This window comes from Bradyrhizobium sp. SZCCHNR1017, assembly GCF_032381375.1.
Taxonomy (GTDB): domain Bacteria; phylum Pseudomonadota; class Alphaproteobacteria; order Rhizobiales; family Xanthobacteraceae; genus Bradyrhizobium.
The window spans coordinates 56507-114177 of the sequence record NZ_JAUHIR010000014.1 but is presented as its reverse complement, the minus strand read 5'-3'; the positions used below and the strand labels follow the sequence as shown (position 1 = coordinate 114177).

42 protein-coding genes (2 of these 42 running past the window's edge) are annotated in these 57671 nt (G+C 66.1%); 15 read left to right on the top strand and 27 right to left on the bottom strand.

Features of this window, described 5'->3' with window-relative positions; genetic code table 11:
* The 3 genes in view from QW863_RS28220 to QW863_RS28210 are tightly spaced (at most 21 nt apart) and all read left to right on the top strand, a layout consistent with a single transcriptional unit that may run on beyond the window.
* Nucleotides 1-602, top strand: the 3' portion of a protein-coding gene (locus tag QW863_RS28220) for a 2Fe-2S iron-sulfur cluster binding domain-containing protein (RefSeq protein WP_315716256.1). The gene continues 388 nt to the left of window position 1, outside the view; the window shows 602 of its 990 coding nt (coding positions 389-990); its start codon lies off the left edge, out of view; the stop codon is at nt 600-602.
* 7 nt (nt 603-609) lie between these two features.
* Nucleotides 610-1140: a luciferase family protein gene (locus QW863_RS28215; protein WP_315716257.1), complete on the top strand. Its 531-nt coding sequence runs from the start codon at nt 610-612 to the stop codon at nt 1138-1140.
* Nucleotides 1141-1161: 21 nt separating this feature from the next.
* Nucleotides 1162-1659, top strand: a complete 498-nt coding sequence (locus QW863_RS28210; RefSeq protein ID WP_315716258.1) for a 2Fe-2S iron-sulfur cluster binding domain-containing protein — start codon at nt 1162-1164, stop codon at nt 1657-1659.
* A gap of 82 nt (nt 1660-1741) precedes the next feature.
* Here QW863_RS28210 and QW863_RS28205 read toward each other — a convergent pair whose 3' ends face one another.
* From QW863_RS28205 to QW863_RS28180, 6 genes are all read right to left on the bottom strand, one after another.
* Nucleotides 1742-4846 carry a DEAD/DEAH box helicase gene (locus QW863_RS28205; RefSeq protein ID WP_315716259.1) on the bottom strand — a complete coding sequence of 1035 codons (3105 nt, stop codon included), beginning with the start codon at nt 4844-4846 and terminating at the stop codon, nt 1742-1744.
* A gap of 877 nt (nt 4847-5723) precedes the next feature.
* The gene (locus QW863_RS28200; RefSeq protein ID WP_315716261.1) at nt 5724-7607 is read right to left on the bottom strand and encodes a hypothetical protein; all 1884 of its coding nucleotides are present in this window, start codon (nt 7605-7607) and stop codon (nt 5724-5726) included.
* The gene (locus QW863_RS28195; protein ID WP_315716262.1) at nt 7600-13269 is read right to left on the bottom strand and encodes a hypothetical protein; all 5670 of its coding nucleotides are present in this window, start codon (nt 13267-13269) and stop codon (nt 7600-7602) included. The genes QW863_RS28200 and QW863_RS28195 overlap by 8 nt, the downstream gene beginning before the upstream one ends.
* A 37-nt stretch (nt 13270-13306) precedes the next feature.
* Nucleotides 13307-16603, bottom strand: coding sequence for a hypothetical protein (locus tag QW863_RS28190; protein ID WP_315716264.1), 3297 nt, complete (start codon nt 16601-16603; stop codon nt 13307-13309).
* 51 nt (nt 16604-16654) lie between these two features.
* Nucleotides 16655-20161, bottom strand: coding sequence for a DUF6603 domain-containing protein (locus tag QW863_RS28185; protein ID WP_315716265.1), 3507 nt, complete (start codon nt 20159-20161; stop codon nt 16655-16657).
* Complete coding sequence (locus QW863_RS28180) at nt 20154-22670, bottom strand: M64 family metallopeptidase (protein ID WP_315716266.1); 2517 nt, start codon at nt 22668-22670, stop codon at nt 20154-20156. Before QW863_RS28180 ends, QW863_RS28185 begins: the two co-directional genes overlap by 8 nt.
* 1273 nt (nt 22671-23943) lie before the next feature.
* Between QW863_RS28180 and QW863_RS28175 the strand changes: the two genes are divergently transcribed.
* Entirely contained in the window at nt 23944-24186 is a 243-nt protein-coding gene (locus QW863_RS28175) for a hypothetical protein (protein ID WP_315716267.1), read from the top strand.
* A 114-nt stretch (nt 24187-24300) separates the two neighbouring features.
* On the opposite strand, the gene QW863_RS28170 is transcribed toward QW863_RS28175, so the two are convergent.
* The 5 genes from QW863_RS28170 to QW863_RS28150 all read right to left on the bottom strand — a co-directional run bounded on the left by QW863_RS28170 (nt 24301) and on the right by QW863_RS28150 (nt 29516).
* Nucleotides 24301-24927 carry a hypothetical protein gene (locus tag QW863_RS28170; RefSeq protein ID WP_315769365.1) on the bottom strand — a complete coding sequence of 209 codons (627 nt, stop codon included), beginning with the start codon at nt 24925-24927 and terminating at the stop codon, nt 24301-24303.
* An 85-nt stretch (nt 24928-25012) separates the two neighbouring features.
* Nucleotides 25013-25234, bottom strand: coding sequence for a hypothetical protein (locus QW863_RS28165; RefSeq protein ID WP_315716269.1), 222 nt, complete (start codon nt 25232-25234; stop codon nt 25013-25015).
* A gap of 126 nt (nt 25235-25360) precedes the next feature.
* A complete protein-coding gene (locus QW863_RS28160; RefSeq protein WP_315716270.1) occupies nt 25361-26593 on the bottom strand; it encodes an MFS transporter in 1233 nt (410 codons plus the stop codon).
* A gap of 99 nt (nt 26594-26692) precedes the next feature.
* Entirely contained in the window at nt 26693-27382 is a 690-nt protein-coding gene (locus tag QW863_RS28155; protein WP_315716271.1) for a substrate-binding domain-containing protein, read from the bottom strand.
* Nucleotides 27383-27476: 94 nt separating this feature from the next.
* The gene (locus QW863_RS28150; protein ID WP_315716272.1) at nt 27477-29516 is read right to left on the bottom strand and encodes an NAD(+) synthase; all 2040 of its coding nucleotides are present in this window, start codon (nt 29514-29516) and stop codon (nt 27477-27479) included.
* A 189-nt stretch (nt 29517-29705) separates the two neighbouring features.
* On the opposite strand from QW863_RS28150, the gene QW863_RS28145 reads away from it, so the two are divergent.
* Both QW863_RS28145 and QW863_RS28140 read left to right on the top strand, forming a co-directional pair.
* Nucleotides 29706-30557 carry an NAD-dependent epimerase/dehydratase family protein gene (locus QW863_RS28145; RefSeq protein WP_315716273.1) on the top strand — a complete coding sequence of 284 codons (852 nt, stop codon included), beginning with the start codon at nt 29706-29708 and terminating at the stop codon, nt 30555-30557.
* 126 nt (nt 30558-30683) lie between these two features.
* On the top strand, nt 30684-31163 hold the full coding sequence (locus tag QW863_RS28140) for a hypothetical protein (RefSeq protein ID WP_315716457.1): 480 nt from the start codon (nt 30684-30686) through the stop codon (nt 31161-31163).
* 100 nt (nt 31164-31263) lie between these two features.
* Here QW863_RS28140 and QW863_RS28135 read toward each other — a convergent pair whose 3' ends face one another.
* The 4 genes from QW863_RS28135 to QW863_RS28120 form a co-directional block, all read right to left on the bottom strand.
* The gene (locus QW863_RS28135; protein ID WP_315716458.1) at nt 31264-31890 is read right to left on the bottom strand and encodes a hypothetical protein; all 627 of its coding nucleotides are present in this window, start codon (nt 31888-31890) and stop codon (nt 31264-31266) included.
* Between the two features lie 182 nt (nt 31891-32072).
* Nucleotides 32073-32339 carry a hypothetical protein gene (locus tag QW863_RS28130; RefSeq protein WP_315716274.1) on the bottom strand — a complete coding sequence of 89 codons (267 nt, stop codon included), beginning with the start codon at nt 32337-32339 and terminating at the stop codon, nt 32073-32075.
* An 82-nt stretch (nt 32340-32421) separates the two neighbouring features.
* Nucleotides 32422-33393 carry a nitronate monooxygenase gene (locus QW863_RS28125; protein WP_315716275.1) on the bottom strand — a complete coding sequence of 324 codons (972 nt, stop codon included), beginning with the start codon at nt 33391-33393 and terminating at the stop codon, nt 32422-32424.
* A 57-nt stretch (nt 33394-33450) separates the two neighbouring features.
* On the bottom strand, nt 33451-34080 hold the full coding sequence (locus QW863_RS28120) for a hypothetical protein (protein WP_315716276.1): 630 nt from the start codon (nt 34078-34080) through the stop codon (nt 33451-33453).
* Between the two features lie 154 nt (nt 34081-34234).
* Between QW863_RS28120 and QW863_RS28115 the strand changes: the two genes are divergently transcribed.
* Complete coding sequence (locus QW863_RS28115; protein ID WP_315716277.1) at nt 34235-35797, top strand: AMP-binding protein; 1563 nt, start codon at nt 34235-34237, stop codon at nt 35795-35797.
* Between the two features lie 1255 nt (nt 35798-37052).
* On the opposite strand, the gene QW863_RS28110 is transcribed toward QW863_RS28115, so the two are convergent.
* The 7 genes from QW863_RS28110 to minC form a co-directional block, all read right to left on the bottom strand.
* A complete protein-coding gene (locus tag QW863_RS28110; RefSeq protein ID WP_315716278.1) occupies nt 37053-38069 on the bottom strand; it encodes a hypothetical protein in 1017 nt (338 codons plus the stop codon).
* A gap of 547 nt (nt 38070-38616) precedes the next feature.
* Entirely contained in the window at nt 38617-39030 is a 414-nt protein-coding gene (locus QW863_RS28105) for a DUF1801 domain-containing protein (RefSeq protein ID WP_315716279.1), read from the bottom strand.
* A 76-nt stretch (nt 39031-39106) separates the two neighbouring features.
* The gene (locus QW863_RS28100; RefSeq protein ID WP_315716280.1) at nt 39107-39493 is read right to left on the bottom strand and encodes a hypothetical protein; all 387 of its coding nucleotides are present in this window, start codon (nt 39491-39493) and stop codon (nt 39107-39109) included.
* A 92-nt stretch (nt 39494-39585) separates the two neighbouring features.
* A complete protein-coding gene (locus QW863_RS28095; protein ID WP_315716281.1) occupies nt 39586-40359 on the bottom strand; it encodes a thioesterase family protein in 774 nt (257 codons plus the stop codon).
* 21 nt (nt 40360-40380) lie between these two features.
* Nucleotides 40381-40656: a cell division topological specificity factor MinE gene (gene minE / locus QW863_RS28090; RefSeq protein ID WP_315716282.1), complete on the bottom strand. Its 276-nt coding sequence runs from the start codon at nt 40654-40656 to the stop codon at nt 40381-40383.
* Nucleotides 40653-41468, bottom strand: a complete 816-nt coding sequence (minD, locus tag QW863_RS28085; RefSeq protein ID WP_315716283.1) for a septum site-determining protein MinD — start codon at nt 41466-41468, stop codon at nt 40653-40655. Before minD ends, minE begins: the two co-directional genes overlap by 4 nt.
* A 20-nt stretch (nt 41469-41488) precedes the next feature.
* Entirely contained in the window at nt 41489-42184 is a 696-nt protein-coding gene (gene minC, locus QW863_RS28080; protein ID WP_315716284.1) for a septum site-determining protein MinC, read from the bottom strand.
* Between the two features lie 519 nt (nt 42185-42703).
* On the opposite strand from minC, the gene QW863_RS28075 reads away from it, so the two are divergent.
* The 4 genes from QW863_RS28075 to QW863_RS28060 all read left to right on the top strand — a co-directional run bounded on the left by QW863_RS28075 (nt 42704) and on the right by QW863_RS28060 (nt 48443).
* On the top strand, nt 42704-43339 hold the full coding sequence (locus QW863_RS28075) for a hypothetical protein (protein WP_315716285.1): 636 nt from the start codon (nt 42704-42706) through the stop codon (nt 43337-43339).
* A 44-nt stretch (nt 43340-43383) separates the two neighbouring features.
* The gene (locus tag QW863_RS28070) at nt 43384-44994 is read left to right on the top strand and encodes an ABC transporter substrate-binding protein (protein ID WP_315716286.1); all 1611 of its coding nucleotides are present in this window, start codon (nt 43384-43386) and stop codon (nt 44992-44994) included.
* Nucleotides 44995-45126: 132 nt separating this feature from the next.
* Complete coding sequence (locus tag QW863_RS28065) at nt 45127-46659, top strand: ABC transporter substrate-binding protein (protein ID WP_315716287.1); 1533 nt, start codon at nt 45127-45129, stop codon at nt 46657-46659.
* 212 nt (nt 46660-46871) lie between these two features.
* The gene (locus tag QW863_RS28060) at nt 46872-48443 is read left to right on the top strand and encodes an ABC transporter substrate-binding protein (RefSeq protein WP_315716288.1); all 1572 of its coding nucleotides are present in this window, start codon (nt 46872-46874) and stop codon (nt 48441-48443) included.
* An 81-nt stretch (nt 48444-48524) separates the two neighbouring features.
* Here QW863_RS28060 and QW863_RS28055 read toward each other — a convergent pair whose 3' ends face one another.
* The 5 genes from QW863_RS28055 to QW863_RS28035 all read right to left on the bottom strand — a co-directional run bounded on the left by QW863_RS28055 (nt 48525) and on the right by QW863_RS28035 (nt 51825).
* On the bottom strand, nt 48525-49493 hold the full coding sequence (locus tag QW863_RS28055) for a nitronate monooxygenase family protein (RefSeq protein ID WP_315716289.1): 969 nt from the start codon (nt 49491-49493) through the stop codon (nt 48525-48527).
* A 143-nt stretch (nt 49494-49636) separates the two neighbouring features.
* The gene (locus tag QW863_RS28050; protein ID WP_315716290.1) at nt 49637-50266 is read right to left on the bottom strand and encodes a hypothetical protein; all 630 of its coding nucleotides are present in this window, start codon (nt 50264-50266) and stop codon (nt 49637-49639) included.
* A complete protein-coding gene (locus tag QW863_RS28045; RefSeq protein WP_315716459.1) occupies nt 50266-50847 on the bottom strand; it encodes a YqaA family protein in 582 nt (193 codons plus the stop codon). Before QW863_RS28045 ends, QW863_RS28050 begins: the two co-directional genes overlap by 1 nt.
* 69 nt (nt 50848-50916) lie before the next feature.
* Complete coding sequence (hisE, locus tag QW863_RS28040) at nt 50917-51318, bottom strand: phosphoribosyl-ATP diphosphatase (RefSeq protein ID WP_315716291.1); 402 nt, start codon at nt 51316-51318, stop codon at nt 50917-50919.
* Between the two features lie 105 nt (nt 51319-51423).
* Nucleotides 51424-51825 (bottom strand): hypothetical protein, encoded by a 402-nt coding sequence (locus QW863_RS28035; protein ID WP_315716292.1) that lies wholly within the window; start codon nt 51823-51825, stop codon nt 51424-51426.
* A gap of 276 nt (nt 51826-52101) precedes the next feature.
* Here QW863_RS28035 and QW863_RS28030 point away from each other — a divergent pair, with 276 nt between their 5' ends.
* The 4 genes from QW863_RS28030 to QW863_RS28015 all read left to right on the top strand — a co-directional run.
* Nucleotides 52102-53157: an ABC transporter substrate-binding protein gene (locus QW863_RS28030; RefSeq protein ID WP_315716293.1), complete on the top strand. Its 1056-nt coding sequence runs from the start codon at nt 52102-52104 to the stop codon at nt 53155-53157.
* 88 nt (nt 53158-53245) lie between these two features.
* Nucleotides 53246-55036: a glucan ABC transporter ATP-binding protein/ permease gene (locus tag QW863_RS28025; RefSeq protein WP_315716294.1), complete on the top strand. Its 1791-nt coding sequence runs from the start codon at nt 53246-53248 to the stop codon at nt 55034-55036.
* A 173-nt stretch (nt 55037-55209) separates the two neighbouring features.
* The gene (locus tag QW863_RS28020) at nt 55210-56625 is read left to right on the top strand and encodes a D-alanyl-D-alanine carboxypeptidase family protein (RefSeq protein ID WP_315716295.1); all 1416 of its coding nucleotides are present in this window, start codon (nt 55210-55212) and stop codon (nt 56623-56625) included.
* A gap of 191 nt (nt 56626-56816) precedes the next feature.
* A protein-coding gene (locus QW863_RS28015) for a long-chain fatty acid--CoA ligase (protein ID WP_315716296.1) crosses the window boundary here: on the top strand, nt 56817-57671 show its 5' portion. Its footprint extends 837 nt past the window's final position; 855 of the gene's 1692 nt are visible here — the first part of the coding sequence; the start codon lies at nt 56817-56819; the stop codon falls past the right edge of the window.

Genomic DNA, 57671 nt, shown 5'->3' with positions numbered 1-57671 from the left:
ACTTCCGGCCGGGTCAGTATGCGATCCTGCATCTCGGCGAAGGGCTGCGGCGCTGCTACTCGATGTGCAACCTGCCGGGCAGCAACGTCCTGCAGTTCATTGCCAAGCGCTACGATGGCGGCACGGGCAGCAACGCGCTCGCCGCGTTGATCCCAGGCGCGCAGATCACCATCGAGGCGCCGTTCGGCGCCTGCACGCTGCGTCGACAGCCGGGCCGCAAGGTGTTCGTGGCGGGAGGCACCGGCATCGCGCCGATCCTGGCGATGCTGCGCGAGGCCGCGGCTGCGCGCCTCGATTTCGGATCGCCCGCGGACGTCATCTACGGCGCCCGTACACCGGCGGATCTCGCCGCCGATGACATGCTCGAGACCGCGATCGCGCGCATTCCCCAGGGGCGCTACCTGCCCGTGGTCGAACACGCGCCGTCCGGCTGGCCGCATGCGGCCGGCTTCGTCACCGATGTCATCAAGGCCGCGATCCCGGATCCCGCGGCGGCCGAGTTCTATGTCGCCGGCCCGCCGGTCATGGTGAACGCGGTCAGGTCGCTGCTGCGCGCCGCCGATGTTCCGATCACGCAGGTTCATTATGACAGCTTCGGCTAGAGCAGGCGTGCGCAGTGCTGCACCCGTCTGGGCGATGGCGCCTGGACTGCGCCGTCTCGCCACACGTCCCGGCAGCGCGCCGCGGCTCGCACCAACTTGGCCCTGCCACCAGCTCGGCGACACCTCGCCCGCCGGATACGCCGCACAGCTCGTGTCCTGCGCCTGCGCGCTGGCTGGCGTCGAAGAGGTGCCGGCGCCGATGAACGCCGCAGGCCGCGCCTTCGCGCTCGATGACATCCATGCCATGGGCCAGCCGGAGGCCTTCGTGTTCGCGCCGGTGTGGCTCATCGTTCGCCCCGACGGGTCGCTGCACCTGACCTTGCGGCCGGAATGGGCGCAGAAGGTGGCGGCCAAGGGCTGGGGCACGGTGCATCCGTTCGCACGCTACATGGCCGGCGCCGTGCCGCCGCAGAGCCTCGTGGTCTACGCGCCGCGCGATCAAAGCGAGCTGGCGGTTGCTGCGCGGATCATCGCGGCCGCGCACTGCTACGCGAGCGGCCGCATCGGCGACGTCGCATTGCCCGACAGCCGGTGGTGAGCGATGACGGAGCTCTCGGCCATGACCAATGAAGGCGGCACCAGGCGGTTTCGCATACGGCTGGAACGTCCGGAGGGGACGTTCACATTCGACGCCATATCCGACGAATATCTGCTGTACAGCATGATCGACGCCGGCATCGAGACGCCCTACATCTGCGAGCAGGGCTGGTGCCTCGCATGCGCCGCGCGCTTGGTATCGGGCAACGTGGACCGCTCCGATGCGCTGACGGTCTACCCTCAGGACGCTGAAGCCGGCTTTCTGCTGCTGTGTTCGACCAAGCCCTGCTCGGATCTGGTCCTGATGCTCGACGAGCGCCAGACCCGACGGGACATGATGCAACACCGGATCGAGCACAATCAGTTGGCGCGAGCCTATCCGCCCGGCGCACGTCTCCGGTTTCGCCGCGGACGCGCTAAGGCGCGAGTCGACGCGTGCACCCGTTCAGCAACAGGGACTCGAACAGATGAGCCGGCGACATCCGCTCAGATGGGGCTGATTGGATCAAAACCCAAATAGCCTCGTTTCAAGCGCCTCGCTTTCATTTCGGGGCCCGAGGAGGTCACACAGGACCGCTTCAAGTTGAGTGGCGCATCCCTCGTCATTCGTCCAGCAGATCCAAGAACTGTTCGACCCGTCGTAAAGCAGGTTCATCGCTGCGCCCGGGATAGACGACGCGATCGCCCTCGCGCTGCAGTGACCGCGAGCGTAATTTACCGATCCTCCCTGCGAGCATCGTTGCAGCAATCGCATCCGGGCCGACATCGAGACGCATGATCCCCCGTTGCCTGCAACTTATCCTGAGCTTGGCGACAGCAAAGAAATTGCTGGCCTCGGATGGCAGCTTGCCGAATCGGCGGTGCGTTTCATCCTCGAGCTCCTCCAGCTCGTCATCACTCCGGCACCGAGCGGCTCGAGCGTAGATCTCCAGCCTGACCGCCTCCGATTGCACATAGCTCGAAGGAAGCAGCTCAGGAATGGGAAGATTCAACTCGGGGATCCAGAGCGCGGACATTCCATCGCGGTCTCCCTCCAGGGCAAGCGTAAGAAGGTGGCCGTAGAGCGTCGGTCCGAACACCTGCATGTGGCCGGATTGTCGATCGGAGCGCAGGTCGCCGCCGCCGCGGAGATCGAGGTCGCGAGCGCTGATCGCGAAGCCAGCGCCCGGACGGCTCAATTCCTCGAGAACGGAAAGCCGCTTTTCCGAGCGTTCAGAGCCACCTTCCGTCAGGAAATGTGCAAACGCCCGGATGCCGCCCCGTCCTACTCGCCCCCTGAGCTGATGCAATTGTGCCAGGCCGAATCTTTCGGGCCAGCACACAACGATGGTGTTCGCACGTGGGATGTCGAGGCCACTTTCCACGATGTTGGTCGCAAGTAATACATCGGCACGGCCTTCGACGAACCCCATCAACCTCTCGTCAATCTCGTCCGTTGGCATCTTGCCGTGAATGGCAATGATACGTAGTTCCGGCGCCAGCGCATGGATCCTGGCGAGCATGGGATCGAGATCCTGGATCCGCGGACAAACGACAAAACTCTGACCGTTACGTCTGTGCTCACGAACCAGCGCAGCGGCGATAGCTATGTCCGAAAGCGGTGCCACCTTGGTGGCAACCGGAACACGATGGACCGGCGGGGTTGCGATCACGCTGAGATCCCTCAAGCCCGTCAAGCCGGCCGCAAGTGTGCGGGGGATCGGTGTCGCACTCATCCAGAGCCGGTGGCCGTTCTTATTGAGGCCCGACAGCATGGCTTTCTCGGCAGCGCCGAAATGCTGCTCCTCGTCAATGATGATCAGGCCAAGTTCGGCAAATCTCACTTCCTTGGATGCGAGCGCGAGGGTCCCGACGACGACCCTGAGTTCTCCGCTCTTGAGGCGCTCCCTTACCTCTCGCGCTTCGGCGGTCGAGGCAACCCGCGACAGGTTTCCAACATCGATGCCAAGAGGCGCAAAGCGCTTGCGGAAGGTTTCGACATGCTGTCGTGCCAGCACTGTCGTCGGCACGACGATAGCGACCTGCTTTCCGGCCAGCACGGCGGCTGCCGCTGCGCGCAGCGCCACCTCGGTTTTGCCAAAGCCGACGTCTCCACAGACGATCCGGTCCATCGGGTGCCCCGATGCAAGATCATCCAGAACGTCGCGGATGGCCTTCGCCTGATCGGAGGTGGTGAAATAGGGAAACCGCGCGACGAACTTCTCATAGACAGCAGGGCGCGGCACGAGCTTCGGAGCCGGGCGCCGCCGGCGCTGACTCATCTGCTTGGCCAGCTCCTTTGCGACCACGTGAATCTCCGTCTCGGCAGCGGCTCGCCGCGGCCGCCACGAGCTGCCGTCGGCCTTGTCCAGCGAGGTGTCTCCGAGCTCAGCGGCGTAAGGCCAGATCAGCGCCAATTCTGCGAGAGGAACGAGAACGGCGTCGTTTCCGGCAAATACCAACCTGACCATCTCGCGCGCCGAAAGATCTCCCGTGCCCATGGATCTCAGGCCGCCAAGGCGTGCGAGTCCACGTTGCAGATGAACGACCACGGATCCGAGTTCGGGGAGATCTCCCGAATCGAAGCCGGGCGTCCATGCCCAGTTCATCGGTTGCGGTTGGTGTGCCCTGCTGCCGAGCACGTCGGCAGCAGTGATGACCACGAGCGGCTTCTTTCCAGGAACGACAAAGCCCGCATCGAAGCCTGCCAACAATGCGGCCTGCTGCCTGCCCCTTGCGGTCGCGCGCGTCCAATCGGGCACACATTCGGCCTTGATAGCGCTCATCCGGGCCATCACACGCAAATCAGCTTCGACCGCAGCGACGAAAAGCACACGTGCGCTTCCGCGCTGGGCTTCCTCGATAAATGCACGGAGCGCCTTCCGCGGAGAGGCTGCCTTGTAGAACTCTGGCGTCGCACGATACGGAGTGGTTGGCGGCAACACAGTGATCTTCTTGGCCGCCAGCTCCCATTCGCGTCGGCTGAGATAGGCACGGTCACGCTCACTGCGGGCGGCCGCATCCTCGATCGTGCTCAACCAGGTGTCGGCGTGCCTGGGCACGGTGCTGTCGGCGATCCATTTGGCGCGTGCGCAATAGTCCAATAGGCTGGACCTTCTTCGAGCCCGGCCCGTGAACGCTAGCCGCTCGGACATCGGGTCAATCAGGAGTTCCTTCGTTTCGGAAATCACCTCCTGGTCTATCGGATTGATCGCTGCAATACGCCGGATTCTCCCTCCGGAATGCTCTATCCTAAAAGGTCCGAACGCGCCGGCCGGGAAGATCTCGAAGGTGTTGCCGTGAAACAAAACTCCACCGGGATAATCCGGACTGTCGTCCAGGTCGTACCCGAGAGCTTTCAGACGGGCCTCAAGGTCTTCCTCGGAAAAGACGGCCCCGGTCCGAAGGGGAAATCCGATACGAGACCAGTTCGCAGGCAACGGCAGGAGCTCCATTATGGCCTCCGCCGTCGCGATCAGCAGGATCGGCTTCTTTGCCCTGGCAAGGCGTCTCAAGACGGAGCTCCGCCGGCCCGCGATATCACGTGAAGGCTCAAGCTGATCGAACGGAAGCGTGTTCAAACGGGGATAGACGAGCACATCACAGGCCGGCTCGATAACTGGGATGATCGAACCCAACAGCTCGGCTCGGCTCTCATTTTCGGCGAGAAACACAAGTCCGCCCCGGCCCGAAGCGCGCCATTGCGCCGTAAGATACAGCGCCAACATGCCCAGCGGCGACGAGGAGGAAATGCCAGTCCGAATCGGAGCCTTCGTTGTTGCCGCAACAGATGTCTTCTTCCGCGGGGCGGCCTTTGGTGACGCGGAGCGCTTTGCTGATGTGTTCTTGCGCGGCGTTGAGCCACGGGGCGTACGAAGAGCAGTGGTCACTGAATTCTCGTGCTGAATTGACGAATGCGAGGCAAGCCTGCGAATCTTTGTCGAGCTTTAGCGGATTCGACGGCTTCAAGGGATCCAAACTTCGGAGTGTCGATCACCGTTCTCCCCTTAAGTGCGACGGTGTCACCAACCAGCACCATCGTCGCGCTCCACGTGGCAGACTGGGGTGCCATGACAACTATGACGCAGAGATTCGTTCTTGAATGACCATGGTACGAGCGCCGTGATAAGCGTGATTACCGCCTTGGTGACTGGGCTGCACAGAATTCACGAGCCCGGCTGAGACGGCCTGCGGTGGGACTACCCATCACCAGGTTTGAGCAGAGCCTGCGGTTGCCCATGCTATAAGCGATCCCGCGTGATCTCTGCCCTTATGGCTAAGGGCTTCTGCCGAAGCTGCTGAAGCCGCAACGTACAATAACGCAGTAACCCTCGATTCGGCACAATCAAGGCGAACTTCTCCGCGCTCAATCTTGAACGGCGTTCCTCGTGCTCGCTCTCCGTTGCTCCTATGTCATGAAGGAAGCGCTGAGGTTGAGAACGGGTCTTCGGATATTCACACTTGCTGGCCGCTACGTAATCTTGTGGCGCCGGGCGTCTGCCGTCGCGTGAGAAATTCCCGACTTGGCAATGACGCGCGCCCGTTCAACCCTCAATCGCCGGCGGCCGCGCCACCGCTATATGTCGGCGGTGACGTTTCATGCGTTCATGCCTTTCGCTTCGGAAGGATCGCGTCGAAAGCGAGCTTGCTCGACCGCTCGCCGCGATCGGTCTCCTTGCGGATGCCGAGCCAGACGAAAGTGCGGCCGTTGTACCAGCGCGTGCGCTGGAAGCTCTGGGTGACACGAATGCCCGCGCGCGGCACCTCCTCCTCATGGAGATTGTAGCCCTGCTGCTGCGGGAGGTCGAGACCGTGGCGCAGCAGATCGGTGCGAGGTTCGACGCGCACCGGCGGATCCGGGTCACGGTCGATGACCCGCAGCATTGCGGCGCGACGCAGCTGGATCTCGCGGCTGTCGTTGTCGATGTGCACCGGGATGAATGGGATCCAGTTCTCCGGCATCTCGCTCATCAGCCGATAGCGGATCGCGGCGTCGTTCTCGATCGGCGGCGCAGGTGCTGGGTCCGGCGGCAGGCTCTCCTCCACCAGGCGACGGAAATAGCGGCGGGTGTCGAGCGCGGCGCTGCGCCCGCTCTTGCTGTCGCCCGAAGCCAACATCACCCGCGACTCGACACCCCACACCATGTTGGCCATCTCGTCGCGGAACAGTTCCACCGACTCCAGCGGCTCGCTCTCCTGGATCTTCGGCACGCTGGGCACGATGAACAGGCTGAGATCGGCGGGAATGTCGTTGCTCCCCTTCGTCGCCAGTGTAAACATCGACCAGCGTTGCCAATCGGCGTCCGTGCCCTTGCCCGCGGCTTCAACCCAGATCCGCTCGCCGAAGACGTTGGTCACGCTCATGCCGGCGACCCGGGTAATCGCCCCGGCCGGCACAGTGAACGGCATCAGGAACCAATCGTTGGCGTAGACGAGGCCGAATTCGATCAGCAGCAGCTTGTTGACGTCCGTCGTCTCCGGATCGATGTCGCCGAAATTCGTTCGTCCCTCCTCAAAGGTCCACCAGCGTGTGTTCGGCATGCCGTCGAACTGGATCGGCGCCGGGATGAACGATGCCGTAAAGGTCGTCTCGACGGCGGCCGGCGGCGGCGCGTCCGCCAGGTCACCGAGTCCTGCGCCGAAGGCGTCGACGTCGAAGTTGTACCAGTCGAGATGCCCCTGGAAGTATTCGTCGGCGACCACGAGCTTCTCGCCGCCCGCCTTGGGCGCCGACGCTGCAAAGGCGTATTCGAGGCGATCGGGCAGCCAGGCATCGGCGGCACCCGCGGCGGGCTGGTAGAACGCCTCCCGGTACCAGCCAAGGAATTCCGCCTCCGCCGTCTCGATCGCAGCGGTGCTGGCTGGATTGCCGAGCACGACGAGGTCGTGCGCGTGATTGCCGGGCGCGGCCGTCAGATGCTCGACGAGGTCGTAGCCGTCCATCGACCGGCCGGCCAGCGCCGCCATCGTCTGCCAGGCTTCGCGATGGGCGGCGACCGGCGCATCGGCCTTGAGCGCCGGATCTGGCATGGCGACCGGCAGCGCCGCTATGAATTGCTGGGCAAGCCCCGGCTCGATGCCGGCGACGAGCTTCAGCCAGCGCCGGCCCAGGGCGATGCGGAGATCGAACGCGATCTTCTGGCCGGCGAGACGGAACGGGATCGGCCGCCGCTCGACCTTGGCTTCGAGCGGTACGTCGTCCGCAAACGCTTCCGGCGGATTGCCGGCCGCGCGGTATTTCGTCAGTTCGGTGGTCTCGATGTGCACCTTGGCGACGACGGGCGAGCCGGCGTCGTCGCCCTGAAACTCGCCCATCTGCCACTGCTTCGTCAGCAGCCACAGCGGATCACGGACCTCGGCCTTGAGCGCGCGGTCGAAATCGTGCGTGCGTGGACGGCCCTCGAGCCTGTTCCACAACGTGATGGTGGGCAGCTTCACCTTGCCGGAGAACACGGCGGAGAGGTTCTGAACCGCGACATAGTCAGCCATTGCCCGTCTCCGTCTCGGCCAGCACCGCGGCGAGGTTGTTGTTGAAAGCGAAGTTGAGCGAGGCCGTGATCGGATGGAAGGCCACGGCGGACACCAGCGCCGGCAGGAAGCGGGCATAGGCGGTCGTGTCGACGTGGTCGGGCTCGATCGCGCGCTTCTTGGCGAGGTCCATCGTCTCGCGTACCGTGTCGACGAGATCCTGCCACTGCCACGAGCCGACAAATTTCGGCGGCAGCGCCAGCAGCAGAGTCTGCGGCGGTTCGGCGTTTGGCCGGTCGAAGTGGAACGCCAGACCGGTATCCTCGGTCGGACGCGGGATCACTTCGGTCCACTCGTCGAGCAACAGCCCGAGTTGCCGCCGCGCCGGATCGAAGCTTTCGGCGAAATGCGCGGTATAGAGCAGCTTGTCCTCGTCGATCACGAACGGCTTTCCGTCGGCATCGGTCTCCGGGAATTCGAGTCCGAGCCACGGCAACTCGGGGCGATGCGGAAATTGCAGCGCCTGCAGCGCGACGCCCGCCCCCGTGAACGCGTCGGCGAGATGCTGCGAAGCTTCCAGATCGTGCAGCTTCGACCGCACCCGCGCGACACCCGTGAACCAGTCGTCGAGCGGAAAGCGGCGTCCGATCGTCGTCTTGAGGAACCCGAGAATGGTCTCGTCCGCCTGCGCCCCCGCGCCCCAGGCGTTGCTCCATTCGCCGGCCTGCGCCGCTGGCAGACCGAAATCCGGAACGATCTTGAAATCTTCGCCGAACAGCAGCTTCGCCGCGGCGGTCAATGCCTCGATCTTGTTCTTCGCCTCCGCCGCGGCATCGTATTGATCGAGCCGGGCCTGGATCGCCGGCAGCCGCGTCGTCAGTTCGAGCGCGAGCGCGGCGGTGCGCTTCGCCATGTCCTCTGCGAGGGCGACGATCGCCGTGCGCTGTGCCGCGATGTCGATCGCCGCCGCGTCGAACGCGGCGTTCGCAGCCTTCGACGCCTCGATGCCGTCATGCAAGGCGGCGAGATCGGACGCATTGTCGTAGAGCATGATAAGAACGGCGCGCTGTCCAACGAAGGCGGCGCGCTTGCCGCTCATGAGATCGTCGCGGAAATCGTCCGGCTGCGCCGGTAGAGGGTCGGTCGCCGTGGTCGCGATCAGCTTTTCGGCCACCCGCAGCGCCAGGAACTTCGCCGCGTCCGGCGCGCCGGAATCAGCGTCGTAGGCGAGTATGCGTGCGTCGAACTCGGCGAGTTGCCTGGTCCATCGAGCGATGTAGCCGGCGAGTACGGCGTGCAACTGGGAGAAGATCCGCCGCCGGTCGGCGTAGACGGCACCGGTACCGGTCTGCAACGCCGCGAATGGACCGAGACCCTGCATCACCGATACGAAGCCGGTGATCGTCTGCTCGATCTCCGTGGCGATCTGGGCCTCCTGCTTGGCGTCGAGGCGGGCCTGCAGCGCCGTACGGAAGGCGTCGAGATCCGCAAGCCGCGCGGCGAGCAGATCGCGCGGCAGCGTTGCCCGCTCGCGCGCGAGCGCCGCGTCGAGATCGACCGCCTCGTTCGCCTCGCCGGCCATCGCCATGTCGCTCGCCTTGAGCGGACGTGAACGCAGTAGCAGGCTTCTGAGATGCCGCACCAACGCCGACAGTTCGAACAGCGGCACATGCCCGGCGATCGCCGCAATCCTCTCGCGGTAGGCGATCGTCAGCATTGCGTCCGGGCGCGGTGCATGGACGGCGATCACATGCGCTTCGATCAGATCGTCGAGCGCCTTGGCGGCTGGATCGTTGTCCGGATCGAGCAGATACAGCAGGTCGATCGGCAGCAGGCCGAGATCGGCCTGCGTCACGTTGTAGGTGACGGAGGAGAGATCGAGCGGGTCGGTGACCGTCACCGAGCAGGCGACCGCTGCCGGCGGCGGCAGAATGCCCGCGAGCCAGGCGTTGAGCGCGGGCTCCGCCTTCGCCCGCGGCGATGTCAGCGCGCCGTCGTTCGGGTCGAGCCCGGCCTTGAGATGCAGCGCCACCCGATGGGTCAGCGTCACCCCCGACCGCGGCGTGCGCACCACGTCGGGGGTCGCCGGGAATTTTCCCTTGGAGTAGGTGTCGAGCACGGCGCCGGCGCGGTCGTAATTGCCCTGCACCACCTGATGCACGCTCTCTGCCATCGCGAGGTCGGCGACCGCGTCGGCGATGTCGGCAATCCGCGCGGCCTCGGCGGTGATCGCTGCGGCCTGCTGCGGGCTCGCCGCCGGCAGGTCGGCATCGTGGCCGAACGGGTAGCTGCTCACGCCGCTGGTCTTGATGTGTTCGACCAAAGCAAGGCCGTCGATGACGTTGCGCGCCTCCACCCGGTTGATCCGCAGTCGCCGACCGAACGCGTCGAGCCGGCCGGTAAGCGTCGGAGCCAGCCGGTCGCCGACCAGCGGGAACACCTTGCGGAGGTCGTAGATGAACCCGTCCACTTCGACGTCGTGGCGATCGTGCAGGCCGCGCTCGAACTGGTAGCCGAGCAGCGCGCCGAGGCTCTGCTCGCCCTTCATTCCCTCGATGATCGACAGCGCGATGCGGACTCGTTCCGAGCTGAGATTGACGGCGAGGCTGCCGGGATTGTCGGGCGTGGCGTTGGACAGATAGCCGTTGCGCAGCACCGCGGCGGTCACCGCTTGGTTCAGCGACGGCGCGTGGATGTAGCCCTGGTTGCTGCGGTCGCGCATCAGCGGCGGCGCATCCGGATCGGCGAAGATCGCCGCGAGGTTTGCCGGCAGTTCGACCGCCGTCAGCTTCTTGAACTCCGGCTTGACGTTCTCGAGCCAGCCATAGGCGCCGAGATAGATTCCGGTCTTCGCCTCGCCGGCCGGTGCGCCCGGCTGAGCGGTCCCCCGGCCGGCACCGTGCGGATAGCGCATCCGTTCCAATTGGCGGCTCATGATGCCGCCGTACCAGGCGTCGAACCGGTAGGTGCAGAGGTCGAGATGCTCGGCGAACACCCGTTCCAGAACCGCTGTCGGGGACCTCTTCAGCCGTTCGAGCGCATCGAGCTGGCGCTTGAGATACGCGGTGGCGACCATCGAGGTCAGCACCGTCGGGATGAACTCGCCGACCGTCCTCAGTCCCGTTCCGGTGACCGCGGCGTCGCTGCGGTGGAGGTAGCGCCAGCGGCTGCCGCCGGCCGCAGCCGGCACGGCGAGGCTCGCCTCCTCGACCTGAAAGAACTTCGGCTCGCGCCGCGCCGCCTTCAACTCGGTCTCGCCGATCAGCCCGGCATTGAAGAACAGGCGGATGCTGGTCTCGACGAAGCTCAGGTCGAGCGCGTGATGCAGCATGAGATACAGCAGCGCGTTCGGGCGCTGGGTGAAGCCCTGCTGCAGCCGCAGCGCATCGTGTGAGGTCGCCGCAGCCTTGATCAGCCAGCCGATGTAGTTGTCGCCGCCGGCGGTGTAGGCGCGGATCTGCTCGGTCTCCGACAACGGACGGTCGTCGATCAGCGGGCCCTTGAGCTGGTTGGGCGCCTTGAGAAAGAGTTTCTCGAGGATGTCCGGCACCTCGATCCCCTCGGGCGGCGTGTAGCCGAGCTGCTTCAGCAGATCGAGCCCGCTTCCGACATAGCCCGCGGCGAGCAGGAGCGCGACCAAGGCGCCGCCCGCCCCCTGCATCGCGAGGCGGTTGTACAGTTCCTTGAAGCTTTCGGCGAAGCGTTGCTGGAATTCCACCGATCCGGCGTGCAGGCCGAGGACATCGAGCAATATCTGATGACGGTCGCCGCCCGGCTTGCCGATGTAGGACACCCGCGACATCAGCGGCTCCAGATCGGCCTCGACCTTGCGCAGCAACTGATACAACCGCGTCAGGAACCGCAATTCCGGATCGTCCGGCGCGTGCGCGGCCCCGACTGCGACGTTCGCCCCCGCGAAGATCCACTGGATGCGCGAGCGCGGCGTCGCCGGCAGGATGCCGTAGGGCTGACGACCGACGCGGATCGTGGGCATCGGCCCGCGTGCCGACACGTGCCGGACGAAGAAGTCGCGGGTCCGCTCCACCGTCGAATCGTCGAAGATCGGATGAAGCATGCTCTCCATGAAATAACCGAGCGTGGCCGGCCACAGCGCCGTGTTCATGGCGCGGGCGTCGTTGACGTCGTGGCGATGGTAGAAGGGGATCACCGCCAGCGCGGCCGGATCGAGACCGAGCGTGGCGGCGAGGCAGCGTCCGTCTGTCCGCTCGAACCATCCGTCGGGGTCCAGGGGCGGAGTGCCGAAGTAGTGATCGAAGCTGACGTCGGACTCCTCGCGCCAGCTGTAGGCGGCGCCCTCGCCCTCGACGTTGTTGGTCGGCTGGCCCTGCGGCAGGATCGAGAACCCGGCCTTCGACTGATGATGATGGGCGAACAACTGCTCCAGCGCGACCCGGCCGGCGTCTGCATCGGCCCCGAGCCGTACACCGAGCACCATCAACTGATCGAAGCCGCGGCGGAAGGCGGGCGGCGTTAGCGGCACCCGGAATCCCATGCCGATCTCGACGGCGCGGTCGAAGTTGCGCACCCATTCGAGCTCCGGACCGAACGTGATGTCGTCGCCGTCGTGCGCGACCGACGCGTCGTCCGTTCCGGTCGGCGACGGCGTGACCGGCAGCGGCGACGGAATCGGTTTTCCGAGTTGCTCGAGTTCGAGCGTTCCGCCGTTGTAGCCGAGCAGGACGAGGCGATCAGGCAAGGTCCGCGCGGTCGCCGGCTGCGACCAGCCGGTCTCGCGCATCGGCGTGGCGTCCGCGGCGGGAAACTCCAGATACGCCGCGATGACCGTGGTGGTCGCGCGGTCCGCGCCCTCGGGCGGCGCGTCGGCGAGATTCCGCGGCCGGTACGCCTCACGGACCGCCGCGGCGCGCTCGGCCCCGAGCGCGTTGTCGAGCGCGGCGATCGCGTCCGTCTGCGCGGCCACGTCCGTGCCGGCGCGCCACAGCGCGATCCAGAATGCGCTGACCGTACCTCGCTCGGGATCGGCCAGCGGCGCGCTGGTCACCACCGTCAGGATCACGGTCGGCACGCCTTCCACCCTGGCCGGTCGCGCCGCCTCGTTGAGCGGACGATGAGTCTGGGTCACGTAGTAGGACCGCCCCGAGCCCTGTCCGCTCACGAGCGTTCGCCAGGCGGCCCGCTCCCCGGCGGTGTCGTGGTTCGCCCGCCAGACGTCGGCCCAATAGGCCTGGACGCGCTTCACCTCGTCTTCCGACAACGCCTCCTCGAAGCTGTCGACGGCGATGTCGTCCGGATAAACCCGGACCCACAGCTCGTCGCGGTCGCCGCCGAATTCCGCCGCCTGCTTGAAGCGCGTTTCGATCCGCAGCGGCATCAGCAGGATCGGCGTCTGATCGGACAGCAGGCCGATGTTGCGGCGTGGGTCGGTGAAGTTCGCGAACAGCCCGCTATTGCGGACCACTTCGTCCTTCGCCGCCTTCAGCGCACCGCCCAGCCGCTCGATCTCGGAGGCCGCCGCCTTGATCTCCTTGTCGATCGCCGCCAGCGCCGGATCGTCGGCGCCCTTGCTGACGCGCTCGGCCCGTGCGCGGTCGCGGATCAGCCGCGCGCGGGTGTGGCGAAGCCGGCCGATCTCGCGCGACGTCGCATCGGCCGCGGCGCGCGACGCTTCCAGCTCCTTGCGGATATCATCGAACTCGGACATTTCGCCTCCGCCGCCCCCTGTCGTGTCCGCTGCGCGATCAGTTCGGCAGCATCTCGCTGCCGTGCACCGCGACCAGCACGGGAACCTGGTAGAGGATGTAGGCGAGCTCCGCGGAGTTGCTGTCCGGATGCCAGCGTAGCGCCTTGTCCTCGTCGTACTGTTGTTTCTTCTCCTGCAGCTCCGGCGCCAACGGATCGTCCAGGGTGAGGGTCGGCCCGCCCGGCCTGATCTGAAGAAAGCCCTTGTCGGCGTCGGACAGCACGTCAGGCCAGGCGAGGTCGTTCCAGACGTTGAGCGGCCCGTCGCGAGAAATATCGAGGCCGAAGCGCGGCTCGCCGGGCCGCTCCTTGATGACGAAGAACCAGCCCGGCGCCGTCGAATTGCCGCGGCCGGTGCCTCCCTTTGCCTCCTTCGAGGTCAGGTCGAAGCCAATGAAGGTGATGTCGGGATCGACCTTGGCTTCGTAGAGCGGCGAGCGCAGGCGGTCTTCCACCGGACCGTCGGTCTCCAGCACCCGCTCGACGCGGGGATTGATCGCGCCGCCGTCGTCGCGCTGCCAGCGCGCCTTCTGGGCGTAGATCACCGCGGTGGGATATTTCTTCAGCAGCTCGCCGCGGATGACGAGGACGACTTCCTCCTCGTTCTCGCCCGGCTTCTCGCGATGGTCGTGATCGCCGAGCTTGGAGAACAGCGACCAGGTGTGGAGCGGCGGAATATCGCGGAGCTTTTCGCGCAGTTCGTCCTTCGACAGGCCCTCCCGGTCGATCACGCCGCTCGGGTCCCAGAACTGGCGGAAGCAGCTGCCGCGCTGGTCGGTGGGATATTCGCGCCACAGCAGCTCGCGGGCGAATTCATGGTTGAGGCCGACCATGTAGGCCTCGATGAAACGCTGATTGGTCTCGAGCAGCGTGATCGTGTTCTGCGGAATCTTGTCGATGTTCGGCAGGAAGTGCTCGTCGGACAGACCGAGAAGCGGCTTGTACATCGGCAGGTCGATTTCCGGATATGCCATCACAGGCTTGAACACTTCCGGCTGCAGCAGCGTCGCGATCCCGTTGATGGCCAGCACTCGCGGCGGAATGGTGATCGAGGAGAAGGTGAAGGCGGGCACCGTCTTGTCGGGATCAATCGCAGCGAAGGTCGACGCTCCGAGCGCGGCGATGTCGATCGGCTTGCGCAACGGCGGCTTGCCGAGATCGGCGCTGACTGTGAGCAGCCGGTTGAGATCCTTGAGGGCCAGTTTGAAGCGCGCCGCCTCCGGGCTGTCGGCGGACGAAGCGCCGCCGACCGGCTCAGGCGCGGCGGGATCGGGATCGCGGATGGTGAACGACGGAAAGCCCGGCAGCGCGTCGATGATCTCGGGCGAAGCCCCTTGCGGCAACACGCCGGTCGCGATGCCGGCCTGCTTCTCCAGCCGCACCAGCCATCGGAACAGCGCCAGCGCCGCTGCCGCGACCACGATCGCGAGCGGGATGGCGACGGCCAGCAGCAGCACGGCGAGCAGCAGCAGAACGACCAGTAGGACCCACTTCGCCCAGCGGTGCTTGGTGAGCCAGTTGGTCAGCTCCGCGGGCAGCGACTTCGGCTGAAGCTGCGCGGCGACATCCTCCACCACCGGCAAGGCGTCCGGGGTGACCCGCGGCGGCGCCGCGCTGACCTCGCCGCGATTGATCTTCTCCAGCAGCTCTTCGGCGCCTTTCGGCGAGTCGAAGCCGAGCGTCGCCGCGAGCTGGTCGCGCGGCCGGACCGCGCGCCGGAACGGCGCGGACAGCGCCGCGCGGGGCACCGTGCTTTCCTTGAGCCGATGGCGCAGCGTGAAGCCGTCGGCGATCACCCGGCGCTGCACCGGCGCCATCATTGTCAGCCCGCGTTCCGCACTGAGATCCTTCAGCGGCCCGAGATGGCGCGCATGCCAGATCGCGGCCGCGGCCTTGGCGAATTGCGCCAGCCTGATCCGCCGGTTCGCCGCAAGGATGTCGCCGACCTGGTCCCAGGCGGCGTCCATATAGGCCTCCTGGTTCTTCTGCACGACCGCCGTGCCGAACGCGGCGGGAACGCGAAACCGCGGGTCCAGATTGAGCTCGTGCACCCAGTTGCGCGGCTGCGGCGCGTCGCTGCCGTCTGCCTCCTCAAGCAACCGCTCGGTGAGCGCGTGCCAGCGGCCGTACAGCGGCGGCGTGATCACCGGGTCGGGCGCGCCTTCGCGGGCATAGTCGTCGGTCAGGTTGACGAAGCCCGCCAGCGCCTTCTCGAATTCGTGCGCGTAGGGTTCGTCCCAGCCCTCGTAGGCCGCGGCTTCCGCCTCCTGCGCGCCGGTCAGCGCCTCGTCCGGCACCTTGAGCGCGCCGCCGAGCCGCAGCACCCCGTGGAGCCCGGCGACCGCGATGGGCGGCATCCCGGAGCCGGGCGTCTGCGTGTCCATGTCGCGGCGGCCGAGCCGCGAGTCCGGCGGACGCGGCTTCAACAGGCGGACGAGGTACTCGAAATCGCCCACCGTCCCAGTCTTGAAGTACCACCGCTTGTACACCGGATGCAGCGTCGGGAACGGCCGGTCGGTATAGTCCGCCCAGGCCGACAGGGTGGCGAAGAGTGCGGGATTCGCCGCCGGCGCGATTCCGAGGCCGGCGAGACGGCCGCTCTCGAAGGTCGGCACCACGAACGCATGGTAGGACGTATTCGGCTTCAACTGACGTGGCGACAGGACGCGCGAATAGGCGTAGTCCGGATTGCTGGCCAGCAGGCTCTCCAGTCGCGCCCTCGCCTGGTCCGCATTGGTCGATTCCACCACGCCGTCCTGCTGGATCAGGTCGCGGTTGACGTGGACGTGCGCCCAGGCCCAAAGCTGGTCGGCGGGCGGAAATACCGAGGCCGGATCGCCCGTCACCTCGATCGCCGGCAGCGGCCGCGCCGACGACACCGCGACTTCCTTGAACTCCTCCACCTCGAGCACCAGAAGTGCGAGCCACGGGCGCAGCCGGTGGCGCGATTCGTCCGGCGCCGCTGGCGTGTAGCGCCACGGAAAATCCTCGTCGTAGAACTCAACGAAGGGCAGGTAGTTCGGCTCGAAATTGGTGATCCAGTCGCGCGGCTCCACCTTCACCACCGCCATCGGATCGATGCCGACGATGTCCCCGGGACCATAGAGCGCGACATCGCGCGAAATCGTCGCCGTCAGATCCGTGTCGCCCTGGACCGGCCGCCCGGCCAGCGACAAGTCGACCTTGATCGTCGCGCGCAGCGCCACCGAGTTGTCGTTGTCGGACGCCGTGATGCTGTTCGCCACGCCGAGCCGTAGCCAGGGCAGGAAGGAATAGGTGCCGATCGTGTCGCTCATCCCGCTCCTCCCCGCCGCCTCGCCGGATCGCCCGCCATCATCGTGCCTCCGCTACGCCGCGCGCTTCATCTCGTGCGGGCGCACGATATGGGCCTCGCTTGCGAAGTTCGGATTGCGTCGCGTCTCCGCCGCCATGAATTCACCGGCGCTGGCGCGCGATTGGAACGACACAGGCGCGCCGGCGATCGGCGAATTGTCGGCCAGGCTCACCACCACATAGGACGCCTGATCGATCGCGATCTTGTCGTCGAATGCGTGCTTCAGATCGCGCGACTTCGCCGAGATCTCCGACCGCGCCACGGCGTTGTTGGCCAGGAAGTGCGTGAACAGCCCGGAGATGAGCGTGACGAAGCGCCGGCGGGCCCGCTTGAAATTGTTGTCGACGATGATCTCTTCGTAGCGGGCGATGCGCTTGGTGACATAGCTGGTCTTTGCCTGGTTGCCAGTGACCGACAGCTCCAGCCCCGCCTCCTCGGCCTCGTAGTCGGAAGCGCTGAGCTTCTCGCCGTCCTTGAGGTCCTTGAACTGGGCGATCGCGAACGACTCCCGGATGGTGGCGCGCTTCTCGATGCCCGACGTCGCGGTCGCGACCGAGAAGTAATTGGCGTCGTCCGGGCGCTGCGCGCCGATCTTGTCGAGGGTGATGCCGAGCGGGATCGCACGCTGGGTGATCTTGAGCGAACCGACCGGATGCAGGACAAGATCGGAGCCCGCGTCCACGGTCTTGAGCGTCACCAACAGCCTGCTGCTGTTCTGCAGCGCGGCAGTCCAATTCTCCGCCTTCGAGTATTCCGCCACCAGCAGGGGCAGCACGGAGACCGGCGGAAGGCTGGTGTCCTCCTTGTCGCCCCAGGTGTGGGAGAAGTCGACGTCGACGTCCCAGAACAGCAGCGAGATGCTCCCGGTGCCCTCGACGTGCCAGGGCGATGTGCCTTCGAGCGAGCCGCGGAAGCGGATACTGAACAACCCCGCGCCGAACAGCTTCACCGACAGCGAGGCAGAGATCGTGATGATGAAATAGAACGGCGAGAACTGGAACAGCGCGTCGAAGGCGAGATGGCCCTCGATGTTGGCGATCGAGACGCCGAAATACAGCTCCGCATGTGCGCCGAACTGCACGGTGTTCGACGTCACCGCGAAATAGGCGTCGACCCGGATGCGGGCCACCGGCGTGTTGAGAATGTTGATCGCGATCCGGGGGATCGGTGGGAACGGCAGCGCCGGTGGATTGTAGGCCGGGTGGAAGCCGCCGACGGAGACGATGAAAGTGGCGTCGCCGCCGAACGACGCGAGCACGCCCATGCCGCCGTCGAGCGGCATGAAGATCACGCGGGATTCGTACAGGATGGCGAAGAACCAGCCGCGCTTCTTGTCGAATTCGATGGCGCCCATGAAGGCGACCTGGATGATGATGAGCGGCAGCCGCTCGTCCGGGATCGCCACCGTCAGCTTGCCGATGATGGCTATGTTGCCGGGAATCTCGATGATGATCCCGAGCGACAGGCTGATCAGCGTCGGCGTGCCCCAGCCGAACTTCGCCATCGGGCCGATGAGGAAGGTCCCCTGCTCTGGCGGGAAGAATGTACGGAGGTCGGAGATGATCCGGTGCGCGTTGGCGACGACGTCGTGCGGGAACAGCACCGAGTCCAGCGAGCCGGCGCGCACGCCGTTGACTAGCGCGTCGAGGTCCATCGAGCGGTTGAGCCCGACCAGTCCGCCGACTCCCAGCAGGGTGAAGCCGAAACCGAGCTGCAATCCGGGATTGAACTCGACCGCGATGATGGCGATGAAGGAAAAGCCCTTTGACCCGTCCGGCATCTTGGTGGTGATGACGCCGATTGCCGTCACCGAGAGGAAGTCGAGGATCTTCAGTTCCAGCGCGCCGGCATATTCGCCGCGGTCCGGATCGATGAAGAGATAGCCGCCGCCCTTCACCGCCCCGGCATCGATCGACAGCCCGACGCCGTTCGGTGGCTTGAAGCCGAAGGATAGATCGATCGGGCCGAGGTTGCCGCCGCTCCCCGGAAAAGCGAGATCGGTCCGCAGCCCGATGTTTTCCACCACCGCGACCAGCGGACCGAGCGCCGCCTTCAGCGTCGCGCCGATATCGATCGGGAGGCCGTCAGCCGACGGTGTCACCGCGAGCGTCAGTCCCTGCACCTGGATCGGACCGAGGTCGATATGCGCTGGGATCTGGATCTCGAGATGCGAGGTGCCGCGGAAATACACGCCGCGCGGATAGGCGGCGCCGAGGCCGAGATCGAACTCGAACCGCGTCGAGATGCCCGACAGGATGGTCGAGATGAAGCCGTCCGAGCCGGACGCGTCGAGGACGAAAGCGAGGCCCTTGAGGTCCGCCTCGGCGAACACCTCGACGTCCTTGCCCGCCACCAGTGTGAAACCGCCGGCACCGCTCACCGATTGGTATTCGAGCCGCGTGCCCTCGCCGGTGCCAAGAACGATGGTCGGGCTGCCGGAGATGGCGGAGTATTCCACTTCGACGCGCGCGGTGCCCTTGGCCGACGTCGGCGCGCCGCTGCCTGCGAAGCCGATCACCATGTCGATGCCGCTACCCGGCCGCACCATCAGGCCGACACCGCCGGTGAGATCGAGGTCGCTCGAGATCGTCACCGCGATCGTCGGACCGAGCTGCATCCGCACCGACAGCAGCCCGCTGAACGACGGCAGCAGCGCGAAGCCCGGCTTCTTGCTCCCGGACTTTGGCAGCGGGAACAGTCCGAGCTCGGCCGATAGCCGCCCTGCGTCGCGCGCCCGCTCGAAGAACACCAAGCGCAGCCGTTTGCGCACGGCGGCGCGCCCGGTCGGGGGGCCGCCTTCGAGCGCGCGCGCGACCCGATCCGGCACCTCCACCATCCGGACGTCGAGCCCGAGCCCGGCCGCGAGGCTGTCGATCTGCCGCGCGAAGCTGGAGAAGTCGAAGCTGTCGGTGCCCCAGCCGAAGGCGTTCTCGAACAGTGTCACCGGGTCGGAGACGATCTTCGGCAGGTCCGGGAAGCTGAACCTGTAGTCGATGTAGTCCGGGCGGTTGCCGGCGGGCGCGGTATAGCGGGTGCGGATGACGCCGAGCGCCTGCAGCGCGAAACCGATGCCCGGATGATGGTTGCGCAGATAGGTGATGAAGAGATAGCCGACGAGCTGCCCCGGAAACTCGCCCTTGAAATTATCGGCGTTCAGCGTCGCCGAAAATGCACCGCCGGGCGCCGAGACGAGGTCGTCGATCGCCTGCACGACGCCGGCGATCGCCTCGATGGTCTTGAAGGCGTCTTCGAGCGAGCCGGACACGACCGTCGTCTCGCCGTCGGACGCCACTTCGCCGTCGAGCGACAGCCCGCCGCCGACCAGCGCCTGGAGCCGATCGAACAGCAGCTGCAAGTCGACCGCGAGATCGGCGATCGGCTTCGGAATCATGTCGGAATCCCAGCCCAGCTTGAGCAGCAGGCCCTGGAACGCGGCCGGCGACTCCACCGCCGCCCGCAGCGGCAGCAGCAGCTTGCCGATCTCGGCGACGATCGTTTCGAGGGCACCCGGTTCAGCCATTTTTCTTGGCCTCCGGATAGAATTCGCGGTCGACGACGTCGTGCAGCGCGGGATCGACGCGGTTGGTGATCAGCCATTTGCAGACATGGCAAAAGGTGCCGCTGTTGTTCCGCATCTTGCAGTCGCCAGCCGGACGATAGACCAGCCCGGTGAAGTTGTATGCGCCTTCGTACAGGCCGACCAGCCGCTGCGCCTTGCATGGCGGCTTGAAATTCGGGATGTCCTTCGGGTCGTCGCCCTCGTCGTTCACATGAGCGAAGTCGGGATCCTTGTTGAGCGGCAGATGGTTGCCTGCGATGAAGTCGCGCACCTTCTTTTCCACCACATAGACCAGCGCGTCCGCATCGTCGCGGCGCGGCACGAACAGCAGCGAGCCTTTCGGAAACACGGGAAACGGCGCCGGCGGCAATTCCAGCCCGCCGAGCCGGATCGAGCCGAGGTTCTGGTCGATGTCGCCGATGTCGAGTCTGACGAGATAATCGGAATCGGTGAACGTGAGCGGCAGTTGCCGGCCGATCGCCGTGATCTGGATGCGGCGGAGAAACGCCTGGCGGCCGGCCGCCTTCGCCTGCACCCAGCGCGGGATCTGGCGCGGGTCGATCCTGACCTCGATCGAGCCACCCTGCTGGGTCGAAGCCTGGGTCAGCCTGGCCGAAAGCTGGACCCTGAGAAGTTCGAACCATTTCACCTTGGACGGATCGACCAGACGGGAGTGATTGGCGGCGTAGCTCGGATCCTGAAAGATGTCGGCGAGCGCGACGATGTTGTCCTGCTCGCTCGAAGCGGTCGCATTGTCTTCGGCGCTCGTCTCGTATTCGTCGCCGAGATTGAAGGAATGGCCGAATTCGTGCGCGACCGTGTCGATGATATCGGTGAGGTCGGCGTCGATGTCGCTGGCAGGCTTGCGCCGCATCACCTTCTTCGTCGCCGTGTTGGTCGCCGGATACTCGAAGTCGAGCGTCTTCAGGCTCTGCAACGAATTGGCGGTCACGGTCGACTGGTTGAAATTGGTGCCGCCGATCATGTCCTCGTTGGTGATCATGGCGATCAGGCCGCGGCTGCGCTTGAAGGTGCCGTCCGGTATCCACTCGGCGCCGAGCGCGGTATGCGGCGACGACCCGAGCCGCAGTCCGGACAGGTAGGCCATGATCGGCGCCGCAACGTTCGCGCGGCCGTTCCGAGCGAGCTCCGGCGGATGCCGGCGCGGATCCGGGGCAAGGTGCCGGGTGACGCTGGCCGGCTTGAAGAACTGATAGGCGCGGGCGATCAGTGGCGCGAGGTTGGCATCGCCCGCCGCATCCGCCGCCGGCATCGTCAAAGCGGCCCCGGACTTCGCCGACCGGTCGCCCCAGCGGGAGCCGAGCATCAGGCCGTAGAAAGTGTCACGTGCCTCCAGGATGCCGAGCGATTTCTGCTTCCTCCACGCTTCGATCAGGGTGTCGTTGACCTTCGCCGCATCGTAGTTGGGCAGCGACTGACCCGCCCAGCGCGCCTTCAATTGCGCCGGCGTCGCAGTCTCGTTGCGGAGCGGCAGGCCGACGCGGGCCACGAGCTCGTCGACCTCGTAGATGCTCTTGTCGTCCGAAACGCTGTAATTCCACGGAATCGGTCCGCCCCTGCTAAGCTCCGAGGTCTCCTCGTCGTTGACGCGCCAGCCGCAGGTCACCGCCTGCTCTTCCGACGCCTGGAACGCCTTGAATACGTTGAAACTGCCCGCGAGCGTGCCGTAGGGCTCGTGGCGCTTCTGCGAGAACAGACCGTCCGCCGCTTCCTGCACGATCTTGTCGAACTTGTCCTTCTCGGACGCGCGAAAGCCTTCGGCGAGGAACAGGATGTTGTGCATCTCGGCGGCATTGGCGAGGTCGCCGGCGCGCACCGTTGAGATGTTGTCGCGGATCTTGGCGTAGTCGACCACCTTCACCGGCAGGCTCTGGTTGACACCGAGGAAGCTGCCGTCGAGCTGGGCCGCCCCCTCGCTCACGCCCCTCAACCGTCCCTCATTGTTCGTATTTGCCACCACGAAGGTACCGGGACTTGCCGAGCTGAGCGTGACGAAGCCGTGCCCGGTGATGTCGCCGACGAGATCGGTCCCGGTCGGATCGTCGCTGAACAGCGCGCACAGCGTCGGCTGGCTGTGGGCGACCGTCGGATGCAGCGCCGTGGTGATCGAGGAGTTGCCGAACCACCAGCCGAGCACATCGTCGTGCACCTGGATACGCGCGACGATGTAGCCGGGGCCGTATTCGATCACCACGAGGTTGGTGCCGACGTCGTCGCCGGTGATGGTGCGCGCCGCAGGATCGATCGTCACGAAGCTGGTCAGCCGGGACCCGACCGGGTTGTACGGCGCCAGGATTCGAAAATTGCAGTCCGCGGTGACGTCGGTCAGCGTGTAGGTCGTCGAGCCGTTCGGCAGATCCTGGTCGAACACGCGGAACGGCAGCACCTTGGTCGCGGGCTTCTTCAGCGCGACGTGCATGTCGCAATGCGGATAGACGATGAGAGGCATGCCGGCACAACCCTCTCAGCCAGCAGAACTATTGGGAAGCCCGTCGTTCCCATCGGAAATCTGGCATCACGAAGATTGTACACCCAAGCCTTCTCAATACAACCTCAACGTGATACTGTTTCGATATCCTTCTGCAATCGTCGTTTGCCGAGTGGAGCTCTCCATCACTGGGGCCAATCCTGCTGCATATGCCGGCGGCGTAGAGCATCTCGTTGTCATCGTTCACAGATGAACACGAACGCTCCGTGGTTTCCGATGAGAAGCGATTGGAAGGCGCTGGGTTCGTCGCTGTCCCCGCGGGGTACGAGACCGATGCGTGACCCGGTTTCTGACCGCGTCACGCCTCTTGAGACGCACTGCGACTGACCGCGTCTCCTATCCATGGGTTCGGCCCGACGCTGCTCGGCGTTGTCACGGGCGCCGACAGGCATCGTCACGTCACTCAGATGTCAAACAGCCACTTGCGGTCGGTTCAGGCGTGCGCGCGCGGTCTCGCGGCTCGATGAGTCCGAGGAATGCGTTGGTCGCGCGCGTCTCGAAACACGAGAGGCGCAGGGAGAACCGGACCTCGACTGAGGCCCGTGGCCCGCCTGCGAAAAAAAATGCAGGCGGCAGGTACCACAGGTCCAGCCGGACGACCCGGCCCTCCCTGCGCGATCAGTTTTAACGGTGTCCTTCGTGCTCTCCTTGGGGACCGGGCTTTCTTGCCCCCATCGCCCGCGTGACGCTTGCGCATCAACAGCAGGCTTGACCTCAGCATCGGGAGGCCGGGACCACACGACTTCGCCGTCCGCGACGCAAGCGCTCGTCTGGCGCAGCATCCACGTCCATCGCAGCCCACCTCCACGTATCGTGACGACGCGTACGCCCTCTGCATGAGGCGGGATGAACGGAGTAAAGCATGATTTCCGATAAAAAGAACGAGGGATTTTTGGCCAGCGTCGAGCGGCCCGGCGATCGCATCCAAGAACCCGGGTTTCCGCCCAGATATCTTTCCACCGTCATAGCCTGGCTCCGTCCCGGCCATTCACTTCGACCAACATGATTGAACGACGTGCATGCCCGAGCCTTCGCCGAGTCGAGGCGGTTGCGGCCGCGCAGGAAGGACGGAGCCCGGTATGACAAGCAACTCATTCGCAGATTCTCTTGGTGCACCGCGCGTGAACCCCGTGTATCACGCCGCAGCATTGCCAATCTCATCGATTGAGCGCAGGCTCCCCTTCCTAAGCGCGCAAGTCGCATTACGGCACCAGCCGCATCAGGGGAGAGACGCATGAAGGAACCGGGCCTCGACGGCCGCCACCGCGACAAGGATGGCGAGATCAGCAGGAAGCATGGCAACACGCTGGTCGGCACGTTGCGCAAGATCTACGGAAAGTCGTTCGCGGCCGGTTATCCGGATTCGACCAAACTCAGCGACGTGCTGCTTCAGCTCAACGAGACCTCGCTGAGCCAGCTGCGTAGGGATCACGGCACCGGGCATCTGGAGCACAAGATCAAGGAGGCGTCGAAATGATCGGCAGCGTGCATCGCACGTTGCCGTCACCTGCTGGACCCACGCAAGATGGGGGATGCTGACCGAGACTGACGGCACATCGCCGACCAGTGCCTCGCCCTTGACCGTCAAACCTCAGTCAGCCGACCTCAGGACGTCGGCGAACTGCTGCTCGAACCTTTTCTGCTGTCCCGTGCTCGGAAAATAGACCGGGCGGCCGGCGTTGATCACGTTGAAGCCGTCCTTTGTCAGTCGAGGCTCCAGAATCCGGCAGACGTTTGCCTTGATCAAGATCAGGGGAACGCCGCGATCCGACACAAGGCTGGATAGGTCCGCGACGAGCAGCGGGTAATCGTCTTCGATCAACGCATTCCTATTCTGACTCGCGTCTTTCGGCAGCTTGTCCACTTGCTGGTAGGTCGCATCGACCAGCACCCATCCCTTGCGCTGAAATTGTCGCAGCCCCTCTTCTTTCGTCGCAGGGGTGGCTCCCATCTGGCGCATGAGGGCCGTGAACAACGGCTCGCTGATCGAGCCGGCCGAGTCATAGAAGTATTTTCCTGAGGCCGGCGGCGATTCCGCGACGATGACAAGCTTGGCGACGTCCGGCTCATAGCGGCGTCTCAGCCCGAGATAATAATCTCGCCCCCTCGCCAACATCGACGATGCACCTCCACCGCACGAATTCGCAACACGGCGATCACTGACGTCACTGAACGTTCGTTTAGCATCAAGCGCCAACGATGGCAGCAAGGTCTGCAACACGCCGTCTGGAAAAGAATGCTGTCCAGCGGCGACGGGAAGGCCAGCGCTGCTTTCCCGTCGCTGAACGAAAGTGCCCGGCTTGTTACTTCCCCATGCTTCCCGCCTGGTTCGTGCCCGGGCCGACATTGCCCTGGCTCGACGAGGTGGAATCGCGGCCGGACTTCATGTTGCTGCCGGTGGTCTGCGACGAGGTGGTCGACGTCGCGGCGTTGTGCTTCTTGTGGTGCTTCGCTTGCGCGGCGAGCGGGACGGCGGCGAGGGTGGCGGCGACGAGGGTGGCAATGGCAAGCTGGGTCTTCTTCATGGATCCGATCTCCATCCGGTTGAACTCCACGCCGCCCAACCCGGCTGCGACATCACAGTTCCTGCCGGGGGATCAAGCGTTGTTGTTCGATTCCGACGGCGCGCGTGAAGGTGCGATGCAGCAGCGTCAGGCCGGCGCTTGCATGGGCACGGCGCCAGGCTGCGACACAGGCTTGGGAAACGGCCGGAAGGTCATCATCATCATGACAGCGCCGAGGCCCATCACCCACGAGCCGACATAGAGCCAAGTGTAGCTCGCAAAGCTGTCGTAGATCAGGCCGCCGGCCAGCGGGCCGGTCGCCATGCCGAGGCTGCCGGCCATCGCCGTGCCGCCGATCACCGTGCCCATGATGCCTTGCGGAAAATTGTCACGCGCGATCGCGGCGTAGAGCGGCATGGTGCCGGCATAGAGGAAGCCGAAGGTGGCCGCAACCGCATAGAACGCGGCGAGGTCGCGCACGACCACGTAGGAGAGCGCGCCGAACGCCTGCGCGAGCAGGCCGAGAACGAGCACGCGCTTGGCGCCGAAGCGGTCGCCGAGCAGGCCGAAGGCGATGCGGCCGCCGAGCCCGGCGAGCCCCTCGATGCTGTAGATCGTCACCGCCGCCATCAGCGGGATGCCGCAGGTGACGGCGTAGCTCACGGTGTGGATGATGGGGCCGGAATGCGTGGCGCAGCAGAAGAAGTTGGTGGCGAGCAGGATCAGGAACTGCGGCGAGCGCAGCGCTGCCGATCGCGTCATCTCGGCCGGCCCGGCGGCGGGACCCGACGCGACGGCGTCGCCGGGCGCGGACGATGGCGGACGGCCCACGAGCAGCGACGTGGGAATCATGATGGCGGCCACGATCGCGGCGATGCACTGCATCGCGGTCCGCCAGTCGTAGCTGGAGACGAGCCAGGCCGCGAGCGGCGACATCGTCATCGGCGCCACGCCCATGCCGGCCGAGACCAGCGACACCGCGAGGCTGCGATGGGTGTCGAACCAGCCGGTGACGGTCGCCATGACCGGCGGGAAGATCGCCGCCGTCGCGATGCCTGCGATCAGGCCGAACAGCAGTTGGAACGCCAACAGCGAGGATGTCAGGCTTGCCAGCAGCAGGCTGACGGCGAGCAGGATCGATCCGATCAGCAGCACGGGACGCGGGCCGATGCGGTCGGACAGCGTGCCCCAGCCCATGCTGGTGACGGCCATCGCCAGGAAGCCGATCGTCATCGCGGTGGAGATCCCCGCGACCGACCATCCGGTCTCGGCGGCCATCGGCTTGAGGAACACCGGCAGCGAGAACAGGCCGCCGACGGCGACGCAGCCGAGCACGCCCCCGGCCGCCACGATCACCCAGCGATAGTACGATGTGCTCATCCGCCGTCTCCTTCCCGATTGTTCGGTTGGAAGACGATCGGGACAAGGCCGAGACGACACGCGGCGATCGGATTTTTCGCGGGCTGTGGAGCCGGCGCCTCACACCGGCGTCATGCCGTGCTGGCGCTTGGTCTCGGCGGTCTCCTCCGAGACCAGATATTCGATGAAGGCCCGCGCCGCCTCGGTATGCGCGCCGGCCTTGCACAACGCCGCCGCGAACACGGTGCCGGGCTGCAGCGACGCGGGCAGCAGGCCGACGATATCGATGCCGGGCGCGCCGAGCATCTCGCTGAGCTGCTGGAAGCCGACGTCGACCTCGCCATCGGCGAGCAGCCTGGCGACGGGAATGCCGGGCTTGGCCTGGACCAGGCGCGAAGTGCCCTCGCTCTCCAGGCCCCAGTCGCGGGCGAGCTTCTGCACATACGTGCCGCTCGGGCCGGTGGAGATGCCGATCGCCCTGGCGTTCTCCATCACCCTGCGCACGGCGGCCTCGTCGAGCGGATCGGGCTTGGGGCTGCCGGCGCGCACCGCCATCGCCATCGGCGATTCCGCGATTTCGATGATGCTGCCGGGAACGAGATGGCCGTCGCTTTCAAGCTTCTGCAGCGCATCGGAGGCGAGCACGGCGAAGTCGAACGCTTCGCCGGCGCGGATGCGCTTGGCGGCATCGACGCCGCCGACGGATTCGATCGTGATCACCTCGCCGGTCGCCTCCTCATAGGCGGCGGCGAGCTCAGCGAGGATCTGCCTCGTCGCCATCGAGGAAATGCCGGCGGCGGTCACGCTCATGATCTGCTCCGTTCAACGATGTCGATGACGACGCCGCAAAGGCGGACGCGCACGTCTCGGATATGGCAAGCGCGGCGGCGGAGCAAGATGGTCGTCACTTCGGCACGTTGCGCTCCAGGTCCTCCAGCCACGCGGTGGCGTTGCCGTCGGACGGGGCGCGCCAGTCGCCGCGCGGCGACAGGGCGCCGCCGGCCACCACCTTCGGGCCGTTCGGCATCGCCGAACGCTTGAACTGGCTGAAAGCGAAGAAGCGCTTGAGGAACACCTCCAGCCACTTCCTGATCTCGGGAAGTGTATAGGCGTGGCGCTTGTCGGCAGGGAAATGCGGCGGCCAGGCGCCGTCGCCGACATTCTTCCAGGCGTGATGCGCCATGAAGGCGATCTTCGACGGGCGCATGCCGTAGCGCAGCGTGTAGAACAAATTGAAGTCCTGCAGCTCATAGGGGCCGATCGTGGCCTGGGTGCTCTGCGGCGTCTCGCCCTCCTTCACCGGGACCAGCTCCGGCGAAATCTCGGCCGACAGCACTGCCTCGAGCGTGCGGTCGACATCGGCCGAGAACTGATGCGAGGCGATGACCCAGCGGATGAGATGCTGGATCAGGGTCTTCGGCACGCCGGCATTGACGTTGTAGTGCGCCATCTGATCGCCGACGCCATAGGTGCACCAGCCCAGCGCCAGCTCGGAGAGATCGCCGGTGCCGAGCACGAGGCCGCCGCGGTCGTTGGCGAGGCGGAACAGATAGTCGGTGCGCAGCCCGGCCTGCACGTTCTCGAAGGTGACGTCGTAGACCTGTTCGCCGCGGCCGAAGGGATGGCCGATGTCCTTCAGCATCTGCGTCGCCGCGGGGCGGATGTCGAGTTCGGCGGCGCTGACTTGAAGCGACGACATCAGCGCATGCGCGTAGGACTTGCTCTGCGCGCCCGTGGCGAAGCCGGGCATCGTATAGGCCAGGATGTTGGTGCGGGGAAGGCCGAGCAGGTCGATCGCCTTCGCCGCGACGATCAGCGCATGCGTGGAATCGAGCCCGCCGGAGACGCCGATCACGATGCGCTTGGTGCCGGTGGCGCGCAGCCGCTGCGTCAGGCCGGCGACCTGGATGTTGTAGGCCTCGTAGCAGTCCTGATCGAGCCGCGCGGCATCGCTCGGCACGAACGGAAAGCGCTCGATGCTGCGCATGAAGCCGATGTCGCCCTCGGCCGGCTGCAGCTCGAAGCCGATGCGGCGCCAGTGCATGCCGGCGCCTTGCGCGCGCGCATTGTCGTCGAACGTGCCCATCAGCGCCCGCTCCTGGCGCAGCAGATCGAGATCGACGTCGGCGAAGATGGTCTGTCCGGTCTGGCGGAAGCGCTCGCTCTCGGCGAGCAGCACGCCATTCTCGAAGATCGAGGTCTGGCCGTCCCAGGCAAGATCCGTGGTGGATTCGCCGACGCCCGCCGCCGCATAGACATAGGCCGCGAGGCAGCGCGCCGAGGTCGAGCGGCACAACAGTGAGCGGGACTCGGCACGGCCGACCGTGATCGGGCTGCCCGAGAGATTGGCGAGCACGGTGGCGCCGGCGAGCGCGAGCTCGGACGCCGGCGTCACCGGGATCCACATGTCCTCGCAGATCTCGACGCCGATGACGAGGCCGGCGACATCCGCGGCGGCGAACAGAAGGTCGGTGCCGAACGGCGCCATGGTCTCGGCGACCTCGATCATCTCGCCGCGGATGCCGGCGCCGGAGGCGAAGTGGCGGCCTTCGTAGAATTCGCGATAGGTCGGCAGGTAGCTCTTGGGAATAACGCCGAGCACCTCGCCGCGGTGGATCACGACGGCGCAATTGTAGACACGATGCGCAAAGCGCAGCGGCGCACCGACGATCAGGACGGGCATCAGGTCGTGCGAGGCTTCGACGAGGGTGAGCAGCCCGCGCTGGACGGCGTCGAGCAGCGGGTCCTGCTTGACGAGGTCCTCGATCGCGTAGCCGGACAGACAGAGCTCCGGAAACACCGCGACCGCCGCGCCCTGGTCATGGCAGGCGCGCGCCGCGGCCAGGATCGCCGCCGCATTGGCGGTCGGGTTGGCGACGCTCGAGGCGGTGACGCAGGCAGCGACGCGGGCAAAGCCGTGGCGGTAGATCGAATGGAAATTCATCGTGGCAGTCCATCTCCTGTCGCCTGATCATACGACATGGACCATGACGGGAGCCATAACAAGCGCGGCAGGTCAGCACCGCCCAGTCCGCAGGGTGACTCCGCGCGCGTCATTTGAATTGCGCGGGCCACCCGGTGCCGGGTAACTCGAAGGCTCGCTCCTTCGCGCAAGTCCAGGTGAACGGCATCCATGAACCTCTTCATCATCGGCTTCGGCTACACCGCCCAGCGCTTCGTCGAGCTGCACCGTGGCGCGTTCGCCCGCATCGGCGGCACGGTCCGCAGCGCCGACAAGCGCGCGCGACTGGCGCATGATGACATCGACCTGTTCGACGGCACGGCCCCCGCGGCCGCGACGCTGGCGAAGGCGGCGCAGGCCGACGTCGTGCTGATCTCGGTGCCGCCTGGAGGAGGCGGCGACCCGGCGCTGGCCGCATTCGGCGACGCCATCACGGCGGGGCGCGCGCGGCACGTGGTCTACCTCTCGACCGTCGGCGTCTATGGCGACCATCAGGGCGGCTGGATCGATGAGGACACGCCGCTGGCGCCCGAGCACGACCGGGTGCAGGCCCGGGTCCGCGTCGAGCAGGACTGGCGCGCGCGGATCGGTGACCGGCTCGCGGTGCTCCGGCTCGGCGGCATCTACGGGCCGGGCCGCAACGCGCTGGTCGAGCTGCGGGCCGGGCGGGCGCGGCGCATCGTCAAGCCGGGACAGGTGTTCAACCGTATCCATGTCGATGACGCGGCCAGCGCGATCATGGGCGCGATCCAGCGCGGGTCAGGCGGCGCCTGGAACATCGTCGACGACGAGCCTGCGCCGCCGCAGGACGTCATCGCCTATGCCGCTGCGTTGATGGGCATCGCCCCGCCGCCGGAACTTCCGTTCGACCGCGCCGAGCTGTCGCCGATGGCGCGCAGCTTCTATGCCAGCAACCGGCGCATCCGGAATATCCGCGCCAGGCAGGAGCTCGGCGTCGGCTTCGCCTACCCGACCTATCGCGCCGGGCTCGAGGCGCTATGGGCCGCCGGCGAAGGGCGCTGACGCGAGATTTCCGCCGCCGGGCGGGAAACCTTTCACGCCACTGACGATTGCAACGAACAGAGATTGTCATGCGGGTTTGACGCGGCTGCACGTCGCGCAGCCCTCACGGATCAAAGGATGTTCGACATGCAAGGCGATCAACCCATCAGCTGGCTGATGTTCTTCACGCTCGCGGCCGCGATCATCATCGCCGCCGGCGCGTTCCTGGCCTTCCTGCGGTCGCGGCACAACCGAGAGATCGCGGCGGTGGCGCTCGAGGGAGACGGCCGGGGCCGCGGCGTGGCCCCGTCAGGCGCCCTGCCCGAGCTCGGCGGCCTGTTCGTGCTCGCGCTGGTGGTCGCCGGCCTGCTGGTTGCCGGCTATCAGAGCGGCGGCGCGACGCGCTTCGCCGGCGGCGACAAGCCGACGCCAGTGCCGTCAGCGCCGACCAACACCGACCGCGGCACCACGGTCGGCGCCGGCGCCGCGATCACCCCGCCGGAAGCCCCGACCATGACCCAGCCGGCACGGCCCGGCCCGGACCTGCGTACCGCGCCCGCATCGTCGCCGACGGGAGCCGGCCCCGAGAGCGGCGGGCATCCGGAGGCCAATCCCCCGGCGAGGTGAAAAAGCGCCTCTCGAAAGCAAGAAGGCCGCGCAATGCGCGGCCTTCTTGATGTTCACTCCAAGTTTGATGTTCACGCCGGGAGGATCCCCCCCCCCCCGATCAGATCGCGGCTGCGACCTTGTCGAGGCCGATGGTGCGCGCAAGCCGCCGCACTTCGTCCTTCTGATCCTCGCGCAACTGCCATAGCAGCGGCATCGCGGCTGACTTCAGCTGTTGCACCTCATCCGAATCCGGATCGAGCGCCACCGCGCCCGGCTTCGCCGCGCCCTGGCGTCCGGCGTGGATCTTGCGGGCGACGGCGCGCAGCGCCGTCTCGACCGCCGGCCAATAATATTCCTGGCTCGACGAGAGCCGCAGCCGCTCCTTGATGCCTGCGATCTGGCCGTCCGACAGCAACGAATAGGCCTTCTGCACCTCCGGCTTCAGCGGCGCCGGGGCCGGCTCGCTCCTGGCGAGAATCTTGGACTTCGGCACCATCGGCTCGGCAGCGACGACCGCGGCAGCCGACGCCTTTGCCATCTCCGGCTCGGACGGCGCATAGGCATAGGCCTGACGCAGCGTCGCCTTCGACGGGGCACTCGGCTGCTGCACCTCGGGGGTCGCAAGTGTGACCATCGCCAGGCGGTCGCCCTTGGCTTCACGATTGGAGAGCGGGCTCTTCGCCACCACCGGCGGCATCATCGCACCGGCCGAAGGCACGCTGTCCTGCATCAGGACGCTCGTCACGGCCGCGCCTGCAATCAGCACGCCCAGCAAAGCGACAAAAGCGATCGACTTCGTCACGCAATTCTCCGTATCCCGGCGGAAAGCCGCACTTTGCCGAAAAGTGGGAGTTAATTAAGGCTTTACGATGCCACAGAAACACAGAGGCCACCATTCTGCCCTGTGAACATGACGGACATTTTTTTTCACGCCGCCGAAGACAGCTCGGCCGGCATCAGCAGATCGTACGCGGCCTGGATGTCGGCAACGATGTCGGAGGCTTCCCAAAGCGCGGCCGGTTCCACCGAATGCAAGCTGATGGTCCAGTTCCCGCCGCGGGCGGTGCGGGGAACGCTCATGATGTCGAACTGGACGTTGCGGCATAGCGGATGCCGCTGCAGAGCATGCCCGACGCGGATCCGGATCTCCTCGAGCGTCACCCGCTCTTTGTCCTGCCGTAGCCCGATGCCCATCGCACGATTCCGCCAAGTTCAAGCTCCGCGGATTGTGGGACCCGATGGTTAATGGTGCCTTAAGGACACACATCACGTTTTCTCATGGCCGGAGGCCACCCGCGCCGCCGTACTCATCAGCCGTGCGCGCCACCAGCACGGCGACCGACGGGATGTCGGTGACCCCCGAGGTCGCGTGCCCGGCGCTCCAGATGTCGCGCCAGCGTTTCGGCCGCGCCTCGCGCGCAGCGATGTCGATGTCACTGCCGATCTCGATCGCGCCACGCGCCGGCAAGGCTTCGGGATCGAGCCCGGCCGCGACGATCGACGGCCGGAGCATGCTGGTCGGCAGGCCGGTGAAGGCCGAGGTGAGCAGCACGTCGTCGGCCGAACTCGCGACCAGCATCGACTTGTACCGGTCATCGGCCAGGCTTTCGCGCGTGGCGATGAACTTCGTGCCCATGTAGGCGAGATCGCAGCCGAGCACCTCGGCCGCCCGCAACGCCACGCCGTCGCTGATGCCGCCGGCGAGCACGATCGGCCCGGCGAAGAACGCCCTGATCGCGCGCACGAAGGCAAATGGATTGAGCCAGCCGGTCTGGCCGCCCGCCCCGGCCGTGAGCAGCACCAGGCCATCTGCGCCGGCCTCGACCGCGCGCTCTGCATGACGGATCGAGGCGACGTCAGCGAAGACCAGCGCGCCCGCATCATGCAAGGGCGCAACAACCTTTGCCGGCGAGCCGACCGAGGTAATCACGATCTCCGGGCGGCGCCGCAACAGCACCGCGAGATCGTCCTGCAGCCGCGCGTTGGAGTGATGCACGATCAGATTCGGGCAGACCGGCGCAGCCGCCGCCCCGCTCGCATCGCTGCTGCGCGCAAGCCGATCGGCAATCTGGAGCAGCCAGGCGTCGAGCTCGTCGGGGGTTCGACAATTGACCGTCGGGAACGCGCCGATCACGCCGTTGGTGCAGGCCGTGCTCACCAGCTCGATTCCCGACACCAGGAACATCGGCGCTGCGATCAGCGGCAGGCGCAGCCGCGCCCGCAGCCCGTCCCATCGAGTGTCCTGCACGGCGCGTCCCTCCCTGATCCTTGTTGGGCTCAGGGATAACGGCGCCGCCGCGTGCGATCAATCGTCGCCGAAGAAGCTGAAGCGCGGCCCCTCCATGCCGACCGGCTGCGCCGCATAGGCACGCGGCGTCGTATCCTCGCGCACGGCCTGCTCGACCGCGCGCAGATCCTGCTCGCGGCGCTGGCGCCGGCGCTCGACATATTGCCGGTGCCGCTCGGCGCGGCGCTGCTCCGCGACGCGCTTGCGCTCCGCCCCGCGCGCCTTGAGATCCGCGTCCTCGGCCTTCGCTGCGGCCTTGTCCTGTCCCTTCTCCTGAACGTCCTCAGCGGTACCGGTCTGCGTGCTGGCCGGCGCCGAAGAGGCGGCGGGCACAGCCGTCGCGTCCGGCACAGCAGCCTGCGGCAGGGGCGAGGGATTGGGCGATACCGGCGTCGCCGGCCCCGTCTCCGCTGCTGCGGGCGCCACCTTGATCGGCGTGGTCGCGGCCGCCTGCGTTGCCGCAAGATACGAGGTGGTCGTCGGACTTGGCGACGGCGTCTCCGGCACGGAACGCGCGAGCTTGGCCTGCTCGAACGCCTGCGAACTCGGATGCATGCCCTCCGCGATCATGAGCCCGCCGCCGAGACCGGCCGCGACGGCGATGGCGACCGTTCCGGCTCCCGCAAAAAAAGCTGTCGAGGTGCGCATGGCCTTGCTCCGCTATTGTTCGGCCGGGCAACGCGGCGCGCGCAGCGATGTTCCGAGGACGACAAGCGCGCCTTGAGCGCGATGGGCTTTCTGATAGCGTCGGCAACAAGCCCCGCGACGCCACAACGATCGCGGCATCTCGGGAGGATCGTCCATGAGCCCACAGCTTCATTCGTTTCCGGTCGTCTGCGAGCAGACCCTGCTCACGCTGTCGCGTCATCCGTCGCGCACCGCCTTCAGCTGGCCGGGCGGATCGCTGACCTATCAGGGCGCCATCGACCTGATCGGCCGCATGCAGAGCGTGTTCATGCGGCTCGGCCTGCCGCCGGGAACACGCGTCGCGTTCCTCAGCGCGAACCGCGCCGATGCCTGGTGCGCCGGCACGGCGGCGCAGCTGTCGCGGCTCGCCATCACCTGGCTGCATCCGCTGGGCTCGCTTGACGATCAGCTGTTCCAGCTCGCCGATGCCGAATCGCAGGTGCTGGTGATCGATGCCGCCGCGTTCCACGACCGCGGCGGCGAACTGGCCGCGCGCTCGGGTGGCCTGCGCCACGTGTTCACGCTGGGCGCAGCCGGCTATGGCGTCGACCTCCTCGCCGCGATCGAGCAGTCAGGCCACGCCAGCGCGCGCAACTTCGCCACGCCCGAGGACATCGCGACCTTGAACTACACCGGCGGCACCACCGGAAAGTCGAAGGGCGCGCTGCGTCATCACCAGGAGTATGGTGGCTTCGCCACCGCGATCCTCGCCGATTTCGAGATCCCGGAGCGCGCCCGCTATCTGACGGTCGCCCCGATCAGCCATGTCGCCGGCACCAAGGTGCTGCCGACCCTGATGCGCGGCGGCACCGTGCACATGCTGAAGGGATTTGATCCTGAGGCCGTGCTGGCGACCATCGCGCGCGAGCACATCAACTTCACGCTGTTCGTGCCGACGATGATCTACGTGCTGCTCGATCATCCCGCGTTAGCTAAGACAGATCTCTCCTCGCTCGAGCTCGTGCTGTACGGCGCCTCGGCGATGTCGCCGACGCGGCTGGTCGAAGGCATCGAGCGCATCGGCCCGGTGTTCTCGCAGCTCTATGGCCAGACCGAATGCTATCCCGTCTCGGTGCTGCGGAAGGCCGATCATGATCCGAAGCAGCCGGAGCTGTTCCTGTCCTGCGGCTTCCCGATCGCGGCCTGCGAGGTCAAGATCCTCGATGACCATGATCAGGAGGTCGCGCTGGGCGAGGCCGGCGAAATCTGCGTGCGCGCGCCGCATGTGATGGCGGAATATTGGCAGCGGCCGGACATCACCGCCGAGACCTTGAAGAACGGCTGGCTGCACACCAGCGACATCGCCCGCCGCGACGAGCGCGGCTACATGTACATCCTCGACCGCAAGAAGGACATGATCGTCTCCGGCGGCTTCAACATCTTCCCGCGCGAGATCGAGGACGTGCTGACGCAACATGCCGACGTCGCGATGTGCGCGGTGGTGGGCGTGCCCGACGACAAATGGGGCGAGGCTGTCACCGCGATCGTGGTGCCCCGCGCCGGCGCGCAGATCGACGCTGCCGAGCTGATCGAGCTCGTGAAGGCGCGCAAGGGCTCGGCCCATGCGCCCAAGAGCATCTCGTTCGTCAAGGAGCTGCCGATGACCGGCGTCGGCAAGGTCGACAAGAAGGTGCTGCGCGCACGGTTCTGGGAGGGCCGCGGGCGGATGGTGGGGTAGCGGCATCATCAGCTCCCTCGATCGCCACCGTCATTGCGAGGCGCTCTTGCGCCGAAGCAATCCAGGGCCGCGGATGAGGCCCTGGATTGCTTCGCTCCGCTCGCAACGACGGCAATCCAGACTCGCGGCTTTGCAATGCCGATGGAAGCTCTCGCCCGTAGCCGCCGCGCTCCGCTGTCGTCCCGGGCAAGCGAAGCGCGACCCGGGATCCATAACCACAGGGCAGCGTCGTAAGCGCTGACGTAGCGACCCGCGTGCCTCGACCATCGTCTTATGATCATGGGTCCCGGCGTTTGCCGGGACGACAGCCTTTGTGTGGCGCGATACTCGCCACGCGATCCGCTGTATCCAAACAACACTGGATGCGTTGCCCCCATTGCAGACATGACATTGCTGCCTCGCGGCGCATCTGCGTCCGAGTCTTGCTGGTGTCGTTCCCCTCCAACTCACGGAGGGTGCAGGGAAGGCCAGGCCTCGACCGAGGCCTGCGGTCCGCGTGCAGCAAGAAAGCACGCGGCAGAACCACAGGTTCGGCCGGATAGACCCGGCCTTCCCTGCGCGATGGCTTTACGATTTATACGCAGTCTCCTCGGTGACCGGCTTGTTTGCCACCGTGGCGACAACGCGTTTCACGCGTTGCGCGGACCTCAGCGTCGGGAGGCCAGGACCCTGCGACTTCACCGTCCGCGACGTGGCGTACGTCCGCATGCCCAAAGCATGCTGCGCCCCATCGCGGCCACCGCATCCCACCCCAACGCATCGTGACGTTCGCGAAGCGCCCCTCGTCAGTGAAGCGGGATGCGGAGAAGAGACCATGGATTTCTGAAAATGCAAAGTCGAATATTTTTCGCTCCGCATCTGGACAGCCCAAATCAGCTTGATCGCGCGAGCGAATTTCGTCTTTGCGCGCGCCGCTGCGGACGCCCGACCTGCGCCGGAAGGTATCGATGGGGAAGCAAGCCTGCTCGTCGGCCAAATCAACCTCGCTGCGGCACAACGAATCCCAGGCGACGCGCGACAGAGGGCCCAACGAAAAGCCGGTCTGCACTCCGACCCGCTGTCGTGCCGAACAAGCGAAGCCGGACGATGTGCAGGCATCGTCGCGTTCGCGCGACCCAGGACCGAGACCACAGGACGTGGCGAGCCCGGATGCATCAATGCGCGTGCCTCGAATATGGCCCTGGGGTTATGGGTCCCGGCGTTCGCCGGGACGACATTGATTTTGTCGGACGAGCGTCCAGACACGACAACCATCTCACAACGCCGCGAACGCAGCGCGCGACGGTGCGAGCGGCAACCAGTCCGGGATGCGGCGCTTGGCGAGCCAATACGGCCGCCACAGCATTCGCCATGTGGTGAGATCCACAGGGGCCTGGCGCCATTTCATTCGACCGGTCTCGATCTGCGACAGATCGTGCAGGTGCAGCCAGCGCCGCGCGATCCACCAGAGCTCGCGGGCGACGTCAGCATTCCCCCGCCCCTTGAGCTGGACGATGCCCAACAACGGATCAGGAAAACGGACGGCGACCTCCAGCGTCGCGACGCGTTCGCCCAGGTGCCGGACGCTCCACAGCCGAGAGCGATTGTGGGCGATGTCGGAGCCATAGGTGCGGACACAATTGCGCATAGTCATCGCTTCGTCGACCAGATCCGGGATGTCATCCAGCGGCCGAAACTCATAGTCCCCGACGCGACCGGGATGGAGCCACATGTCGCGGATTGGCCGTTGACCGAGATTGAGATGCAGCGAGACTTTCCCTCGCCAAGCGAGGGCAGCCGTCATTGCGGCATTGAGCTTCATGGCTGGCGTCCACGGCCTTTCGACGAGCTCGCGGCCGAAGCCGGCGGGCTGCCCCGAGAACCATATCCACAGACCGAGCAGATGCATGCGGTCGCGCTTCAGCACCAGCGGCGCCCGCAGATACTCACGGGCGATCCACACCGCGGCCGGCTCATGCGCCAGCGCCGCCATCTCCGCCACGAGCTGCAGCCAGGTCGGCATCAGCTTCGGCGAGCGCGGCAAATGGTTGCCGATCTGCCGCCGGAACAGCTCGCCGTCTGGCAATGGTGGGATCGGACGGACGAACGCCTCCGGTGGCAGCTTGCGCAGCCAGAGCGGCAGACCGGCCGCGGCCGCCGCCTCGGCCAGCGGACGCCCCGCGATCACGCACGCGATCGCCCGCTCCGGATCGACATCCGGGCGCGGCACTGCCAGCGCGAACAGCAGCGCCGGAAAGCTCAACGCGAGGTCGGCGAGATGAGGATGTCGCATCGCGCATGCGCGCACGCGGGATTGCAGACGAGACGAATAGCGCCGCAGCCGGCGTTCGCGCAGGTCGGAACGCTCCGGCTCCCGGCTGGGAGTCAGCAAGAGATTTGATGTCATGACACGACGGTTCAAGCGCAGGCCACGAGGGCCGCGGGCTTTTCGATGAGATACGAAAGGGTCAAATCATGGCCGGGACAATCATCCCGGTCGGCCGCGTCAATGATCGCGCAGCGAGCCCGGGAAGCGCGTGAGTCTGAACATCGTCGCCTCCTGCGTTGAAGTTGGGATGCGCTGAACTAGCGTGTTTCTCGGCAGAGCGCAACCATGGCCGCCGCCTCCTCCCACCTCGATGCACACGGGTCATCCTTGCGAAAGGTTGTCGGCGACCGGCACACCGCCGTCGCGAGCCCCCGAAACGACGAGGCGATCCAGGCCTTCCAGACAGATGATTCGACTTGGCCCTGGATTGCTTCGCTGCGCTCGCGACGACGTGGTGAGTGAGCAGCGACCTGGATCGTTGATACTGACTGCGCGGAGCGATGCACCAGCCCTACCGCTTCCCCTTCATCATGTTCAGCGCCACCGCGGCGCGGATCAGCGCCATGAACGCAGTCTCATCGATCACGTCGCCTTCATGAAGGTCGATGGCGCGGCGGGTGTTGCCGTCGAGGCTGGCGTTGAAGAGGCCGGAAGGGTCCGGCAGCGAGGCTCCTTTGGCGAAGGTCAGCTTCACCGCGGCCTTGTAGGTCTCGCCGGTGCAGACGATGCCGGCATGCGACCATACGGGAACGCCGCGCCACTTCCATTCCTCGATCACCTCGGGGTCGGCCTGTTTGATCAGGCCGCGGACGCGGGCAAGCATCGCGCCGCGCCAGTCGTCGAGCTCCTTGATACGAGCGTCGATCAGTTGCGACGCAGGCCCGGTTGCCGCATTGGCCTTCGAAGCATTCGTCGTCTTTGCCATGCCGTCATCCTCCCTGCCCGAAACACACCCGTGGCGCCACGCGACATGTCGCGAAGCGCCTCTGGTAGACCGCACCTCAAGGAACGGAAACCTCCGTCGGCCGTGGCGGGCCGACGTCCGCTCGCGCGAAGGAAAGCCACCACAAACTCCAAGCAACGGGCAATAGGAAGAGCACGCAGAGCGCAATGAGGATTACGTACACCAAAACGCCGCTTGCTTCGATAAGTGTCTTTGCGCCCAGCCCCAACGGGAATCCCCAGTAGATGACGAACATGATCGCGTAAGCCTTCCAAAGCGGCCTTGGAAAGAGGCGCCTGTCAAAAGCGAACAAGAACAAGCTTGCAACTGCAGGGAAGAGAAATGCAGTCGTGATCACGCGAATTGCCGTCGCATCGCGCATGGCATCAAAAACAGCCCATGAATAGCCAAGCGCGTAGAGAAACGCGGCAATCTTCCACCACATTCGCAAGGGCCTCCCGCGCAACGGCTTGTCCTAAGACATGCCTGGATTGGGGACAAGCCTATCTCAGATCCATGTGTATGGAACGCCTCGCCTCACCGCTTTTCGATCACCAGGCTCTGCACCACCCGGCCGAAATAGCCCCTGACATCGCCCAGCCGCGCCATCGCCAGCCCGGCGCCGTCCGGGCCGATCCAGCTTTCGGCGTCGAGCAGGATCCAGTCGCCGACCGGCTCGCGGGCCATGTTCACGGTGAGGTCGGCATTGAGGAACGTATAGCTGTGGAAGTCGAGCGCGGCGGAGGTGCCGTTGCAGAAGTCGCTCGCGACCACGGCGCGCATCGCCTGCGACACGGCGTGGCCTTCGACCAGCGGCCAGTCGACGCGATACCAGATCGCGCCGGGACCCTTGACGCCGAACCGGCCGCGCGCAGCGCGCAGCGTCATGCCACGCACGAAGGGGCTGGTCGAGAAATCCGCAGGCTCCGGCAGGGCCTCGTCAGGGCCGACCAGATCGACCGGCAGCTCGCGGACATCGTCCGGCAGCGGCACCGCGTCCTGCCTGATCTTGAGCACCGTCGCCGTGACGACCACCGTGTCGCCGGCGCGCAAGCGCACGGCGCAGAGCTGGATCTTGCGCCCCTCGCGCAGCACCTCGGTCTCGATGAGGAGCTCTGCGAGCGGCACCGGGCGCATCAGGTCGATGGTGACGCGGGCGATGCGCATCGGCGACTTCGTCGGAATGCGCTCGGCCGCCCACACGGCCAGCGCCGATGGCGCAGACCCATGTTGCATGGTCGGATCCCAGGGTCCCGCAGCATCGGAGCCGACGGCGACCCGATTGTCCGCGATGCGGAAGATCGGCCGCATCAGCGCGCGCCTCGCCACGTCTCAGCCGGCGCTGGCAAAGGCGCGGTCGGCGCCATTGGGCAGTTCGATGTCGACCTCGAGCGTCGAGACATGCTTTCCCCGGTCCATGCGAACGATGACCTTGTCCGGATCAAGTACCACATGGCGCGAAACCACGGCGAGGATTTCCTCGCGCAGCTGCATCAGGAGATCGGGCTGTCCACGCAGACTGCGCTCGTGCGCGAGCAGGATCTGCAGCCGTTCCCGCGCGACGGGCGCGGAGGCTGCACGCCCCGTAAAGAGCCGCAGCACACTCATGCAGCCCTCCGTCCCAAGAGCAGGTTCATCAGGCCCTTGCGCTCGGTCGGGATCTGCATCTCGACCTCCTCGCCGAGCAGCCGGCGCATCGCATCGTGATAGGCGCGTGCGGGGGCGCTCGCCGGGCTGTTGAGCGTCACCGGGCAGCCGACATTGGAGGCGCGCAGCACGTCCTGGCTCTCCGGCACGATGCCGAGCAACGGCGTCGCCAGGATTTCCAGCACGTCATCGATCGACAGCATCTCGCCGCGCGCGGCGCGGCCGGCATCGTAGCGGGTGATGAGAATGTGCTTCTCGACGCGCTCGCCGTTCTCGGCGCGCACGGTCTTGGAGTCGAGCATGCCGATGATGCGGTCGGAATCGCGCACCGACGACACTTCCGGATTGGTGACGATGAGAGCCTCGTCGGCATAGCGCATCGCCAGCATGGCGCCGCGCTCGATGCCGGCCGGGCTGTCGCAGATCACCCAGTCGAATGTCTTGCGCAGCTCAGCGATGACGCGGCCGACGCCGTCCTCGGTCAGCGCGTCCTTGTCCTTGGTCTGCGACGCCGGCAGCAGCCAGAGATTCTCCAGCCGCTTGTCGCGGATCAGAGCCTGCGGCAGCTTGGCGACGCCATGCACCACGTTGATGAGATCGAACACCACGCGGCGTTCCGCGCCCATCACCAGATCGAGGTTGCGCAGGCCGACGTCGAAATCGACGACGACGACCTTCTCGCCGGCCTGCGCCAGCGCCGCGCCCATCGCCGCCGTCGTGGTGGTCTTGCCGACGCCACCCTTGCCCGACGTCACTACGAGTACTTTCGACATGTCACGGATCCTCCTGCTACTCAGTTCAATGCAACGATCTTCATGGAATGACCTTCGAGCCGCGCCTGCACGGCCCGGCCGCGCAACGCGGCGTCGATCTGCTCGGCGGTCTGGTAGTAGCCGTCGATCGCGACCAGCTCGGCCTCGATCTTCTGGCAATAGATGCGCGCCGCCGCGTTGCCGTTGATGCCGGCCATCGCGCGGCCGCGCAGCGCGCCGTAGACGTGGATCGAGCCGCCGGCGACGATCTCGGCGCCCGACGACACCGCGCCGAGCACGGTGACGTCGCCGTCGGGAAACACGATCGACTGGCCCGAGCGTACGGGCTGGTCGAGCAGCAGCGAGGTCGGCTGCTGCAGCGACGGCTTCTCCGGCTCGATCTCCTGCACGGCGCAGTGACGGCCGCCCGACAACAAGGGAGGCATGCCGAGCGACAGCCGCCCCTGCTCGACGCCTTCGAGTCCGAGCACGCGGATGTTGCGCGACTCGATGCTCTTGATGAGATGGGTGATGGCGAGCGGGCTCAGATCCAGCGCTGAGAGATCGAGCACGATCGGCTTGCCGACGAAGAAGCCGGGTGAGCCCGCGAGCGTTGCATCGAGCTCAGCCAGCCAATCGGCAATCGGCACAACCGGCGAAAACACGAAGGCGACGTAGGAGCGCCCGCGCAGACGAATAACAGGACGCACCGTTTCAGCGCTGGCACTCATGACCATCCGACCCAACCCTTCTTAGTGATTGGTTAACTGTCGGCGCCAGATGGTTAACGGATGGTTAAATCGACGCTAAGCCGCTCAAAAATCGACAGCGGCCCGCCCGACATAGTTCGATGATGATCGAATCAAGGCGCAATCTTGGCATCAATGAGACGCAATTCATGAGCATCTGCGTCAAGACCTGTCATGCCTCATTTTAATCACATCATGATGATAACTTTAACGTACATATAATTCGGAACCGACGACTTTAAGAGGTTCCGATCGATTGACACTCGTCAGGGGGCGGGGCATGGGATCGATAGAGGCGCCCAAGGCACGGCAAACGTGCCACGGCGCCTTGCAGGAAGGGACCGCTGGCGTGCGATCGTTGATCGACGCGAAACGTCTGATTCTGCGAGTGATTCCGTGTGGACTGAAGTGGCAGACCAGCTCCCGCTCTTCGTTTGAAACTAGCTCTCATACGAACCGTGGCAGAAGCGTATCAGTTTCCGGAATCGAGCGTCAGAGGAGTAGCGTATGAGTTCGTTGAGTGAACAGAATCCGATGAACCCGCAGGACCCGCTGCACTATGCGCCGCGGTGGCTGCGCGAACGTCCGGAAGCCGCGCGTCTATCTCTCGTCGGTGACAATGCCAAGGCAGCGGAGGCGGCCGAGCGTCCCGCTTCGGGACAGCAAGGACCGCTCGATGCTCGCCTGGAGACCGCCGTGTTCGAATCCCTTCGCCAGTCGCTGAATCCGCAAGTCATGCGCGAGCCGCCGGATCTGGAGCGCGAGCGCGACCGCCGGTCGGTCGTGTTCAAGGTGGCCGGCCGCTTCGCCGCCGCAACCGGCGTCGCCGCCGTCGTCGCGCTGTTCTTCGTCAACATCGTGCCGGTGTGGCGCCAGCCCGACGCGAGCTCGTCCTTCGTCGCCGCCGTGCAGTCGATGAAGACGCTGCCGCCGGTCGCCGCCGACGTCCAGGACGCCAAGGCGGACCAGACCAGCGCGCTGCCCGAGCGGGTCGAGCCGCAGGCTCCGGCGCTGTCGCAGTTCAAATCGCTGCTTGCGGACGCTCCGGCGCCGACGGCAGAGACCGACACTCCAGAAAAGCCAATGCTGCAGCAGTTCATGCAGTGGAACCAGAAGACGGGTCAGATGGAGCGGGTTCGCTAACCCTCTGCACGACTGATCCGACTTCCAACACATCACAGGCGACGATGATCGACGTCCTACCGCAGAAAGCGGCAGCACGCCGTCCGCTGGCTCACGCCCGTATGGCAGCCATCCTGCTCGCGTCCCTCGTGGCCGGCGAGGCCGCTGCTGCGCCCGGCGAGAGTGTGAGCGTGGCGCGCCAGCTCGGCAGCCGCGTCGGCCCGATCATTGGCGCCGCGCTCGCGTGCCGCGACATCGCCCGGCCGCGCATCCAGGCCATCATCGAGAAATTCCAGCTCGTCATCCGCGAGGCCGCCGCCAGCGAGGCCGACCGTGACGAGCTGACGCGCCTGCTGGACCGCTATGTTGCCGAAGGTCGCAGCCTCGTCACGTCAGGCCGGCTGGATTGCGGCGGCGCCAATCAGCAGCTTGCCGATCTCGAACAATCCATCGCAGCGCCGCCTCCGGCGCGCGCGAACCTGTCTGCCGTGAGCATCGGACCTGCAACGGCGCAGGCCGCGACTGCACCGGCGCAACTGCTGCCGCCGGCCGGCAACGTGCGCGGGGTGACGCAGAGCGAGATCAAGCTCGGCATGGTCATTCCCTACAGCGGACCGGTGAAGGAGAGCGGGCGACTGCTCAAGATCGGCGTCGAGACGGCGTTCAATCGCGCCAACGAGGCCGGCGGCGTCAACGGCCGCATGCTGAAGCTCGTCACCGCCGATGACGGCTACGATCCCGCGCGTACGCTGGATGCGATGAAGCTGCTCTACGAGAAGGAGCAGGTGTTCGGCTATATCAGCAATTTCGGCTCGGCCACCGCCGCGGTCGCCATCCCCTACGCGCTCGAGCGCCGCACGCTGTTCTTCGCGCCCTATACCGGCGCCAACGTCGTGCGCCACGATCCGCCCGACCGCTACGTCTTCAACTACCGGCCGAGCTATGCCGAGGAGACCGACGCGCTGGTCCATTATCTCGTGAAGATGCGAAGGCTGCATCCGCGCCAGATCGTCGTGTTCGCGCAGAACGATGCCTTCGGCGACGCCGGCTTCGCCGGGGTGGCCAGGGCGTTCCGCACGCTCGGCGTCAGCGACAATTCGATCGTGCGGGTCAACTATCCGCGCAACACGGTCGAGGTCGACGACGCCATCAATCAGCTGAAGCTGCTGAAGACCCCGGTCAAGGCGGTGGTGATGCTGGCGACGACGCGCGCCGCAGCCAAGTTCATCGAGAAGGCCCAGGGCGTATTTCCGGGCGTCATCTTCGCCAACATCTCCGCGGTTGCTGGCTCGGCGCTCGCCAGCGAACTGATGCTGCTCGGACCGCGCTACGCCGAGGGCGTGATCGTCAGCCAGACCGTGCCCGGCGTCTCCGGCTATTCGAGCCTGGTGCTCGAATACAAGACCGCACTTGCGAAATATGCCCCGGGCGAGCCGGCCGACTACACCTCGCTCGAGGGCTACATCGCCGCGAGCATCCTGATCGAGGGACTGAAGCGCGCCGGTCCGAACTTCGATACCGAGCAACTGGTCGAAACGCTCGAGAACATGCGCAACATCGATCTCGGCCTCGGCACGCAGCTCGGCTTCGGCCGCGCCGAACACCAAGCTTCGCACAAGATCTGGGGCACGGCACTGGACGACAGCGGCACCTACCAACCCGTCGAACTTGAATAGGATACCGCTAGAGGCGCGACGGCCTCAACTACCAGGACATAAAGAGCGACAGAGAAACCCGACATTAATTCGAAATGCCACGAATAGTAGAACGAAGAGGGTTTGAAACAAGCTGAGCAGGTGGAAGGTTCGATGGCCGTGCGTTGGTCCGCGTTGATCATCGGGAGTGTTCTCGTAGCTCCCTTCAGCCCCGCTTTGGCGGCGGCTCCCGACGTCGTCAGGGAGCTTGGCGGCCGGGTTGGACCGATCGTGGGACAGGCCTCCGCGTGCCCCGACATCGCGCAGGGCCGCGTCCAGAGCATGGTCGACAAATTCCGCGAAGCCATCCGCCAGGCGACGAGGAATGACGGCGAGCGCGATCAGCTGACCCGCAGCTTCAATGGCTACATCGCCGAGGGCCGTAGTCGTACGGGCGCCTCGCAGGCGACCTGCGCCGCCGCGGAGCGGCAACTGACGGAGCTCGAACGCTCGCTCGACCAGCCGGCTGCGGCGACGGCCCCGATCACACCGGTCAAGGCCGAAACGACGACTGGCGCCGTCACCGCGAGCCCCGTGCGCGGCATCACCGACCGCGAGATCCGCTTCGGCATGGTCCTGCCGTTCTCCGGCATCCGCAAGGAGACCGGGCGTCAGATGCGCCAGGGCATCGAGGCCGCGTTCGCACGCACCAACGACGCCGGCGGCGTCAACGGGCGCATGCTCCGTCTCGTGGCGGCGGACGACGGCTACGACCCGGGCCGCACGCTGGCGGCGATGACGCAGCTCTACGACAAGGAGCAGGTGTTCGGCTTCATCGGCAACGTCGGCACCGCCAACTCGCAGGTGGCGATCCCCTATGCGCTGGAGCGGCGCACGCTGTTCTTTGCACCGAACACCGGCGCAGCAGTGGTGCGACGCGATCCGCCGGATCGCTACGTCTTCAACTACCGGGCGAGTTACGCCGAGGAGACGGCCGCGCTGGTGCGCTACCTGATCAACATGAAGCGCGTCTCGCCCAGGCAGATCGCCGTGTTCACCCAGCAGGACCCATTCGGCGACGACGGTTTCGCCGGTGTCGCGAAGGCCTACCGGCAGTTGAACATCGGCGATGCCGTAACGCGCATCAACTATCCGCGCGCGACGATGGACGTGGAAGAGGCGGTCAATCAGGTCAAGGCGCACAAGCCGGGACTCAAGGCGGTCATCATGGTAGCGACCGATCGCGCCGCCGCGAAGTTCATCGAGAAGACGCGCGACGCGGTACCGGGCCTGATCTACGCCAACGTGTCCGCCGTCGGCTCGACCTCGCTCGCGACCGAGCTCAAGCTGCTCGGCCCGCGCTTCACCAACGGCGTCATCGTGACGCAGGGCGTGCCGGCGGTTTCGGGCTATTCGAGCCTCGTGCTCGACTACAAGAACGCCCTGGCCAAATACGCGCCCGGCGAGGCGCCGGACTATACGTCTCTCGAAGGCTATATCGCGGCGACGATTTTGATCCAGGCGCTGAAGCAGACCAATCCGCTCGACACCGAGCGACTGGTCGACACGCTCGAATCGATGCGCAGCCTCGATCTCGGCCTCGGCACGACGCTCGCATTTGGACGCGCGGAGCACCAGGCCTCACACAAGATCTGGGGCACCGCCCTCGACGAAACCGGCACGTATCAGGCAATCGAACTTGAGTAGAATTAGCTTCTAAGGGGAAGAACTGGTGAAGACGTTTCGTTAGCAGGTCCTAAAGTATGATCGGAAAAAGGCGTGTCGGGTTACCGAAATGGTCATGCTCTTAGGAAAGGCTGGTCTGTGCATGGTGACGGTCTTATGTCTTCTCCGTCGCAGACACGGCGTCAATTCACCAGGCGGAAGACCTGGATGGGGTCCAAAGTGGGATAGTGGCAATGAACTTTCGTTGTAGCGTGTTCTTGGTTGCGGCATTGCTCGCAACGCCCGCCAGCGCGGCGGGCACCAATGCGGATGTGGTGCGTAATCTTGCGAGCCGGGTCGGGCCGATCGTGGGAGCAGCATCCGCCTGTCAGGCGATCGACCAGGGCCGCGTTCAGGCCATTGTCGACAAGTTTCGCGAGGTGATCCGGGAGGCCTCCACCGGCGGCTCGGATCGTGACGAGCTCACCCGCGTCTTCAACGGCTACGTCGCCGATGGACGCAACCGCGTCGGGGCGGCTCAGACCGACTGTAACTCCGCGGGCCGCCAGCTCGCCGAGCTCGAGCGCTCGCTCGGGCAAAGCGCGCCGAGCCAGACCGCCACCAGCCTCGCCGGGGTGATCGCCCCGTCCGCGGCCGTGGCTGCGACGGCACCGACCGCGACGCTGCCGCCGGCGTCCACCTCCAACGTCCAGGGCGTCACCGCCAACGAGATCCGCTTCGGCATCGCCGCTCCGTTCTCGGGCGCTGCCAAGGAGCTCGGCCGGCAGATGAAGATGGGCATCGAGGCCGCCTTCAACCGCGCCAACGACGCCGGCGGCATCGCCGGGCGCTCGCTGCGGCTCTATTCGGCCGACGACGGCTACGAGCCGTCGCGGACGCTGGACGCGATGAAGCAGCTCTACGAGAAGGACAAGGTGTTCGGCTTCGTCGGCAATGTCGGTACCCCGACGTCTGCCGTGGCGATGCCCTACGCCCTGCAGCGCCGCGTGCTGTTCTACGGCGCGTTCACCGGCGCCAACCTCCTGCGCAACGATCCGCCGGATCGCTACGTGTTCAACTATCGCGCCAGCTACGCCGAAGAGACCGACACCGTCGTTCGCTATCTGGTCAAGCTGCGCCGCCTGCCGGCCAAGGACATCGCCGTGTTCGCGCAGCAGGACGCCTATGGTGATGCCGGCTTCTCCGGTGTGGCCAAGGCCTTCCGCTCGCTCGGCCTTGCCGACACGTCCATCTTGCGCCTCAACTACAAGCGCAACACGGTCGACGTGGACGACGCGGTCAACCAGCTGCGGGCGTTGAAGAACCCGCCCAAGGCGATCGTCATGGTCGCAACCTATCGCGCCGCCGCGAAGTTCATCGAGAAGACGCGCGATCTGTTCCCGCACATGATCTACACCAACGTCTCCTTCGTGGGCTCGACCGAGCTCTCGGACGAGCTGATGCTGCTCGGCCCGCGCTATGCCAGCGGCGTCATCGTCACCCAGGTGGTGCCGGCCGTCGGCGGCTATTCGAGCGCCGTGCTCGAATACAAGAGCGCGCTCGAGAAGTACTTCCCGGGCGAGGCACCGTCCTACGTGTCGTTCGAAGGCTACGTCTCGGCCAACGTGCTGGTCCAGGCGCTGCGCCGGGTTGGCCCGCAGCTCGACACCGAGGCGCTGATCGACACGCTGGAAAACATGCGTGACATCGATCTCGGTCTCGGCGCCAAGCTCGGCTTCGGCCGCGCCGAACACCAGGCCTCGCACAAGATCTGGGGCACCGCGCTGGACGAGCGCGGCAAGTTCCAGGCGATCGAGCTGGAATAGCCCGCCCGCTTGTTGCGACCTCAACAAAAAAGCGCGACAGCCCTGGCTGCCGCGCTTTTCTTTTGTCCGTCGCGGAGCCGCTTAGAGCGGCGGATCGATTGCTTCGTCATATTCCTTCTTGAAGCGCGCGATCAGCTCGGCGGCGGGCAGCACGTCCTTGATGGCGCCGATGCCCTGCCCCGAGCCCCAGATCTCCTTCCATGCCTTCGGCTTGGCGCGCTCGCCCGAGGCATCGGTGCCGAAGCTCATCTTCGACGGATCGGAGGTCGGGAGATTGTCCGGATCGAGGCCGGCGGCGACGATCGACGGCTTCAAATAGTTGCCGTGCACGCCTGTGAACAGGTTCGAATAGACGATGTCGTCGGCGCCCGAGCTGGTGATCATCTGCTTGTAGCCTTCGACCGCATTCGCCTCCTTGGTGGCGATGAAGGCCGAGCCGATATAGGCGAAGTCGGCGCCGAGCACGCGCGCGGCACGGATGGCGCGGCCGTTCCCGATCGCGCCCGACAGCGCGATCGGGCCGTCGAACCAGCTCCGCGTCTCCGCCACGAAGGCAAATGGCGAGATCGTGCCGGCATGTCCACCGGCGCCCGCCGCGACCAGGATCAAGCCGTCGGCGCCCTTCTCGATCGCCTTGTGCGCGAAGGTCTGGTTGATGACGTCGTGGAAGACGATGCCGCCCCAGCCGTGCGCCGCCCGGTTCAGCTCCTCGCGCGCGCCGAGCGAGGTGATCATCATCGGCACCTTGTACTTCTCGCACAGCGCGAGATCCTGCTCGAGCCGGTTGTTGGAACGATGTACGATCTGGTTGACGGCGAACGGCGCCGACGGGCGTTCCGGATGCGCCCGGTCATAGGCGGCGAGCTCCTCCGTGATGCGCGCCAGCCATTCGTCGAGCAGCGCGGCCGGCCGCGCGTTGAGCGCCGGAAACGAACCGACCACGCCGGCCTTGCACTGCGCGATCACCAGGTCGGGCACGGAGATGATGAACAGCGGCGAGCCGATCACCGGGATCGTCAGGCGGCCCTTGAACAAGGCGGGCATGGACATGGATGGGAATTCCTCTTGCGTTGAAATGCGGAAACACTCGTGATCGCGAGCATGCCCGACATCATGCCGTGATGGCAATTCGCTCGCAGAGGGACCGGAAAAGCCGGACCAGGGTCTTGCGTTGAGACGCTGGCGTGCCGGCGTCATTGGCAGAGCGCCGAGGTCACGTAGGTGTCCGTCCGGCAATCGCCCGGCTTGCGCTCGCGACCGGGGATCAGCACCCGCGCCGAGCAGGTCTCCGCAGAATCGGTGTTGAGGCTCTTGCCTTCCTTGTAACCCTTGCCCTGGCACAACCGGTCGGCGCCGAGCTTGCAATCCGGCGTGCCGTTGGCGGCGATCGGGCAGACCGAGCGGCCGGAGATCATGCTCGAGGGCTGGGCGAGGCGCGACAAGGTCTCGCCGGTCTCCTTCAGCACGTCGGCGCCGCCCTTCGGCGCGACCGGGCCACCGGGCTGCACCGGTGTCGCAGCGGGCTGATCCGCGGCAGCGCCGGTGGGATCGCTGCCGGCCGCCGGCGGCTCGGCGCGGGCATCGCCCGAAGGCTTCAGCGGAATGATCGACATCTTCTCGAACAGCTTGCCGAGCTCCTCCACCAGACCCGGACTGGAAGGCGGCGCAGGCTGGACGGCAGGCGCCTGCTGCGGTGGCTGTTGCGGCGCTTCTCGCAGCCCCAAGGAAGGCGTCGTTTGCGCCCATGCCGCGGCGGCGGAGAGAACCGAGACGACGGCGAGCAGCGCCGCGCCTGCCCCCAGCCCCGGGCGCAGCGGCCGCATCAGATCAGCTTCACGGCGATGACGAATCCGGCCACCAGCACGGCCGCGCCGATCGCCACCCACAGGCCGAGATGCTTCTCGATGCGCACCCTGATCCATTCGCCATAGCGGTTGAGCAATATCGCGGCGATGAAGAAGCGGCCGCCGCGCGCGATGATCGAGCAGACGACGAACAGAAAGAGATTGTAGCCGGCGAAGCCCGACGTGATCGTGACCAGCTTGTAGGGGATCGGCGTCAATCCCTTCACCAGGATGATGACGGCGCCCCACTCGGCGTAGGAGGCACGGAACGCCTCGACCTTGTCGCCGAGGCCGTAGAGCTGGATCAGCCAATGGCCGAGGGAGTCGTAGAGCAGCGCGCCGATGGCATAACCGACCAGGCCGCCCGCCACCGAGGCCGCGGTGCAGACGCCGGCGAACAGCCACGCCCGCTGCGGCTTCGCCAGCGACATCGGGATCAGCATCACATCCGGTGGCACCGGAAAGAACGAGCTTTCGGCGAAGGCAACCGCGGCCATGATCCACATGGCATGCGGCTTGTGGGCGGCGTCGATACACCAGTCGTAGATCCGTCTGAGCATGCTGGCGATGAAGCAAACCGGGCAGGATTTGTCCATGGCCCATATGTCGACCCGAATCGGACCGCCACACTAGTGCCGCTTGCGGATGGTCCGGCTTTCGGCCGCGACGATCGGTCGCCCCGCCACCCGTCCGGGCGCGGCCTTGGCGACCTTTACCGGCGATTTCGGCAGCTTCTCGGCGATGCCGAGCATCAGCTCGCGCCGTTCCATCTCGCGCCAGACGTCCTCGGGCTGGACATCGAGCTCGGCCCACAGCACGGCCAGATTGTAGATCAGGTCGGCGCTTTCGCGCACCACGGCCTGGGCGTCGCCGCCGACGGCATCGATCGCAACCTCGATCGCCTCCTCGGCGAGCTTCTTGGCCATCTTGGCCGTGCCCTGCTGCATCAGCTTGGCCGTGCGCGATCGCGCGGGGTCGAGATCCCTGGCCGCCAGGACAGCGCGATAGAGCCGATCGATCGAATCAGTCATCTGGCCACAATAGTTAAATTCGATGGTCCGCATATTAACGTTCGCGGCAGGCAAGAAAAAATCCGCCGGCACGGCGGCCGGCGGATCGTTTCGTCCGATCTCACATCACCAATGCGGGTGATGGTAATAGCCGCCACCGTAATAGGGGCCGCCGCCGTAATACTGATAGCGCGGTCCGTAGCCATAATAGGCCGGCCGGCCATAGTAATAGTTGTCCTCGTAGTAGGAGCGGCGGTTCTGCGTCGCCGCGATGGCAAGTCCGGTGCCGACGATCCCGGCGAACGCCGCCGCAGCCGCCGCGCCACCGTTGCCGCGATAGTGGCGCCGGCGCGCGCTGACATCGGTCAGGCCGCCATCATTGGCCGTCTTGGCGACGACGCCCTTCTCGGCCGGCGCGGAGCCGGCAAAGGCGAGTGTCGGCTGCACGGCCGTCAAAGTCACCGCGGCCACCGTCGCCAGGACGGTAGCACGGCCAAAGCGTGAAAAACTTCCGCGCTGTGCGATCATGTGGATCCTCCGTACGATCTAATCTCGGGTACCAACTCGCGAACTGCGCCCACAGTTCCCCTCGCGAAACCCGGAGTCGAAGCCGCAAATCGCCGCAGGCCTTGCTCATGGACCGTTCACATTCGATCCGACATGATCAGGCACCGCCGGCCCCGAGCGGCAGCGACACCGCGACGTTGTCACGAAATTGACATCTCGATCCCGCGATGGCCGGCGAACTGATTAGAATACCGGCGTGACAAGACCGGTACGGCCTGCGAATACCGGCGTGACATGATGCGCATGCGACGACCCGTCACCCTGCTTGCCTTGGCGCTCCTCGCCGCCTTCGTCGTGCCCTCATGCCTGTCGAGAGAGGAAGCCGCAGCGGAGGAGCCGAAACGTCCGGTCGCCGTCATGTTCGCGCTGGATCGGCCGCTCGATGGCAGCATGGCGCCACTGGTCCTCGCCGCCAGCCGCGGGCTGTTCGCCACCGAGGGCGTGACCGTCACCATCACCACGGCCAAGGGCTCTCCCGATGCGATCGCGCGGGTGGCCTCCGGCGAGACCGACATGGCGCTCGCCGACATCAACGAGCTGATCCGCTATCGCGACGCGTCGAACAGCCAGCCGGTCAAGGCCGTGTTCGTGCTGTTCAACAGGGCGCCTTATGCGATCATCGCGCGCAGGAGTCGCGGCATCAACGGGCTCGGCGACATCGAAGGCAAGACGCTCGGCGTCGCCGAGGGCGATCTCTCGATCCGGCTGTGGCCGGCGGTCGTGAGGCACAACCATCTCAGGCCCGAGACCATCAAGCTGTCGCGCGTTGGCGCGGCCGTGCGCGAGCCGATCCTGTCCGCCGGCCAGGTCGATGCCGTCAGCGGCTTCTCGTATCTCTCGGCGATCAATCTGCGCGACCGCGGCGTGCCCGCCGCCGATCTCGCGGTGCTGCGCTTCGCGGATTATGGCTGCGAGGCCTATGGCCATGCGGTGATCGTCAATCCCGGCTTTGCGGCCAAGCAGCCGGCGGCGGTGAAGGGCTTCCTGCGCGCGCTGACATCGGGGCTCCAGCTTGCCATCAAGGACCCTGCCGGCGCGATCGCCGACGTGGTGAGCCGGATGGATGACGGCTCCCGCGAGCTCGAGCTGCAGCGGCTGCAGAGCGTGCTCGTCGACAACGTGCTGACGCCGGACGTCCGCCGCGATGGCATCGGCGGCATCGAGCCCGCCCGGTTCGAGCGGGCCCTCGACCAGCTCGCCGAGGACGGCAAATTCCACCACAAGCGTCCGCAACCCGCCGACATCTTCGACGACAGCTTCCTGCCGCCCGCCGACAGCCGGCTCGTCAACTGAGCGCTCGCCGCGGCGGCCGTTCCCTTGCTAACATGGTGCCGCGCGCGCCCAGCGCTGATTCCAACTGCCGACACGAAGCGCCCCGCCCATGTCCCTGCTCCGCATCTATGCCCGCGTGCTCCATCTGCTCGGAAAGGAGGCGCGGCTCGGCTGGTTTCTCGCGATTGCCAACCTGGCGCTGGCGGTGGCGCAGTTCGCCGAGCCGGTGCTGTTCGGACGCATTGTCGACTCGCTCTCCAGCAAGGCCTCGGCCAGCACCGCCTGGCCGCTGCTCGCGGCCTGGGCCGGATTCGGCCTGTTCACGATTCTGGCCAGCGCCTGGGTCGCGCTGCAGGCCGACCGTCTGGCGCATCGCCAGCGCCACGCGGTGCTGACGAGCTATTTCGAGCACATTTTGCAGCTGCCGCTGACGTTCCATTCCGGCACCCATTCCGGCCGGCTGATGAAGGTGATGATCAACGGCACCGACGCGCTGTGGAAGCTGTGGCTGTCGTTCTTCCGCGAGCACTTCGCCGCGATCATGTCGGTGCTGGTGCTGCTGCCGCTGTCGCTCTATCTGAACTGGCGGCTCGCGATCCTCTTGTTCGTGCTGTGCGTCGTGTTCACCGTGCTGACGACGCTGGTGGTGCGCAAGACCTACGGCATGCAGAGCGAGGTCGAGGAGCATTACAGCGACCTGTCGGCGCGTGCCTCCGACGCGCTCGGCAACGTCGCGCTGGTGCAGAGCTTCGTGCGCATCGATGCCGAGGTGCAGGGCCTGCGCACCGTCGCCGGACAATTGCTGTCGGTGCAGATGCCGGTGCTCGGCTGGTGGGCGCTGGTGACGGTCATCACGCGTGCCTCGACCACCATCACCGTGCTCGCGATCTTCACGCTCGGCATCGCCCTGCATCAGGCCGGGCTGACGTCGGTGGGCGAGATCGTGATGTTCGTGTCGTTCGCGACCATGCTGATCCAGAAGCTGGAGCAGGTCGTGTCCTTCATCAACAACGTGTTCATGGAGGCGCCGCGGCTGGCCGAGTTCTTCACCGTGCTCGATGCCGTGCCGGCCGTGCGCGACCGCCCCGACGCGATCGAGGTCGGCCGTCTCTCGGGCCTGGTCGAATTCAACGATGTGTCGTTCTCCTATGACGGCAAGCGGCCGGCGGTGGAGGACCTCACTTTCACCGCGCTGCCTGGCCAGACCATCGCGCTGGTCGGCCCGACCGGCGCCGGCAAGTCGACGGCGATCGCGCTCCTGCATCGCGCCTTCGATCCGCAGTCGGGCTTCATCAAGATCGACGGCATGGATGTGCGCGGATTGAAGCTCGCGGCGCTGCGCCGGAACATCGGCGTCGTGTTCCAGGAGGCGCTCCTGTTCAACCGCTCGATCCGCGAGAACCTTTTGGTCGGCAAGCCTGACGCGACCGACGAGGAGCTGCGCACCGCCGCCGCGCGCGCCCAGGCGCTCGACTTCATCGATCGTGCCGACCAGGGTTTCGATACCAACGCGGGCGAGCGCGGCCGCATGCTGTCCGGTGGCGAGCGCCAGCGGCTCTCGATCGCGCGTGCCCTCTTGAAGGATCCACCGATCCTGATTCTCGACGAGGCGACCTCCGCGCTCGATGCCGTCACCGAGGCCAAGCTCAACGCGGCGCTCGACGAGGTGATGAGGGGACGCACGACCTTCGTGATCGCACACCGGCTCTCGACCATCCGCAACGCGACGCGAATCCTGGTGTTCGAGAACGGACGCGTGATCGAAAGCGGAACGTTCGATGAACTCGTCGCCAAGGGCGGCCACTTCGCGGAACTCGCGAAGGCCCAGTTCATGGTGCAGGAGAGCGCGCGCGCGACTCTCGCAGTGCCCGAGAGCGACGGCACCATCGTCAAGACCTGATCGCGGGACGCTTTCATCGTGGAATTGAATGGCTCGCCTCTGTTCGCCAGCGTCGAGCCGGTATAGGTTCGCGGCCTGCCGCAACCAAAGCGGCGCCGGACACGCTTGAAACCCGAAAGCCCGCTTGCCCACCTCGCCGCGCGAGGCGGGTCTCAAAGGACCGGACCAGACCAGTGCAGACGCTTCGCCTGTTGTTCCGCTACGCCCCGATCAAGATCATCGCTCTCGCTGCCGCTCTCGTGCTCGCGCCGCGCTGGGCCCATGCCGAGGCGCTGCTGCTCGTCGAAGCCGACACAGGCAAGGTGCTGGAGGCGCAGAACGCGACCTATCCGTGGTACCCTGCATCGGTCACCAAGCTGATGACGGCCTATGTCACCTTGAAGGCGGTCAAGGACGGCAGGATCACGCTCGACACGCTGTTCACGGTCTCACCGACCGCGGCATCACAGTCGCCGTCGAAGATGGGCTATCGGCCCGGCACGCAGGTCACCGTCGACAACGCACTGAAGATGATGCTGGTGAAGTCCGCCAATGACATGGCGGTGGTCTTGGCCGAGGGCGTCGGCGGCTCCATCGACGGCTTCTCGGCGATGATGAACGACACCGCCCGCAAGCTCGGCATGACGCAGACCAGCTACGTGAATCCGAACGGACTGCCTGCCGACGGCCAGATCACCTCGGCGCGTGATCTCGCGATCCTGGCGCGCGCCATCATCCGCGATCTTCCCGAGTACGAATATTTCGTCCACATCCCGTCGATCCGCTACGGCCGCCGCGTCGTGCAGAACTTCAACAAGCTGATCGGGCGCTATCCCGGCGCCGACGGTTTCAAGACCGGCTTCATCTGCGCCTCCGGCTACAATCTCGTGGCGTCGGCGACCCGCAACGGCAAGCGCCTGATCGCGGTGGTGCTCGGCGCCTCCTCGGGACAGATGCGCGCCGTGCGCGCGATCCAGATGCTGGACCGTGGCTTCAACGGCAACCAGCTGAGCTGGCTGAAGTCGCCGCTGGGCACGGTCGATCAGTTGCCCCCCGTCGACGCGACGCCGCCCAACCTGCGCGACGACATGTGCAACGGCCGCCGCCACCGACCAGCCAGCGACGACGACGAGGACACCGTTGCCGGTGCGGACGGCGAAGCGACCGGCGGCACCCTGCTCGCCGGCCTGCAGACGCCGACCATGAAGCCGTCCGAGCTGCTGGCGGCGGCGCCCGCCCCGTCCGAGCCGGTGCTGGTCTACACCGGCCCGACGCGCACCGGCGCGGCGCTGATCGCCGCCGTCGCCGCCGATGCCGACGCGCAGACGCCGGCCAGGCACCGCGGCAAGAAGGCGCATGCCGCCGCCCGGAAGGACGCCAAGCCGGCGACCCGGACCGCCGCCAAGACCGATGCGGATGCGAAGGCCGCTGCGAAGCCGCAGGCCAAGCCGGCTGAGGCCAAGCCGGGCGCGGCCCGCCACGTCGCCGCCAAGCACGAAGCCGGCGGAAAAACGGCGGAAAAAGCCGGCTCCGACGCGCCCAAGCCCACCAAACCCAAGGCTGCCGCAAAGCCGAAGACGGACGGCAAGCCCGCGCCGAAGGACGGCTGATCCCGCGCGGCGCATACGGCCGCAGCCAGCAATTGGCACGGGCCCTCGGCCCGGATCGCCCGTCCCTCCCCTTTCGTCGCCGCGCCGGCCGCTTGCCTTGAACCGCCGGAAATTCGATATTGGCGCCGCCGGCCCGAGCGAGGCCGGCGGCTGCCGATAGACGAACAAGAGACGATCAGAGAGGAAGGGTCATGGAGCGCATCTGGCTCAAGCACTATCCGGCCGGCGTTCCCGCCGATATCGATCCGGGCAAATACCCGTCGCTCGTCGACCTGCTGGAAGAGAGCTTCAGGAAATTCGCCGATCGCCGCGCCTTCATCTGCATGGACAAGGCGATCAGCTATCGCGAGCTCGACGATATGTCGGTCGCGATGGGCGCCTATCTGCAGGGCCTGGGGCTGGCAAAGGGCGCGCGCGTCGCGCTGATGATGCCGAACGTGCTGCAATATCCGATCGCGATCTCCGCGGTGCTGCGCGCGGGCTACACGGTCGTCAACGTCAACCCGCTGTACACGCCGCGCGAGCTCGAGCACCAGCTCAAGGATTCCGGCGCCGAGGCGATCATCGTGCTGGAGAACTTTGCCCACACGGTGCAGCAGGTGGTCGGCCACACCCAGGTCAAGCATATCGTCGTCGCCAGCATGGGCGACCTGCTCGGCTTCAAGGGCGTGATCGTCAACCTCGTCGTCCGCCGCCTGAAGAAGATGGTGCCGGCGTTCTCGCTGCCGGGCGCGGTCCCCTTCAACGATGCGCTCGCCGCCGGCCGCGGCAAACGCTTCCAGAAGCCCACCATCGGTCCGGACGACGTCGCCTTCCTGCAATATACCGGCGGCACCACCGGCGTCTCCAAGGGCGCCACGCTGCTCCACCGCAACGTCGTCGCCAACGTGCTGCAGAACGATGCGTGGCTGCAGCCGGTGATGGACAAGCCGCCGCATGTCGATCAGCTGCTGATCGTCTGCGCGCTGCCGCTCTACCACATCTTCGCGCTGACCTGCTGCTTCCTGCTCGCGGTGCGCGCGGGCGGCGCCAATCTCTTGATCCCC

Bases quoted from the DNA above. Each gene is read 5' to 3' on its own strand.
- QW863_RS28210 (WP_315716258.1), top strand. From the start codon at position 1,162: ATGACCAATGAAGGCGGCACCAGGCGGTTTCGCATACGGCTGGAACGT.
- QW863_RS28205 (WP_315716259.1), bottom strand. From the start codon at position 4,846: ATGTTGGCGCTGTATCTTACGGCGCAATGGCGCGCTTCGGGCCGGGGC.
- QW863_RS28200 (WP_315716261.1), bottom strand. From the start codon at position 7,607: ATGGCTGACTATGTCGCGGTTCAGAACCTCTCCGCCGTGTTCTCCGGC.
- QW863_RS28195 (WP_315716262.1), bottom strand. From the start codon at position 13,269: ATGTCCGAGTTCGATGATATCCGCAAGGAGCTGGAAGCGTCGCGCGCC.
- QW863_RS28190 (WP_315716264.1), bottom strand. From the start codon at position 16,603: ATGAGCGACACGATCGGCACCTATTCCTTCCTGCCCTGGCTACGGCTC.
- QW863_RS28185 (WP_315716265.1), bottom strand. From the start codon at position 20,161: ATGGCTGAACCGGGTGCCCTCGAAACGATCGTCGCCGAGATCGGCAAG.
- QW863_RS28180 (WP_315716266.1), bottom strand. From the start codon at position 22,670: ATGCCTCTCATCGTCTATCCGCATTGCGACATGCACGTCGCGCTGAAG.
- QW863_RS28175 (WP_315716267.1), top strand. From the start codon at position 23,944: ATGAAGGAACCGGGCCTCGACGGCCGCCACCGCGACAAGGATGGCGAG.
- QW863_RS28165 (WP_315716269.1), bottom strand. From the start codon at position 25,234: ATGAAGAAGACCCAGCTTGCCATTGCCACCCTCGTCGCCGCCACCCTC.
- QW863_RS28160 (WP_315716270.1), bottom strand. From the start codon at position 26,593: ATGAGCACATCGTACTATCGCTGGGTGATCGTGGCGGCCGGGGGCGTG.
- QW863_RS28155 (WP_315716271.1), bottom strand. From the start codon at position 27,382: ATGAGCGTGACCGCCGCCGGCATTTCCTCGATGGCGACGAGGCAGATC.
- QW863_RS28150 (WP_315716272.1), bottom strand. From the start codon at position 29,516: ATGAATTTCCATTCGATCTACCGCCACGGCTTTGCCCGCGTCGCTGCC.
- QW863_RS28145 (WP_315716273.1), top strand. From the start codon at position 29,706: ATGAACCTCTTCATCATCGGCTTCGGCTACACCGCCCAGCGCTTCGTC.
- QW863_RS28140 (WP_315716457.1), top strand. From the start codon at position 30,684: ATGCAAGGCGATCAACCCATCAGCTGGCTGATGTTCTTCACGCTCGCG.
- QW863_RS28130 (WP_315716274.1), bottom strand. From the start codon at position 32,339: ATGGGCATCGGGCTACGGCAGGACAAAGAGCGGGTGACGCTCGAGGAG.
- QW863_RS28120 (WP_315716276.1), bottom strand. From the start codon at position 34,080: ATGCGCACCTCGACAGCTTTTTTTGCGGGAGCCGGAACGGTCGCCATC.
- QW863_RS28115 (WP_315716277.1), top strand. From the start codon at position 34,235: ATGAGCCCACAGCTTCATTCGTTTCCGGTCGTCTGCGAGCAGACCCTG.
- QW863_RS28110 (WP_315716278.1), bottom strand. From the start codon at position 38,069: ATGCGACATCCTCATCTCGCCGACCTCGCGTTGAGCTTTCCGGCGCTG.
- QW863_RS28105 (WP_315716279.1), bottom strand. From the start codon at position 39,030: ATGGCAAAGACGACGAATGCTTCGAAGGCCAATGCGGCAACCGGGCCT.
- QW863_RS28100 (WP_315716280.1), bottom strand. From the start codon at position 39,493: ATGTGGTGGAAGATTGCCGCGTTTCTCTACGCGCTTGGCTATTCATGG.
- QW863_RS28095 (WP_315716281.1), bottom strand. From the start codon at position 40,359: ATGCGGCCGATCTTCCGCATCGCGGACAATCGGGTCGCCGTCGGCTCC.
- minE (WP_315716282.1), bottom strand. From the start codon at position 40,656: ATGAGTGTGCTGCGGCTCTTTACGGGGCGTGCAGCCTCCGCGCCCGTC.
- minD (WP_315716283.1), bottom strand. From the start codon at position 41,468: ATGTCGAAAGTACTCGTAGTGACGTCGGGCAAGGGTGGCGTCGGCAAG.
- minC (WP_315716284.1), bottom strand. From the start codon at position 42,184: ATGGTCATGAGTGCCAGCGCTGAAACGGTGCGTCCTGTTATTCGTCTG.
- QW863_RS28075 (WP_315716285.1), top strand. From the start codon at position 42,704: ATGAGTTCGTTGAGTGAACAGAATCCGATGAACCCGCAGGACCCGCTG.
- QW863_RS28070 (WP_315716286.1), top strand. From the start codon at position 43,384: ATGATCGACGTCCTACCGCAGAAAGCGGCAGCACGCCGTCCGCTGGCT.
- QW863_RS28065 (WP_315716287.1), top strand. From the start codon at position 45,127: ATGGCCGTGCGTTGGTCCGCGTTGATCATCGGGAGTGTTCTCGTAGCT.
- QW863_RS28060 (WP_315716288.1), top strand. From the start codon at position 46,872: ATGAACTTTCGTTGTAGCGTGTTCTTGGTTGCGGCATTGCTCGCAACG.
- QW863_RS28055 (WP_315716289.1), bottom strand. From the start codon at position 49,493: ATGTCCATGCCCGCCTTGTTCAAGGGCCGCCTGACGATCCCGGTGATC.
- QW863_RS28050 (WP_315716290.1), bottom strand. From the start codon at position 50,266: ATGCGGCCGCTGCGCCCGGGGCTGGGGGCAGGCGCGGCGCTGCTCGCC.
- QW863_RS28045 (WP_315716459.1), bottom strand. From the start codon at position 50,847: ATGCTCAGACGGATCTACGACTGGTGTATCGACGCCGCCCACAAGCCG.
- hisE (WP_315716291.1), bottom strand. From the start codon at position 51,318: ATGACTGATTCGATCGATCGGCTCTATCGCGCTGTCCTGGCGGCCAGG.
- QW863_RS28035 (WP_315716292.1), bottom strand. From the start codon at position 51,825: ATGATCGCACAGCGCGGAAGTTTTTCACGCTTTGGCCGTGCTACCGTC.
- QW863_RS28030 (WP_315716293.1), top strand. From the start codon at position 52,102: ATGCGCATGCGACGACCCGTCACCCTGCTTGCCTTGGCGCTCCTCGCC.
- QW863_RS28025 (WP_315716294.1), top strand. From the start codon at position 53,246: ATGTCCCTGCTCCGCATCTATGCCCGCGTGCTCCATCTGCTCGGAAAG.